Source organism: Acinetobacter sp. ANC 4173, assembly GCF_004331255.1.
In the GTDB taxonomy this organism is placed as follows: Bacteria; Pseudomonadota; Gammaproteobacteria; order Pseudomonadales; family Moraxellaceae; genus Acinetobacter.
Window position 1 is genome coordinate 57,672 of the sequence record NZ_SJOF01000010.1, and the last position, 57,671, is coordinate 115,342.

Genomic DNA, 57,671 nt, shown 5'->3' on the forward strand with positions numbered 1-57,671 from the left:
CACATTCGAAAAAAAATGTTTCTGCGACAATTTTATTCATTGATAACAATGAACGAGTTTTGCTGATGACTAAAGCCTTTGGTTACTTTGGGCTAATCCAAAGTAACATACGAACTTCAAGCATTTGATGCTAATACGGTAAGACTCCGCTGTGACCCCCTCATCATTAAAAGTCGTTTTAGTCATGCTTTAACTGAACGCTACTATCTGAACAGTATATTTTTGATCCAAATCAAAAATCTAAGCCTCTAACTGACCATAATCTTGCATCAGTTGAATAAACTCACTCTCATTCATCACCACAATGCCAAGTTTCTCTGCTTTTTCAAGTTTAGAACCTGCTTTTTCACCCGCCACTAAACATTTGGTTTTGCTTGAAACACTACCACTGACACGCGCACCCAATGCTTGTAACATCTGGGTTGCTTCGTCACGTCCCATTTGGCTGAGCGTGCCTGTAATCACCCAACTTTCACCATTTAAAGGCTGACGTGTCGGTGCGACTGGCGCATCCCAATGAATACCTGCAGCCAACAATCGATCTAGTACTTCAAGGTTATGGGGTGCTTGGAAGAAATCGACAATCCACTCTGCCGTAATATCACCAACATCTGGCGTTTTCTTTAAAGCCTCAATATCGGCCACCCTGAGCGCATCAAGGGTTTGGAAGGTATTGGCCAACATTCGTGCTGTGGTTTCACCCACCCCGCGAATCCCCAGGGCATAAATAAATGCAGCCAACGTGGTTTTTTTACTATTTTCGATTGAATCAATCAGGTTTTGAACTGACTTCTCGCCCATTTTTTCAATAGTGAGCATTTTTTCACGGTGTTCGTGTAAATGGTAAATGTCTGCGACATCTTGAAGTAAATCCAAATGTAATAAAGATTCTACCCAACGATCCCCCAAACCTTCAATGTCCAGAGCCTTACGTGATACAAAGTGGCGAATTGCCTCAATCCGTTGTGCAGAACAATATAAGCCACCCGAGCAACGCGCTAAAGCTTCACCTTCGGGCATGACCACAGGTGATTCACAGACAGGACATTGGCTAGGCAGTTCAACTTGAATGGTATTTTCAGGACGGAATTCGGGCCAGACTTTTTCCACCTTCGGAATCACATCACCACTACGATACACACTGACCGTATCACCAATACGGACATCTAGACGATGAATTTCCCCAATATTATGCAAAGTCACATTGGAAACCGTAACTCCTCCCACAGCGACTGGGTTCAAACGCGCAACTGGGGTTAGCGTCCCTGTTCGTCCAACCTGCCAGTCAATATGATCTACCGTGGTCAATGCCGCCACCGCAGGAAATTTATAAGCGGTAGCCCAACGGGGTTCTCGACTTAAAAAACCCAACTGCTGTTGCTGTTTTAAATCGTTAACTTTAACCACCATGCCATCAATTTCAACGCTTAAATCAGGACGCTCAAGGTTAATTTTTTCATACGCTTGCTGTACCGCTTGAATGCTGTCGCAAACGAAATGGCGCTCACCGACGGCAAAGCCAAACGCATTCAACCAGTCCAAACTTGCTGACATGGTGGCTAAGCCATGACTTGGTTCACACTGTGCAATACCATAGGCATAAAACGCCAGTGGACGTGCAGCAGCCACATTCGGATCTAACTGTCTTAAACTACCTGCCGCAGCATTACGTGGGTTGGCAAAGGTTTTTTCACCTTTGGCTTCATTTTCAGCATTTAATTTTTCAAAACCAGACTTTGGCATGAGCACTTCGCCACGGACTTCCAGCAATGTTGGAACCACGCCAGAGACATGCGTTAAAACTTTGGGTAAGTTACGAATGGTTTTAACATTCTGGGTAATATCTTCACCCGTTTCACCATCTCCACGAGTCACGCCACGAACGAGCACCCCATTTTCATACCACAATGAAATTGCCAAACCATCAAACTTCAATTCGACATCGTATTCAATCTTCTGATTCGGTAAACGTTCTTCAATACGACGTGCAAAAGCAAACAGTTCTTCTTGATTAAACACGTTGCCCAACGACAGCATCGGCACAGCATGGGTCACCGATTCAAATTTTGCCAATGGCTTGGCACCGACTTTATTGGTCGGGGTATCAGCCTGAACCCATTCTGGATATTGTTGTTCTAATGCCTTCAGTTGGTGAAATAACTGGTCATACTCACTGTCGGCAATGGTGGGCTGATCCATCACATAATAGGCATGATTATGCTGTGCCAGAATCTGAATCAGTTGACGCATTTGTGCGACAACAGTGTTTTGCTGAGTCATAGTTTCACCATAAAAAAGGGCGGTTTTTCCGCCCTTCAACAATCTTGTCTGCCTATTATAAAAGTCAGACTCTCATTTTCAATTTGATTATACCGTTGCCTGTTGACCAGAACGATAATCAATGGCTTGATGACGCCAAAATTCACGCAATTGCGCAGTCATTTCCTGCTGATTTTGATCATAAATCGTGCCATCAATTTCACGTGCAATCAGGTTGGAAATACTGACCATGGTATCAAATGCATTTTGCACATCATGATGTGGTAACGCCAAGAAAAAGGCTAAACCTTTGACTTGCTCATTGGCCAAAGTTTCTAAGTCAAACCCAGCAGGCCCTTCTTCGGTAATTTGTAAAACCGAGAATGAAAGCTTTTCATGTTCTTCATCATAACGATGGAAACATGCCATTTCACCATAGCGTAGACCGTATTTAAGCAATACTTTTAATGTCTTGTCACCCGTCAATACACGACGTTCTGGATAAATATTAAAAACAATAAACTCTTCAGCTGTTTGTAAAACACTTTCTTCATCGACACGTTGCTGTTCATGTAAATGTTCATCTAAAATGCTACTTTCTTCATTAAATTCAACAATTTCTGCTTTTTCAATATGATGTGCATTTAAATGTAAACCTTCATCTGCATTTTCAACTGGTGCATTTTCTTCTACTTTCGCTGTCACCTTTGTATCAACCACAGCCTCTGTTTGCGCTGCTTCTGTCGTGGTTTTGACATCTGTATTGACGACTGAATCTGTAGCTTGGTCTTTTTCTGTGGCAACTTTGGTGCTCTGTTTTTCTGTGAGATCCGCAACCACCTCAGCATCATTCAGCGTTGGCTCAACGCGTTCTGTTCCTTCTGTTGAGGTCTGCAATTGATCGCGTACATGACGCGGAATAATTGGAAGCTGACTATCTGAGTTCACCTGCAATTCACTCTCGAGTGAAGGTGTTGCATTCGCATTTTTTTTAAACAACATGCGAAAACCGATTAAAATAATGATAACGGCAATAACAATACCGACTATTGTTGTGACTTCCATATTATGACTCCGCGACTAAACCGTATTCTTTTGCCTGTTCCAAATTCACACTAACAAGTTTTGATGTCCCTGGCTCTGGCATCGTTACCCCCAATAAATCAGTTGCCATCGTCATTGCTAGCTTATTATGTGTAATGTAAATGAATTGCACTTGTTCAGAAAGCTCTTTTACCAAATTACAAAAACGACCAACATTGGCATCATCCAAAGGTGCATCAACTTCATCCAATACGCAGAACGGTGCTGGGTTTAAACGGAAGATGGCAAAAACCAATGCCAATGCGGTCAGCGCCTTCTCTCCTCCAGACAACAATGCCAAGGAACTATTACGTTTACCTGGTGGACGCGCCATGAGTTTAACGCCAGATTGCCAATCATCTTCTAAAGTGAGGCAAGCTTCGCCACCATTAAAAACTTTTGGAAATAATTCCTGCAATTCCGTATTGACCTGATCAAACGTGGTCATAAATAACTTACGTGTTTCCTGATCAATACTTTTCATTGCGGCTTGAAGTTGTGCAACTGTTTTTTCTAAGTCTTCAATTTGATGACTCAGTTCATCGAAGCGCTTGGACACTTCTTCATATTCTTCTGAAGCCGCTAAATTGACTGCGCCCAATTTAGCAAATTGTTGTTGAGCTTTTTCCAATTGTGCTTGATGTGCAACTAAATCAATGTTTAAGCCCGTGATTAATTCACTGTCCATCGCTTTCAGCTGTTCAGAATAGTGTTGAAAGTCAGACTTGGCTGCCTGCCATGACAACCGCTTTTCTTCCAGTTCAGTCCGTAAACGTTCATCTTGCTGTTGCTGTTGCTGGCGCTGCTCGGTCACTTGCTGTTGCTTTTGTTGCACACTGTTCAACTCAAGCTGCCATGCATGCCATGTTTTTTGTAATTTCTCGGTTTGCTGAGATTGCTCAGCAAATTGTGACTCCAAACTCGGAAGCTCCAACTGAACTGGATCAACAAACTTCTTTGCCTGCTCCATCTGCTGACCAATTTGCTGATTTTGCGTTTTCAGAAAAGAACTATCTTTTTCCAACAGTTCAATTTGCTGCTGCGTTTGCGTATTTTGACGGCGTAGCACTTCCAGTTCTTGTTGCGACTGTAAACTTTGTTGCTGTGCCAACTCCAATTGCTCAGTCAATTCATCCAGTTGGAATTGCGTGGTTTTATAGTGGGGTAAGACCTGTTCTAGCTTTAAAGTCAGTGCATGCAAATCAATTTCCAGATCATCCTTTTGCATGGCATCTTCTTCAAGCTGCTCATCCAACTGTTGCAACTGGTCACACAATTGTTGCTGCTGAACGGCAAAAGCCTGCACACTACTCTGCAACTTGGCAATGCTCACATCCAACTGTTGTAAAGACTGTTGCTGCTGTTTGAGTAATCCTTGCTGTTCTTTGAACTGCGTTTGAAGCTGCTGAATCTGTTGTTGCAGACTCGGTAATTGCTGATCCGCCAGCTCATACTGTGTCTGTAAATTATTCAGTTCAATCTCAATGCTTTCTAAACGAATCCGATGGCTCAGTGCCCCCTGACCCGCTTGACTGCTTTCATCATAAAGCAAGCCAATCACCCAATCCGCCGCAACATGATAACCATCTAAACTTAAGATTGACTGGCCTTGCTGAAGCTGAGATTGATAAGACAGAGCTTCACTCAGTGTCGTCGCAATGGCAACCTGATTCCACAGTGAATGCTGTGCAGAGGCAATCCAATCTGCCAAACATGGTAATTCAGCCACTGCAAGTTTACTGCGTGCGACGCTCATTTTAAGCTGACGCGCAATGCTCGCTTGAAATTCAGTCTCTGCATCTAGCACTTCCGCCGACAGCCACTTGGCAAGGAATTTCTCGATCAACTGCGCATGTGGTTTGCCCTGTTCAGTCAACTTCAAGGTCTGCATCAATTGCACATTGGCATTGTGTGATTCAGGACTTTGCTTGACCAAGAGTTGGGTTAAATTTTTCTGTTCAGACTGCAACACCTGCATCTCAGATTTTAATTGCAGCACCTGACTCTTTTGCAGCGTAGATTGTTCCTGTAATTGTTCTAATTCTAGACGCTGCTGCTGAATCATGTGCTCGGACTGTTCAATCTGCGTCTGAAGCAATTGTTTGTCTTGCTCCAGTTGTTGAATATCTTCTTGCTGAGTTTGGTTTTGAATCTGAGCTGCTTGATGTTGCAAAGTTTGTTTTTGCTGCTCGATACGGACGATATTTTTACTCAATTGCTCAGACTGCGCCAGCATTTGCATTTTCTGCTGTTGCTGCTTTTCCACTTGTGCTTTGAGCTGCTCAAACTGCTGCTGTACTTGCTGCTGTTGCGCTTTTAAATCTTGATAACGTTGACTTTGTTGCTGATTTAAAACGTCTTGTTGCTGCAATTGTTCAGTTTGATCTTCCTGTTGTTGCAGTAGCGTTTCAAGCTGTAATTCAATCAGTTGCAAACGCTCTTTGGTTTGCGCCTTTTGCTGTTCCAGTTGCGCCAACGTTGAGGTATTTTGCTGAAAAAGTGACTGCTTTTGCTCTAAAGTCATTTTCAGCTCAGCCAGCTTTTTCTCAGCTTGCTGCCATTCATTTTGCAATGGCGTCGATTGTTGAATCAGACGCTGAAATAACTCACTGGTCGAACTTAAATCATGTTCCAAAGTGGTTAAATCTGAGCGTACCAATTTAAACTGATCACCCAACTCATTCATTTGCACCGTATATTCCTGCTGCAAACGACTGCTTTGTTCGCATTGGAAAGACAGCACTTCGACTTTAATGCGACGAATGGTTTTTTCTAATGCTTTATATTGAATCGCCGTTTCAGACTGACGCTTTAAAGTTTTTAACTGAGATTTAAGCTCTTGGGCAATATCATCTAATCGAGATAAATTATGAGTAGTGTGATCTAAGTGTAATAAGGTCTCACGACGGCGCGCCTGATAACGAGATACCCCTGCCGCCTCTTCAATAAACACCCGCATTTCTTCTGGTTTGGCATCAATCAGACGGTTAATCATGCCTTGTTCAATAATGGCATACGAACGCGGGCCTAAACCTGTCCCCAAGAAAATATCGGTAATGTCTCGACGACGACATTTGGTTCCATTTAAAAAGTATTCAGACTTGCCATCTCGATTGACCTGACGGCGAACCGCCAATTCATTATAGGCATTATAAGCGCCACCTAATTTGCCATAAGTATTTTCAAAACGGAGTTCGACACTAGCAACACCCACAGGTTTACGCTTGGCTGTCCCTGTGAAAATGACATCCTGCATGCTACCGCCACGGAGTTGGCGCGCATTGGATTCACCCATCACCCAGCGAATGGCATCAATCACATTGGATTTACCACAGCCGTTCGGTCCCACCACCGCACTACGGTTGGCTTTGAATTGTAGAGTCGTGCTATCGGCAAAAGATTTGAAGCCTGAAAGTTTTAAACTGCTTAAACGCATAATGTCCTGTTAACGTCGTGAACGACGCGCCCATGCTAATTCGATTTGTTTCATGCGTGTTAGAGATTCCAACACCAAGTTACGCAAGTGTCGACAAAAATCGTCCATAAATAAAGTGGCTTGTTGTGATTTTCGGATTAAAATTGCATCACTCACCAGTTTAAACAACTCAAACGACTCTTGTAACTCTCTACGCGAAGTATTTAAGGTTAAGAAATAACTGCGACGGACCGAAGGCAACAACTCCTGATAGAAATTCATCAAGTATGGATTTGCCACCATCTCTTGCTGTCGTGCCAAATACTGAAAAATTAAATCATAAAACTTTTCAGTATGCCCATGACGGCATTCTTCCTGAATTTGCTCCATCAACTGTTGAAATTGCTCGGCTTCATGCTGACGCCAAGTTTCTGCAATCCGTTGCACAATTTGCCCAGATAGCATGGCACAACTGTCAAATAATGCCCGCACCTGTTGTGCCGACATTTCAGAAACAATCGCACCGCGTCGTGGGAAAATCTGAATCAAATGCGTGCGCTCTAACAGCAGCAAAGCTTCACGCACCGAACCCCGACTGACATCCAGCTCTTTGGCAATTCTTAATTCCTGTATTCGCTCACCTTCGACCAATTCCCCACTAATGATCTGCTCACTAATGTGTTTGGCAATTTGCTCCGAGAGGCTCTCTATTTCTTCTTGTTGCATACTTTTCCTATCTTGTTTTTATAAGATGCAATTCACGATACTTCACATGACTCACGCAACAGTTTTAACTGATTTCAACCCTTCCGCACCATGTCATTGTCTGACAATATTATGTCTAAAAAGCCAATTTAAACAGCAAAAGTCATCACCAACCTTTAGAATAATTTTGAAAAACCTTGATAAATAAAATAAAGACCTACGGTGGTGAGCAAGCCTGCGAAGCATCGCTTTAACATTGTAGGTGACAATTGATGAGCAACTTTCGCACCAAGTTTAGCTGTGACAAAACTCATCAAACTGATGCCTAAAAATGCATAAACATGAATATAACCAATGCTATTCGGTACATCGACCTGTGCTTTGGAACCAAACCACATAAAGCCTAAAGCGCCTGCCACAGCAATCGGTAAACCACAAGCCGCCGATGTGGCAACCGCCTTTTGCATGACCACCCCATGACGGTTTAAATAAGGCACAGTTAAGCTACCACCGCCAATCCCAAAAATGGCGGAAGCAAGGCCAATACCTCCCCCTGCCAGCATTTGTTTCGCTGTCGATGGAAGCTGTTGTGAGGTATCCACTTGTACTTTTGCCCCTTTAAACATGCGATAAGCCACCCAAAGTGCAAAAAAACCAATGATCAGTTGTAAGCCCTGACCTGGCAGTAAATCTGCAATTCCCGCGCCTAAAAATGACCCGAAAATTAAGCCTGGTGCCAAGTGACGAAACACTGACCACAGCACCGCACCTTGCTTATGATGTGCAGACACCGAACTGAATGAGGTCACAATAATGGTTGCCAAAGAGGTTCCCAGTGCCATGTGCATAATGACTGATGGATCATAATGAAGTTGGGTAAAAACAATATAGAGGATCGGCACAATAATTAAACCACCACCTACACCAAATAATCCTGCGGTAAATCCTGCGATTGCACCAATCAGTAAATATATGATTAACTCCATAAATATTTTTCACTATGCTCAGATTCAAATGGATGTAGAAACTCGCCAACTACAACAACGACTTCACGCGGCTCAACAACTTCCTGAAGTCCTGATGCTCAAACCGACCACCGCATCAACCAATGATGATGTACGTGAAATTGCACAAAAAGGTATACAAAGTGCATTGGTGTGTAGCGCCCAACAAACTCAAGGCCGAGGTCAGCGACAACGCCAATGGGTGTCACCCGAAGGAAACGTGTATTTAAGCACATTGCTAAATACTCGAACAGCAATAGATGGGCGTTTGGCTCTAGAAGTTGCCTTGAATATTCTACACATGCCCAGCCTCGAGCAACTGAGTTTACAAATTAAATGGCCAAATGATTTGTACAGCGTACAAGGCAAATGGGGCGGTATTCTGATTGAGCCGATTACCCCAAACCAAGTCATTGTCGGTGTTGGACTCAATCTTGCCCCTGTTGCGGATGCGAGTATTGATCAACAAGTTACGTCACTCACAGAGCTAGGACTACAAGCCACTTCACGTATTGATTTGATTGCTGAACTTTATCTGGCGATTCACCGTGCTGGAGAATGGTTTGATCACCAGAGCTATAATCTGGCTGCTCGCTTTAATCGTTATGCCGCTTTTCAGCAACAAGCCGTCGAGTTTGAACATAGTACAGGGAACTGCGCTGGAACCTTTATCGGCATTCAAGACGATGGTGCAGTACTACTTGAAACCGAAGCAGGTATTCAAAGTTTTTACCAAGGTCGTTTACGACTCAGTACAGCACCCGAATAGGATGATGTAATGAAAAGTTTATGGCTTGATATTGGTAATACCCGACTCAAATATTGGATTACGCAACATGACCAAGTTGTGGAACATGCTGCTGAGTTGCATCTACAATCCCCTGCTGATTTACTGCTCGGGCTAATTCAGCATTTTCAAGGCTTGAACATTCAACACGTCGGGGTTTCCTCGGTTCTAGACCCGGATAATAACCAACGTATTCAGTCCATTCTGAAACGTTTGGCTGTACCTGTGATCTTTGCTAAAGTGCATACCGAATATGCAGGCTTAAAATGTGGCTACGATGATCCTACACAGTTAGGAATTGATCGCTGGCTACAGGTCTTGGCAGTTGCCAATCATTCTAGCCAAAACTATTGTGTCATTAGTTGCGGTACTGCCCTGACCATTGATTTAGCCAACGGATTGCAACATTTAGGCGGCTATATTCTGCCAAATCTGTATTTGCAACGTGATTCCCTGATTCAAAATACCAAAGGTATTAAAATTCCAGATGCGGCCTTTGAAGAACTCAGTCCGGGGCGAAATACCATTGATGCGGTGCATCATGGTATTTTATTGGGCTTGCTCAGTACCATTGAGCGCGTCATGCAACATTCACCTCGACAGCTTGTATTGACTGGTGGTGATGCCGAGTTGTTTGCACAACATTTACAGCACTATCACCCGATCATTGAAGCAGATTTACTTTTAAAAGGGTTACAACATTATATTCATCATCAAGCTGAAAGCATTAAAGGCTGAAGAATCTGTTGTAACAATACAAATTCACTCCACCCATCCTGCTGAGTAAAGTGCCCTGCCTGTTTCACTTCCTGCAATTGTGCATTCATAAAATGTCCAAATTGCAGCGGAGGTGGAACAACAGCGCCGTTATTGGAAAACAACGCGATTCGATGTGCAATTTGACGGTGTAACACCCGACTTTGTAAGGTTGCTTGTTGGATAAATGAATTAAGCTCAGGCTTATGTGGCAGTAAAGATTTAAAACCTGTCACACCAATAAATGCCTGCATTTTTGGATGGTTTAAATGCTGACTCAAATAATATACAGTGGCTAAGCAGCCCAAACTATGTGCAATCACAATACTGTGTTCATTCAGGTCTTGCATCTGCATATCGAATGCTTGCTGCCAAAGATCCAACTCTGGAGCATCTGCATCGGGTAAAAAACCAATTTCGCTACACTGTGCATAGCTTTGATCTGTTGTGCTAACCAAGTAAACCAATGCTCTTCGGGCGATGAATTTTCACCATGCACAATAAAAACGGTTTTGGGACGATTCGACAGAACTACATTTCTTTTTATTCATTTTCGATCAAATACCAATCACAACTTTTATGGTTTTATATTGATGCGTTGTTGTTCATTATAAATTCAAGACATAAAAAATAGGTGCATCAAGCACCTATTTTTTATTAAATGATCTTCAATTATTTTTTGGGATCATTATTCCCAAAGAGCGGTCCCATGCCACCACCGCCACCGAATTGCTTTTGCAAGCCACCCAATGAACGCATCATTTTTGCCATGCCCGATGGATTGGCAAACTTCTTCATCATTTTTGCCATTTGCGCGTGTTGTTTGATGAGTTTATTCACTTCCACCACATCCATACCGCAACCTGCTGCAATACGTTTTTTACGGCTTGGGTTCATCAAATCTGGGTTACGGCGCTCTTTAATGGTCATCGATTGAATAATCGCTTCCATTTTTTTCACTTGCTTTTCAGGGTTTGCTTGTGCAATCGCATCTTGAATCCCTGAACTGCTCATGCCAGGCAACTTATCCAAGAAGCCCATCATGCCGCCCATTTTGTTCATTTGCTCAAATTGCATCAGCATATCTTCAAAGTTGAAGCTGCCGCCTTTTTGCAATTTTTTCGCCATTTTTTCGGCTTTTTCTTTGTCGATTTTACGTTCAACTTCTTCGACTAAAGAAAGTACGTCACCCATACCCAAAATACGTTGTGCAACACGTTCTGGATGGAATGGCTCCAAGGCATCAAGCTTTTCGCCCATACCCAAGAATTTGATTGGCTTACCTGTAATCGCACGCACTGAAAGTGCGGCACCACCACGCGCATCACCATCGGTCTTGGTCAGGATCACACCGGTTAAAGCTAAAGCATCATTAAAGGCTTTGGCGGTGTTTGCCGCATCCTGACCCGTCATGGCATCGACCACGAACAAGGTTTCAGTCGGCTTAATCGCAGCATGAAGCTCTTTAATTTCGTCCATCATGTCATCATCGACATGTAAACGACCCGCAGTATCGACAATCAAGACATCCGCAAACTGGATTTTGGCTTGTTCGATAGCACGTTTGGCAATATCAATTGGCTTTTCACTGGCATCCGATTCAAAGAAAATCGCACCAACTTCACCTGCAACCGTTTGCAACTGCTTAATTGCAGCAGGACGGTAAACATCGGCAGATACCATTGCCACTTTTTTCTTTTGGCGTTCTTGCAAGAAGCGCGCTAATTTTGCCGCCGTAGTGGTTTTACCTGCACCTTGCAAACCTGCAAGAAGTACAACCACTGGAGGTTTTGCTGCGAGGTCAAGGCTTTCATTGGCCTCGCCCATCATTTTGGTTAATTCGTTATAAACAATTTTAACGAAGGCTTGCCCAGGGGATAACTGTGTCATCACTTCCTGGCCTAATGCTTCTTCCTTAACTTTCGCGATGAATTCACGAGTTACAGGTAACGCAACATCGGCTTCAAGAAGTGCCATACGTACTTCACGTAACGTATCTTTAATATTATCTTCGGTTAGCTGCCCTGAGCCAGTAACATTTCTTAAACTCTGCGTGAGTCGTTCTGTTAAGGTATCAAACATTGCAAAATCCGCTTAAAATAGCCAGTAGCAAAAAAATCTTTCTTAAAATAGAAAATTTATGCATAAGATGCTATAGGATACTGTAGTTCGAGTCGAATTTATATAAATGAATATTCATCATCCTGAAAAAGGTTTGACATGATTAGTCTTCCCTTGGTTTATACCATTTTGGCTTTAATTGCCTATACCACCTCCTTTTGGTATTTATTCCTGCATTTAATGTCGAAACGTGAACCAAACCATTGGTTTATTGGCGTAATTTTGGGCTTGGGTCTACTGCTGCATGCAGGCGTGCTTTACCATGACATGCTTACGCCGCTTGGGGTCAATTACGATGTTTTTGTGCTCATGTCCTTTACCTCAGGTTTAATGCTACTACTGAGTTTAATTTTTAGTACCTATCGCCCCATTCTGGCATTAAATTTAATTGGTATTCCTGTCGCTGCGACAGGGCTGATTTTAGGCTTTGCCTTTAGTAAACCTGATCAATTTATTGAACAGCATTCGGTTAGCCTAGATATTCACATTATTCTGTCTTTATCGGCTTATGCTGTTTTGCTAATGGCAACCATTCAAGCGGTAATTTTATGGTTCCAAAACCGTGAGCTGAAAAACAAACAAAAGAAGCGCATTTGGGTTAATTTACTTCCATCTTTTCAAGCGATGGAATCGTTATTGTTTGATTTGATCCAAACTGGGTTTATTTTACTGACCACAGCATTACTGTTTGGCTTTTTTACCATTGAAGATTTCTTTGCTCAACACTTAGCGCATAAAACTGCATTCAGTATTATTTCATGGTTTGTCTATGGTTCGCTGCTGATTGGTCATTACAAATTTGGCTGGCGTGGGCAAAAAGCCATTCGTTTTACCCTGATCGGTTTCTTCCTTTTAGCTGTTGGTTTTATTGGTTCTAAGTTTGTATTGGAAATGATTTTAGGAAGATAAAGGTATTTGTTCAGTTTGGTTAATTAAAAATGTGGAACATCACTCAATAAATAAGTATTAAACGTGAAACTCAATAGAAAAGCCCAGTTTATATAAACTGGGCTTTTATCCAATCATCAAACTATTGATTATAAATAACTTATATAATGTATTTCGTATAAGGTGTATTGTGTTAATTTTAGAAAAACTTTAAAGCATTTAAACGAAATATATGAACTTAATTTCAGCAATTTTATTAAATGAACATCCTATTAGTGGATGTATTCAAGATGGAAGTGGAAATCCTAAACCATTTCCAATTCTTGCTATTGATGGGATTCCATTAAATATATGGGTAAATAAAAACACTAATATTATCGAAGAAACAAGTACTCTAGTCCCAGCACAAGGATGGTTATATGACTTTGACAATCATCTGTCTTTGAGTAATGCATGGAAACTTCTAAAACCTGAACCTTCTGAATATGGTGCTGTCTCTACAGTCGTACCAATTTTAATTTGTCCTGATGATTTAGACCTTGTATGCAGTGTAATTATGGTTGAACAAATTATTACCTAAACAGAAGTCACATGGATTAGATTTGGACGAGCATGGAATCATCTACATGATCTAGTTACATCAGTCATTTGGGAGAAGCCTTTTGCATCTCCTGTCTTGACATTCAAATTTAGTAATTTTGAAGAAGCATACAATAATTTAAAGAGCTTAGATGAAGTCTGGAATGGGGCTATTTAATATAATGGTCTGTATATGTAATACATTTTTAAGATTACCTTAAGATCAGTATCTTATTCTTATACATACCCTCTGGAACGATCTCGTTCAACCGACTTAGAAATAAGTCGGTTTTTTTATATGAAGTTTTGATATTTCTTGCAAAAATAAATTAAAAAACACTCAATTTTAACTTTTCCAAAAAAACTCCCTACTTTCATTCCAGAAATTATCCCCTATTTCTGCGGATAAAAAGAAGGCGGTTTTTAACCTGATGTGTACGCATATGCTTACAACAATTCCCGCCCTTTGCGGCTATACGACCTCAGGTGGATTTCTTATCATGGGGAGATAGAGAACAGGAAGTTCCAAAGAACAAGAATAAGAAAGATCGCACAAGGACTGCAAGGTACGACAGGAGTTATACCAAGCGAACCGATACGAAAAAGCCCGACAGGATGTCGGGCTTTTTTATTGTATGTATTTATTTCTCATAATCACCATTATGAGAAATCGAAACTATTTCCAAGGTATTTGATAGAATCAAAAAAGATATGAATCTTATCGAGATATAAAGTGAAAGATAAAATCATAGATATATTGAAATATGTATAGAATCCAAAATTTGATTTAGATAACAATTATGAATATTAACATCTACAAGATATGGCTAAATTTATTTTAGATGTATTAGATGATGATCAACGTGAAACAAGAATTAATGCGTTCCTGAAAAAAAATTCAACTGAGCGGTATAAAGGTGAGATATCTCCAGATAAGTCTGATTCGATAACATCATTAATCTTAAGTTGGACAAATCCACTAAAAAAGCAGGAGATGTAATTACTCAAGATACATCAACTTTTTCACTGTATTCTGACCCAGAATTACCAACTAATTTTAGCTACCCTCAGCTATTTATAAATATAAGCCAAAATAGCAAGGACATTGATGTTGGGAATTGGGACGTTATTGATGCAAAAATAGAATCAGGGTCTAGCATACGAATTAAGAAAAAAGATGAGCATAAGCTAATACCATTTGCGTATTTAGTAGATTGGGCTGCATATTTTAATGGTGATGATACTGATGGTGATCCATCAGTTTTTGTTTTTAATCTAGGTGATATACCACATCATATAAAGTTTAAAAACTTCAAATGTTGGTTAGAGAAAGCGCCTAGACAATTTGCACAAAAAAACGTATAACACCCTTCTTCAAATCTAACTGGTGACTCAAACCGTGAAACTCATCCTTGCACCCATGGAAGGCTTAACTGACCCGATTATGCGTGATGTGTTAACATCCGTCGGCAGCTTCGACTGGTGTGTAACCGAGTTTATTCGTGTCACCAACTCTGTGTTACCGGATCATATTTACCATCAGTTTTGTCCTGAATTACTCAACGATGGGAAAACAGCTTCGGGCACACCCGTACACGTGCAGTTTTTAGGCAATGACCCTGAGATGTTGGCAGCCAATGCCATTCGAGCCGTTGCACTTGGTGCACCCGCTATCGATATGAACTTTGGTTGCCCTGCCAAAACAGTCAATCGTCATCGTGGCGGTTCGGTATTGTTAGATGAACCTGAAGTGGTACACGAGTTGGTCAAAGCTGTGCGTGATGCAGTGCCTCCGCATATTCCGGTATCCGCCAAAATGCGCTTGGGCTATATGGACCGCAACTTTATGCTGGAAAATGCCCATGCCATTGAAGATGCGGGCGCAGCTTGGGTAACGGTACATGCCCGGACCAAAGCCGATGGCTATACCCCGCCCGCATTTTGGGATCAGTTACAACCCATTCGTGAAGCATTGAAAATTAATGTGATTGCCAATGGCGAAATCTGGACCAATACTGATGCTAAACAATGTCGCTTAGAGTCAGGTTGTGAAGACCTAATGATAGGTCGTGGTGCTGTCACGACTCCCGATTTAACTCAATGTATCCGCCAAAACTCAGATACTGCTTTATTGAGTTGGAATGATTTATTGGCTTTGCAAATTCGCTTTATTAACGGCCCAGCCAAAACCGAAATTGGTATGCTTGGACGCTATAAACAATGGTTAGGCATGATGTCTAAGCATTATCCTGAAGCGAAATTACTTTGGGATGAAGTAAAACGTATTAAACAATTGCATGAAATTGTAGAAAAATTAGAAGCAGCAGTGCTCTAAGTTTCAAATAAAAGCCATGAGATACTTTTCATATCTCATGACTGTTTCAAGCTAAAATCATTAACTCACTTCGCTGAGTAAAATAGGCAGTCCTGTTTCAAGTTGTATTGGCATAGAAATATGCTGATGCGCCACTTTCCAGACTTGCTCTACTTTCTGAAAACAAATGGTGGTGCGGCACCAAAACACTTCTAAATTGGGAATTGCATCAATTTGATCGACCTTTGAAAAACAGTGCAATACGGCGAGTTCTGGCTGGGCAATAAGTTTAATGCCTTCACGATATACACGAATGTTTCCAGCTTTCACTGGGAGATAACGCCTCCACAATTGTTTGTACGCATCTATACCCGTTAAATGGGTACTTACATCAATTAAACTTACATCTTCGACACAAAGATCAGCTAAAGCTTGTATATCCATGCTTGCTACAGCTTCATCCCATTGTTTTAACATTAATAAGATGGCATGGGCACTTTGCTCATCACCCGTAATTTCTATGCTCATCGTGTCATTCCTTTACAGTGTATCAACTTATCATCAACATAAGCTCTGATTTTGACGGCATCACGACTTAAACGTATCTGTATACCAATAAAACATTCAGAGACATTTTGCCTTTTATACACAGTCTTAGAAGGTGCACTCCCTACAGCCTCCACAAACTTAAAACATGTGATTTTCATCACACTATAAAAACTATAGCGAAAATAATTCGGAGAATAAAGTGGTAATTTTAAAGGGCTTTGAAATCCTTTTTTCCTAGCCGCTTTTACCAAATTTAATTCAATAAAAAAGCATGTCGATATGGACATGCTTCATTGAGATAAATCTGGGATTACACCGTTAAATCTTTAATTGTGGTGACCAAGCCATTATTTTTGACTGACTCAATCCCCTTATCACGCGATTGTTCAGAGGAATAAAATTGACTGGTACCAATAATCTGATGATTGGCTGCTTTTAAATTAAAATACGGCTTACCATTACTGGCCGTTAAACGCTCATAGCGACTGTCATCAGCACTATTTTTATGTACAGACTCTATGCCCACATGCGCTGAGGCTTTTGCTTTATACAACTCACTGGTTAAAATAACTTCTCCATTACCCGCTTTGAGCACAAAGCGATATTGACCATCTTTTGCTTGACTCAGTTCAAACCATCCAGACATAACGTCATTCCTCTTGTTGTTTTAAATTTATTTATTGTTGCTTGAAACTATTTTAGTTCTAAGAAATATAAATGACTTTTATATAACAAAAAAGAGCTTTTTTGATCAAACATAAGTCCAGTAAGTAACACAGTAATTCAAACCGCCCTAAAACCATGCAATTTCAGGGGCGATTATCAATTTTTGCTTCAATAACAATAGAAGAACAAGATGGAATCACGTCACTCAGGTAGGTACAACCACGGTTTTACCGTAAAAAGCGCTTTCCATTTCAAGAATTTCCACACATAGTTGTACCGTCAAATGCGTTTGCTTCGGTAGTAACTGCTGTAATACTAAAAGTAATTGATTGGAAATTTCTGTTTTTGTAGCGATATCTCGCCCTGAGAGCAAAGAAACCTTCACATGTACATAGGCTTGATTCGATTCACCTAAACCAATCAAATAATCACTTTGACAAATTGCTCGGCTTTTAATGTCTGTGGCAACTTTTACATGACCGGTCGCAAACAGTGCTTGGTTTAGACCTAATAAAATAGGCTGGGAGTGAAAGTCTTTTAAATTGTCAGAATATTCCAAATGAATATGCGGCATCTGAGTGCAACCCAAACAGTGAAAACTGGGTTATAACATGTTTTCATAGCTCACTGATGCAAGAAAAAGGATGATCTCATCCCCAATCTATGCATAGTGAGATAGAACCTTACAATTAAACTTTTTTCACATATTCTGATTTCAGTTTAATTGCCCCAATACCGTCAACCTTGCAATCAATATCATGGCCATCACTGGCTTCAGGCAATAAACGAATGTTCTTGACCTTAGTCCCGACTTTAACCACTGAAGATGAGCCTTTGATTTTTAAATCTTTAATTACAGTCACAGTATCGCCATCGACCAATAAGTTGCCATTGGCATCCTTAATTTGAGCAACGTCTTCTGTTTGATTCAGCTCACCTTCTTTCCATTCGTGTGAGCATTCTGGGCAAATTAATAAGTCGCCATCTTGATAGGTATATTCTGATTGGCATTTTGGGCAGTTTGGTAAAGACATAAAAAAACTCAAAAAAATAAAGCTTAGTGTACTGTAAAATTACTGATAACCCTAAATTCCATATGGGTATTTCTGCAAATTATCGCTTTTGAAATATCACATAATTAAATTTCTGAGCTTGTTGATTGGGTGTGATATGCACGTCCTGTACACTCGAAATGAAACGGAAATCGGGTTCAGCAAATTGTTGCTGTAATTGTGCAACACTATAACGTTGAACCTCTAATCCACTGCATTGTACAGGGCCATCTTCAGCAAAAGTAGCTACAATCACGTACCCTAAAGGCTGTACGGCTGTTTTCACTTGCTGTATATAACGCTTTTGGTCTTGAGGTTGAGTCAAAAAATGAAATACAGCACGATCATGCCAAACTTGATAAGTTTCTGGTTCGAGTTCCACGCTTAAAAGGTTTGCTACCTTCCAATCAATCAAATGAGCGCGATCACCTAAACGCTGTTGGCTCTGCTGTAAAGCCATGTTCGATATATCCAATACAGTTAAATGGTTATAACCTAAATCGAGTAACTCATCAGCAAGTATCGATGCGCCAGCGCCAACATCAATAATTGCAGCATTAAAGTCCAACTTCAAAGACTGAATCAATTGTATCGATTGACTTGCATGTAACTGAAACCAACTGACTTGCGTCACGGCTTTATCTGTATAAACCCTGTTCCAATGTGTTTCTGTTGACATGTCGGCATTCCCAACAACGATTCAATTATAAAAAATATATTATATTTTAAGTATTTTCTTCTTCAGGGGATTCTAAATAATGCTTCAAGACCACCGCATGATTTTGGGTTGCATTCTTTGCCGCAGTAATCAAGCTAATATTATGATGTTGGACTAAACCTCGTAATTCTGCGAGTGCTTCAGGATGTTGCCTCAATTCCAGCAAATATTTTGCTCGAAATTCTTCCCAGCCAATTAAATCTTGGTGATAAGACTGCCTTAAAACAGTGGACGGTGTAATCTCTTTGGGCCAAAGATCAATCTTGGCATCTTGTTTTTTAATGCCTCTTGGCCATAGACGATCCACTAGAATTCGTAATCCATCATCTGCGGTTACAGGACTATAGGCACGCTTGATTTGTATCTGCATTGATTTCCTTAGCGATGAGAAAATAAATAACTCATTTAACTTTCCATACTAATATCTTCAACATTTCCATCTTCATCAAATGAGACACATAGCACATAGTCAGTCACATTTTCTGGCAGACTAAAGTCAATCGAATCATCATTTTCTTCAACCGAATGAAAGTCCAAAAAGCGTTGGGTCGATAATAACTCAATCACCTGCTTCGCTTCAGGGCGCGTGAGCCCAGTATGATGCTGCCAATACTGCGAAGAGATTTCTTGCAGATGATGCTCTACATACAAGCGCACTTGATTATCTAAACCGACATCTTGCAGATAGCTTTGCCAAATCGCATTCCGAGCTTTCTGTTCTCTGTCCTTAAAATTATTAAACGTTTGCATAACATCCTTACCATTTATCCATCAGGTATTTCAGGCGTAATCAGGAGTGCCAGCAACTGTAAAGACTCTTGCCAGCCCAAATAGCACGCTTCTACGGGAATTACATCGGGTATGCCAGATTGTGTAATTTGAATTTCCGTCCCCACAGAGACCGCTTTAAATTGAACTTCGACTTCAATTAAATCGGGCATGTTTGGATCTTCAAATTGATCAACATAGCGTAACCGTTCATTTGGAACCACTTCGTGATATGTGCCACCAAAACCAATGCGTGTGCCTGTAGAAAAGTTAGTGAAATACATGCGATATTTGCCCTCAGGCTTCACCTCAAGCAAATCGACATGTGCGGTAAAACCGTGGGGTGCCATCCATTTGACTAAGGCATCTGCTGTGGTAAATGCCCGATAAACACGCTCCGGTGGCGCATTAAACACGCGATGTAATTGAACCGTATTCGACATGGGACACCTATATTTTTATTCTTTGGTTTCAAATAGTGTACGGTAAGTCGAGGTGGCTTATGTATAACTTGAGTATGAATTACACAGCAACCACCTACTTTGGCATCTCGCTACTCGTCATCATAATCATAGAGATAGCTCAGACAGCCCCAACCGTCATATTCACCTTGGAACATTTCGGCAATTTTAACGAACCACTCTTCTAAATCTTGAACATCCTGATATTCAGGAATCATATTGACATGAACGTTCAATACCCATAAATCACTGCCATCATTTTTGACTTCTTCTTGAAACAGCGAAATTTTTTGTTCTTCATGCAATAAATGCACAGCGCATTTTTCTGCCTGATCTTGGGTTGTAAAAACAATAGAAAATTCAATTTCGTGTAGATCGGTTAGATCATTACCGTCTTCATACATTTGCCACAGTACATTACCGTTATCATCATCTGGAAATAATTCATAGTTGCGGCTCATTGTTATATCCCTACTTTTTTGTTTATTAATTCAACGTAATTTAGCATGATTTTATGACAGTTTAAGCCCCCCAAATAGATATTTTTAGAATGCAGCTAAACTCTGAATATCGACCAACGCTCCACTGAGTGGCTGGACAAATGTCAAGTGGCTGGCATGTAATGCCATGCGCTTTAAAGGACTTTGCAAGGGTTCTGGATGATAGAGTTTATCCCCAGTGATGGGATGTCCAATATATTGCATATGCACACGTAATTGATGGGAGCGTCCTGTAATCGGGGTTAACAATACATGGCTGATATCCTGCATTGAATCATAGTGCATCAGTTCAAATAAGGTTTTAGCAGCTTTACCCAATTCAAAATGCACAATCTGACGTGGGCGATTTTCCCAATCCGTAATTAAAGGGACTTCTACACTTCCCGATTGCTGAATCCGACCTTGCACCAATGCCTGATAATGTTTGGTCACCGTTCGCGCTTGAAACATTTTGCTGACCGCAACTTCGGCATCACGATGTTTGGCAAACATCAAAATTCCTGAGGTCGCCATATCCAAACGATGGGTAATTTTCGCATCAGGAAATTGCGCTAAAACACGATAATAAGCACTATCATGATGTTCAGGTAAACGCCCAGGCACCGACAGCAAACCCGCAGGTTTATTAATGATCACCAAGTCTGCATCTTCATAAATAATCTGCAAAGGTTCTTGTGGCGGGGTATAAACGAAGTGGTCATTAAGAGGCATGAGCAGATGGGATGACAAACAATGCGGGCAAAATATCAAGCTCAATTCAGACTGTCAATTTTTCTGCTTTTCAGTCATTTTATTTATCCCAAAGTGCTACTTTCTCCATCAAGAATCTACAAATATTTAGCGATGCTTATTCATTTCTGACAGTAAATCTAATTGAATTTCCTGAATTTGTGTCAGCCTTTCCCATTGATGTGACAGCAAATGATCCATTTTTTCATGTAAATGCCGAATTTCTAATTCTGCTTTCAAATTAATTTGATAGTCGTGCTGCGAGCGTAAACGGTCTTTGGCTTCCTGTCGATTTTGGCTCATCATAATAATCGGCGCCTGTATGGCCGCCAAACAAGACAAAACCAAATTCAATAAAATAAAAGGATACGGATCGACTGGATGTACCCATAACACCACTGTATTTAAAAGAATCCAAAGCACTAAAAAAACGCCGAAACAAATTAAAAAAATCCAACTGCCGCCAAAACTGGCAATTTTATCTGCCAATTTCTCTCCCATTGTCCAGTTTTGATCAAATTCAGTTTCGATGTTTTTGGTGATGAGTTCATGCCGTTGCATACTGCTAATCACTTCACGCTCTAAATCGGTCAGCTCACCTTTTTCAGATTTCAACAACGAATGTACATACTGAATCCGATAGTGGGTCAAATCGGGTCGACAAATAAAACTGTCTGATGACCAATCTGGTTCATCTTTTTTGATCTCATCGCTGATCACATCACGAATAATATGCCCAGAGACCAATGCTTTATAAGGAAATGACTTTTTGCACACTGCACACGTTTGATTTTGTCTATCGGTCATCTTTTTTAATTCGTTTTCTATTTTGACTCCATCATAACAATTTTCGGTTTAAATGAAGCCACTTCCATTAATGCAACACTACAAATGTCAGATTTAACTTAAAAGAGATAGAACAATAAATGGAACCAAATTAAACACCATAATTAAAATTTTATAGACCGCCATCGCAGCATAATGAATTGCATCAAAAGTTTGATCATTCAGATTAAACCAGCGACCATGTAAGCTTTTCATCCACGTTCGGGCATAGATAAAAACCAAAAACCAAATCAATAAAATGAGATAATTAAGAGCCAAACACCAGCCCAATACCTGCTGTAATAATTGCATATCCATATGTATTACTCTCTATCTTCACGTTCAATAGTCACGTCATGAGCTAAAGTTCTAACCCGACACGAAAACCTCGCGCAGCATAATAAGATTCAGCCCCGTTATGATAAGTAAATACTTGACCATAGCGACGGTCACAAAACAATGCTCCGCCCAAAGCCCGAATAGCCTCAGGCGTCTTCACCCAACTTGATGTTTTTTGGTCAAAATTTCCCAACTGCTGTAATTGATGATATTGCTGTTCTGTGAGTAGCGTAGTGCCCATTTTCTGTGCTAAATGCACTGCACTGTCTTGTGGTGGATTCTGTTTCCGAGCAGCCAAGGCTTCTGCGTCATAACATAAACTACGGCGACCTTTGGGACTTTCCTCCGCACAATCGACAAAATAATATTCATCGCTGTTTTGTTCAAATTGAATAAGATCAGGCTCGCCCCCTGTTTGCTCCATCCAGTGCAAACTTTGAATTTTTTCAGGTTGCGCTTGGAGTTGGCATAACACTTCATGCCAGGTGAGATGAGGATGTCTTAAAACATGCTGCTCGAAACGTTGCTGTAAACGGATGAAAAGTTGCTGATCACCCCATGGCTGATCTAAGTTATGACTCGTCATTTCTGCTCTTCTTTTTATTAGATTATTGGGGGAATACGCTCTTATTATGTTACTGAATGAGCTAAAAAAACATCGTCTAAATTTGTAAATGACGTAAAAATGTAGATGGGCATTATATAAAAAACGAAACTAGAATGGACTATAAAATATTTTTAAACTTATATTTTTATTCAATTTTATTCTAAAAAATTTTTTAGGGTGTCAAGGGAAAACATCAGTGGTTTACTTCAACAACCATGACTTTGTAAATCATAACCTTGTGCCTATAAACTTTTAGTTTATAGCGTCCTAAGCCGAATCGAGACCTTTTGGGTAAGTACTACACTCACGTTGTACGCAACTGGTAGCAAACTACTCTTTCCGATCCCCATCACACCCTTGAGATATAGTGTAGGCAGATTCTATTGGGATTGTTTTCCTAAAATCCATAAATTTTTATGATTTTTAAGCATATTTCCCACAATAATAAAAATATAAGGAATTAATTTTCATTTAATAAAATTTAATGAATGTTTAATTTCACTTTTAACCATAATTTGCGTTTTTTTACCAAAAAAATCACACAACTTTTCATTATGCCCAAATCACCATAATCGCTGCCAAAATCACCAAAAATAGCCCCAAATGATCAGAACGTGCTAATTTCTCTTTAAAGAAATATAAAGAAATCAATAAACTAAATAGAATTTCAATTTGTCCTAGAGTTTTCACCAAAGCCACGGTCTGCATACTCATGGCACTAAACCAGCCTAAAGAGGCCAAGAAACTACATACACTGACTTTAAAGGTCAGTCCGACACGCTGCCCCATGTGGTACAAAGTTTTTCTGCTAAATAAACTTAAGTACAACAACAAAATCACACATTGGAAGCCAATTAAAATACACAACACCCACGCTGCACGATGCAAAAAAGGCAGCATTGCAAGTTCTAAGCTGGCTTCTCGAACCAATAAAGAGGTAATGGCAAAACATAATCCACTGCCTAATCCGATCATTAAGGTTTTGATGGAGAGTTTGGTCTGTTGGCTTCCTTGACTCAGTAAGAACACGGCAATTGCACCAATCAGTACCCCGAGCCATCCCCAAACCGTTAAATGTTCTTGTAGCAACATGACGCCAATGAGTGCAGCCAAAATGGCTTCGCTTTTTGCCAGTCCGATACCAATCGCGTAATTCTTTTGTTGAAACAATTTCACCATTAAGGCAGTTGCATATATTTGGCTCACGCCTGCAACCACAATATATAGCCAAAAATGTACTGAAAAATTCACAACCGCTGTGACAGGTTGTTGGTGATATAAAATAGCGAGGTAACTGAAAGCAAAGATTGGAGAAAAGAGAAAACGTGCTAAGGTGGTGCCATAGACATCAACGGTGGTACTAAGTTGCTTTTGAAAAGCATTACGCCAAGCCTGCATAAATGCAGCCATAATCGTAAATAATACCCAAGCAATTGCCATAGCTCTAACTTCATCTCTAATTCGGTCGTTAATTTACTCGCTTCAAATTCACTTTTCGAGCTTTAGTTTCCATTTACTCAATAGGTGTGATGCTACTTTGGCTGAACAGAGGACTCACTAATAAAAACCGACATGAGCCAAAATATCTGCCGCTGTAGGAATATTCTGTGGTACTTGCTGTTTAATATATTCACATGCTTTTAAAATACGGACATCTCACGGTAAATGAGTTACTTGCGGGGAGATAAGCTGCAAAATATGCAATAACAATTGTTTCACTTGCTCAATATTAATGCCCCTAATCTCAATTGTATAAGCTCACCCCCTAAATAGCTGTAAACAATCCGCAGGAAATGAACACATCTGCTTTCCCTGTAATGCGGCGTGTACATAGCCATAAAGCTCCTAGTCTGGATCTATTCACACAGCCAGATATTGTCGGCAGTGATGGTTGTATTTAAACGCTCAAAGAATTCTACCCTTGTTATCTTTCACAACATACAGACTCAACTTGCCGTCGTTTGCATTTCGTATGCTACACATGATTGGCATGGCTGCAACCGTAGCCATGAAGAAAAATGCCAAATTACTTTGGACCTTACCTGTCGTGGGCTATGGTTTTGCTTGGGTCGGTCACTTCTTTTTTGAACATAACAAACCTGCAACATTTAAACAGCCCTTCTTTAGCTTAATCTGTAACTTTAAAATGTATAAAGGCATTTTAGTCGGCAAAGTCGATTGGTAAAACTCCATTGAAGCAGACTTATTTAAGGGTCTAATAAGTCTGCTCTACCCTCACAATATTCTTGGAAATAGCCTCTATTAATAGTCATCTAATAGCTGTGACCTATTCGCAAAAAACCAAGAAAATTTTAATCTATTTCCTTTTCATATTTTCCTGTAAAGCAAATGTGCAATTTCAAGCAAAATAGTGGAAAATCAAGCGAATTAATTCTTCTATAAATTGTTGAAGTGAGCATTTCATGAGTACTCTTGCATTTACGGCTTTCACTCTTAATGGTGTAGACGCGCAAAAATTTCTACAAGGTCAAGTTACCGTACACGTAGAACGCCTAATTGAAAATCAAACTCGCTATACCGCAATTTGTGATCTTAAAGGTCGCATTCATTTTGGCTTATGGCTGAAAAAAATAAATAATGAAAGTTTTGAAATTGTGACCACACTCGATCAAAGCGAAGAATTTGCCAAACATATTCGAAAATTTGGTGCATTTTCCAAGATGAAACTCGAACCTGTTGGCATCGTGTTTCCAACAGTTGTCGATATTCATACGGAGTTTTCAACATCAGAAACCGATATTCCAACTTGGCAATTACAAGCGATTCAAACTGGACAAGCTTGGATTAGCCAAGCCACCGAACATATGTTCCAACCTCAAGAATTACGTTTACACCAACGTGAAGGGGTTCACTACGATAAAGGCTGCTACTTAGGTCAAGAAATTGTGGCTCGCCTCTGGTTTAAAGCAAAACCTAAACATTGGCTACATTTAGTTCAAGGACACGGTGAAGCTCCTGCTCCAGCGACACAACTTAACAAGGATGTGGAAGTCATCAATAGCATACCGACAACCGATGGCTATCAAGCCTTAGTCGTTGCCAAACCAGCTGCAATGACTGAGTTAGGCTTACAAATCTTAAACTTGCCAGAAGCATTGAATGGTGATGTTGCAAGACCTGTTCATTAATTTTGTTTAAATGTATTTCTAGATCGTATATGAATCACATATACGATCTTTTGAAAATTCATAAAAATAATATAAAAAATAAATATTTAAAAATATTCTGCGTACTGATTCATTCGCAAGCAATCCTAACCAATATGATTATACAATCCCTATTTTTGGTTATTTTTCACTCAATTACATTTTTTCAAAACCCAAACAACCCCTTAATTAAATACTTATATTTCAATACTTTAAAATAAAATTTTTGATAAAATATAGCATTTTTACTCTATTTAGACGTTTTTTTGAACTAATCAGTTCTACTAGAGCATTTACTCTTATTTTAATTGTGTTATTTTTGTCACATGGAGTAACAATATGATTTTGGTCGGACCTACCAAAAATTCCAGAATTAACAAAAGCATGATTCAACATGCATAAAAATCGTGTACCTCAAGGGAAGATAAAAGAATGAAATTAAAAGCTCTAACTACCGCAATGATTCTCGCAGCATTACCAACCGCTGGAGCATTTGCTGCGGCACTTGACCGTTCAGGACAATCTATTTCTGCCTTCTTACAACCAGGCAACTATTTTGAAGCAGGTATTTCAATCCTTGATCCAAGTGTTTCTGGTACAGCTAATGCTAATGGCTCAACCCTATCTGACATGGGAGATGATTATTATTTCCCAAATGCTGCCCTAAAATTACAAGTAACTGATCATTTTTCTTTTGGTTTAATTTACGACCAACCATTTGGTGCTGATGCTACATATTCAACCTCTGATCCCGCATTAGCGTTAAATGGTTCGGGGTTATTTCATGATGGTTCTGAAGCAACTAAAGTTGAGGTCAAGTCGCAGAATCTTTCAATGATTTTCGGTTTCCAACCAAATGAAAATTTTAATATTTATGGTGGCGGAGTTTACCAAACCGTCAAAGGGGATGTTCAATTACGTGGACTTGCGTACGGTGGCTCAACGACTTTCGGTGGTTATAACGCTAAGATTAGTGAAGATGGCGCTGTTGGATGGTTAGCGGGTTTTGCCTACCAAATTCCAGATATTGCTTTAAAAGCATCTTTAACCTATAGATCTGAAATTGAACATAAAACTACAATTGAAGAAAGTTCAATTGCACCATTAGGTCAAAACCTTGGCACCGTTATTAATCTGAATAATGGTCTGGGTGAAACTGACATTACAACTCCACAATCTGTGAACCTCGATTTTCAAACAGGCATCATGGCAAATACAGTTGCCTTTGCAAATGTACGCTGGGTAAATTGGAAAGACTTTTCAATTCGTCCTTATGCATTTGGTGTTGCATCAAAACTGGCTCCAGGCTATCCAAATGGCTTCGATTTAGTTGCATACACTGATGATCAATGGTCAACAAACGTAGGTTTAGGGCGTAAACTTAACGACCAATGGGCAGGTAATGTATCAGTAGGTTGGGATTCTGGTGCAGGTAATCCTGTAACAACACTAGGCCCAACAGAAGGTTATTGGAACCTTGGCCTAGGTGTTCAATACAGCCCTACACCTGCAACATTCATTGCTGGTGGTGTGAAATACTTCTGGTTAGGCGATGCTAAAGCACAAACTGGGGCACAGTTTGGTACATCAAATTATGTTGCAGATTTCTCTGACAATGATGCAATTGCTTACGGCTTAAAACTCGGCTACCGCTTCTAATTCATATTCCATTCAAAAGACCATCCTTCTGGATGGTCTTTTTTTTGGCAAAAAGTATCATTTTATAAATTTAAGTTTCTATCAAACTTAGCCAAGTGTTTCTTAATTAAGCATTTAATTATTCACTTCAAAAGTTCTACAATTAAACTAATTGCTCTAATTTTTTATATATAAATCATTAATATACATACGTACCATTAGTATTTTTACTCTATTCAAGCACTTTTTGTGTATGAGCTAGTTCAATTAATAAACGGCATAGTGCATTTACTCTTTTTTAATTTGTGTTACCTTCCCCTAACTTTTAGTTACAAAGTGATATCAGGGAAAATATCCATGAAACTTACAGCCCTTAAAAAAGCAATTTTACTCTGTCTTATTCCTACCACTTCTACATTTGCAGCGGGTCTTGATCGTTCTGGTCAATCTATCCTGCCTTTTTTGCAATCAGGCAACTATGCTGAAGCTTCAATCAGTATTTTAGACCCGAATGTAAGTGGTAAAAATAATACCGGAGCTGCTGTAACAGACATGGCGGATGACTATTATTTCCCATCGGCTGCACTGAAAGTTCAGGCAACCGAACATTTTTCTTTTGGCTTGATTTATGATCAACCTTATGGGGCTGACTCTCAATATTCTGCTGAGGCGGGTACTTTTGGTAATGGCGTAGAAGGTACGAGTGTTAAAGTTCGCACCAATAACTTATCCCTTATTGTCGGCTACCAACCAACTGAAAACTGGAATTTTTATGCAGGTCCTGTTTATCAAACGGTAAAGGGTGATGTCTCTTTACGTGGTGCAGCTTACTCTTTACTTTCTGGTTATGACATTAACCTAAAAGAAGACGAGGCTTATGGTTGGTTAGCGGGTGCAGCGTATCAAATTCCAGAAATTGCATTAAAAGCAGCGGTAACCTACCGCTCTGAAATTAAACACGAATTAGATACTACAGAAACTTCAAATATCTATATTCCACCGAATTACTTACCAACTTTACCAAGTGGCGTAGACTTACGTTCTGTCACCAGCCAAACTGAAGTCGTCACGCCACAGTCTGTGAATGTGGACTTTCAAACTGGTGTTGCAAAAGATACTTTAGCTTTCGCAAATGTACGTTGGGTACATTGGGATCAATTTGCAGTAAGCCCAGCGGCTTTAGCAACTGCATCTAAAATCGCAAAAGGCAAAGCACAAAATCTGATCGATTATTCTGATGATCAAATTTCTGCAACAATCGGCCTCGGTCATAAATTCAATAAAAAATGGTCTGGCTCTGTATCAGCAGGTTGGGATTCAGGTGCAGGCAACCCTGTAACAACTTTAGGCCCAGTTGAAGGCTATTGGAGTGCAGGCTTGGGCGGTCAATATAGCCCAGCAGAAAATTATTTTGTTCAAGCTGGTGTTAAGTACTTCTGGTTAGGTGATGCTAAGGCACAAACTGGCGGTAATGTCGTGGGGGATTTCTCTGATAATGAAGCGATTGCTTACGGATTGAAATTTGGCTACAAATTCTAATCTTGAAATAAAAAAGACGGACTCAAAGTCCGTCTTTTTTTTGCTTTAATCTTATAGAATTAAGCAGGAATATCACGTACAGATGCCTTACGAATGGCTTCTTTTAACGCATCATAACCATTGATTGCTGGGAATTGTGGAAATTCAGCAATCACATTTTCTGGCGCATCAAACAAGAAACCATGATCTGCTTCGCCCAACATTGTGGTGTCATTATATGAGTCGCCCGCGGCAATCACACGGAAGTTCAAACCATGAAGCGCTTTAACTGCCTGACGCTTCTGGTCTGGTTGACGTAATTTATAAGCAGAAATCATCCCCTGCTCATCCGTTTCTAACTTATGACAGAAAATAGTTGGCCAACCCAATTGTTTCATCAGTGGATGTGCAAACTCATAAAAAGTGTCTGAAAGAATAATCAGTTGGAAATGCGTGCTGACCCATTCAACAAACTCTTTCGCACCTGGAAAGGGTCCCATTTCCGCAATCACTTCTTGAATATCATCCAAGCCTAAATTATGTTGCTTAAGAAGATTTAAACGCTGTGTCATCAACACATCGTAGTCAGGAATATCACGTGTTGTCGCTTCTAGCGCTTTAATTCCAGTTTTTTTTGCAAAGTTAATCCAAATTTCTGGAACTAACACACCCTCTAAATCAAGACATACGACTTCCATGAATGCTCCCAACTGTCTATGAAAAAAATTTGGACTATAATAGCATCAACTTATGATTCAGTAGTTGCTGTTTTTTAAATCTATTTTTTTCATAAGCATTTATTTTTTTATGCTAAGCAGAAATATTCAATTCCATTAGAATATTTTCAAAATCTTTTAATATAGGTTTTGAAGTATCCAAGCCTATAGCCAGGAACTCTCATGACTGCTATCCCTACTGTCGATCATATTGATGCACTTGCATCTGAATATGCAGATAAATCTCCAAGTGAAATTTTGGAACTCGCCCTGAATCAAGAAGGTGAAATTGCCATTTCATTTTCAGGTGCTGAAGATGTTGTACTGATTGATATGGCTGCCAATCTGGGTAAACCATTCCGTGTTTTTAGCTTAGATACAGGGCGTTTACACCCAGAAACCTATCAATTTATTGAAACTGTGCGCAAACATTACAATGTTAATATTGAAATCTGCTTCCCAGAATCTGAAGCCGTACAAGCACTCGTGAATGAAAAAGGATTATTCAGTTTTTACCAAGATGACCATAAAGAATGTTGCGGTATTCGTAAAGTACAACCTTTACGTAAAAAACTGGCCACTTTAGATGGTTGGATTACGGGTCAGCGTAAAGATCAAAGTCCAGGTACACGTACTGAAATTCCAGTGGTTCAATCTGATGTTGGCTTTTCTGGACCAGGCAAACAGCTAATTAAATATAATCCTTTAGCCAATTGGTCAAGTGCAGAAGTATGGAGCTATATTCGTATGATGGAAGTCCCATACAATCCATTACATGAGCGTGGTTTTATTTCAATTGGCTGTGAACCATGTACGCGTCCTGTATTGCCCAATCAACATGAGCGTGAAGGTCGTTGGTGGTGGGAAGAAGCGACCCATAAAGAATGCGGATTACATGCAGGTAATTTATCAAAATAATTTTGTCAACCCAAAGCCACTGAACTATTCAGTGGCTTTTTTTAAGATTGATGGACATATAAAGCCGTAACTTTTCTAAGTAAAAGGCGCTATACTCAAATCAAGTTTTATAATTCTAACAAGGTGCCTCAGAAAGGAGACACCACAGAAATTGCAGTGAGGCAATCAATACTATGCGCCCATTACACCCCATTGACTTTATTTTTTTAACATTAGAAAAACGGCAGCAACCTATGCACGTTGGGGGATTATTTCTTTTCCAAATTCCTGAACATGCACCTGAAACTTTTCTACAAGATTTGGTTGCGGATATTCGTAACTCAAAATCTATTCCTATTCCACCATTTAACAATAAATTAAATGGTCTGTTATGGGATGAAGATGAAGAGTTTGATCTTGATCATCATTTTCGCCATATTGCCTTACCCCATCCTGGACGCATTCGTGAATTATTGACCTATATCTCACAAGAGCATAGCGCCCTTATTGATCGAGCTAAGCCTTTATGGACGTGTTACATCATCGAGGGAATCGAAGGTAACCGTTTTGCGATGTATTTTAAAATTCACCATGCCATGGTCGATGGTATTGCGGGTATGCGTCTAGTCGAAAAATCGCTATCTCACGATCCACATGCCAAAAGCATTGTGCCACCGTGGTGTGTTGAAGGCCCTCGTGCAAAACGCATAAAAGAAGCGAAAGTTAGCCGCATGAAAAAAATCATCACTGGGTTGAAGCAACAGGTTGAAGCAACCCCTATCGTGATGCGGGAACTTTCCAAAACAGTGATGCAGGATATGGGCCGTAACCCAGACTATGTGTCTAGCTTTCAAGCACCAAGCAGTATTTTGAATCAGCGTGTCAGTTCATCACGCCGCTTTGCTGCCCAGTCTTTTGATTTTGATCGTCTGCGTCATATTGCGACATCTTTAAATGTCACCATTAACGATGTGGTATTGGCGATTTGCTCTGGTGCATTACGTGAATATTTACTGAGTCAAAATGCCCTACCCAAAAAGCCTTTGATTGCCATGGTTCCGGCTTCTATTCGTGATGATGATTCAGAAGTATCGAATCGAATTACCATGATTTTGGCGAATTTAGGCACACATAAAGAAGATCCTTTAGAACGTTTGCAGATTATTCGTCGTAGTGTCCTCAATGCAAAAGAACGCTTTAAACGCATGAACTCAAACCAAATCATGAATTATAGTGCTTTTGTATATGGAGCCGCAGGCTTAAATATTGCCTCAGGTTTAATGCCAAAACGTCAGGCATTCAATTTGGTTATCTCTAATGTACCAGGTCCACGTGAACCTTTGTATTGGAATGGCGCCAAATTAGATGCCTTATATCCAGCATCCATTATCTTAGATGGTCAAGCGCTCAATATTACTATGACCAGTTATTTGGATAAACTTGAAGTTGGTCTGACGGCATGCCGTGTTGCACTACCTAAAATGCAAAACTTGTTGACACATTTGGAAGAAGAAATTCAACGTTTTGAAAGTATTGTTGGGGTAAAAAACCCAAAGTTGCAAGCGGTGAGTTAACCGCTAAAACAGCACAGCAAAATACTGCAAAATAAATTAAGGGGCTTCATGTGAGCCCCTTAAGCTTTAATACTACGACACTGTTTCAGCAATTGATGGCATACCGAACGAACCATGGCAGTTGTAATTTGAGTTTCTTTGCCTTGTTCGTCTACGATATAACCCGTATGTACGTTTTTATTATCTAGCACGTGCTTGATACCTTGTTTGATAATTTTTTCACTCATGCCCATTTCACACCTCTTCTTGCTAAGACCAAATTCTCCAAAAATGAAAATTTAGTTTGGCTACTTGGTATGAGTAGTATTGAAAAAACCAGCTCGAAAGTAAAATTTCAGTTGTAACAAGTGTTTAACGACATCCTGTTACAATTTCAGCTCAGAATGATATCGTATTGCTCTTGCGTATATAAATTTTCCACCTGAAATTTAATCACGCGATTAATGAAATGCTCTAAATCCGCCACAGCTGGCGCTTCTGCCGTAAGTAAGCGATCAATCACAGAAGGATGCGCGACAACAGTAAAGCCACTCTGTGATTCAAAAGCTCGGGTATATCGTAAGATTTCTCGAAAGATTTCGTAACATACCGTCTCTGCTGTTTTGACATAACCACGTCCCTGACACGTCGGACAAGATTCACATAACAAATGTTCTAAGGACTCACGGGTACGCTTACGCGTCATTTCCACCAGACCTAACTCAGAAACCTGCGTAATTTTGGTCTTAGCATGGTCACGTTCCAACATGCGATCAAACTGATTCATCACTTCTTCACGATGCTGAGCTTCCTGCATGTCAATGAAATCAATAATAATAATGCCACCCAAGTTACGTAAACGTAACTGGCGTGCAATCACCTGCGTTGCCTCCATATTGGTTTTAAACACGGTATCTTCCAGTGTTCTGCCACCCACATAGGAACCCGTATTGACATCAATTGTGGTCATGGCCTCGGTCTGGTCAATCATTAAATAACCACCCGACTTTAAGGCAACACGCGTTTGCAATGCTTTCTGAATATCTTCTTCAACATTATATAAGTCAAAAATCGGACGTTCACCAGGATAGTGAATCAGACGACTCTGCATATTCGGCACAAACTCAGCCACAAATTCCTGCAATTTCGCATGAATTTCACGAGAATCAACAGAAATTTTTACGGTATTTTCATTCGCTAAATCACGAATAATACGTTGTGGTAAGGGCAATTCTTCAAAAATAAGAGAAGGTACCGCGATAATTTTTTGTTTACGTTGGATGTATTCCCACAACTTTGCCAAATACGCCATATCCTGCGCAATGGAGGCTTCATCAATGCCTTCCGCAGCAGTACGTACAATGACTGAACCAGGTAACTCGTGTTGGGCTTGAATCTTCTCAATAATAGAACGTAGACGCTCACGTTCTCCTTCCGATTCAATTCGTTGCGATACACCAATATGATTACCAAAAGGCATGAGCACCAAATAACGCGAAGGAATAGAAAGATCGGTACTTAAACGCGCACCTTTGGTTCCCAGCATATCTTTCATGACTTGAACCGTCAGAATTTGCCCGGGCTGTAATAACTCAAAAACATTGGGAATAGGCTGATTCCGTGGCCAGATCATATCATTGATATGTAAAAAAGCAGTACGCGACAGACCAATATCGACAAAAGCCGCCTGCATACCTGGCAAAACACGAACCACTTTGCCTTTATAAATATTTCCTACCAAACCCCGTTTTACAGTACGTTCAACATATAACTCGTTGACTGTACCGTTTTGAATTAACGCCACACGACACTCCATCGGTGTGACATTAATCAGTAACTCGTCAGACATAATAAGACTCAAAACATTATAAAAATTTTTGTTTCACCATTAATTTAATAGCTTAATGGCTTTGAATAACTCGACTGTCTCATGTAACGGCAAACCAACTACATTGGTATAACTGCCTTCAATACGGGGAATATAACGCGAAGCAAGCCCTTGTATGGCGTAAGCTCCCGCTTTCCCTTCGGGTTCCCCTGTTGCCCAATAGTCTTCCATGTCTTTCAGGCTCAGCACTTGAAATTCGACTTGGGTACGCACCACTATACTTGAAATTTGCGCTGATGTACGTACACATACCCCAGAAAATACATCATGCTTTCTGCCCGATATTTTTGCCCACATTTCAAAGGCATGGTCTTTTGATTCTGGCTTGCCCAAAATTTCACCATCCACACTCAAACTGGTGTCTGCGGCAATAATGACGGCATTTGGAAATTTTTGTTGTACTACCGACGCTTTTTCACACGCCAAACGCTGAACATAATCTGCTGCAGTTTCATTCTCAAACGCAGATTCATCAATCTCAGGACTATAAATGAAGAAGTCTAGACTGAGCTGCTGAAGCAGCTCACGACGTCGGGGAGAGCTAGAGGCAAGAACTAGATGCGCCATTTTTTCAGTACAAAATAAACCAATGGCCACAGCAAAATACTGGTGAGTAATGGTTGCCAATGTCGGGCAAATGGAAACTGAATGCCCCCCATAATTTGTGCCACCCACATCATAAATAGGTAGGCTAGAATTGCCAGCGCTGCAATAACCCACAGGTTGGCAAAAGTCAGTACACGGCGTTCACGAATCAAAAACCGCGTAACAAAACTAATCACCACAAAACATAAGGCATTCAAGCCCAGTGGTGCATCCATCAACAAATCAACAAAAATACCAGTACCGAAGGCAAACCAGACACCACACCATGTTGGCTGACACAGCACCCAAAACAGCATCACCATCATCATAAACAATGGACGCCAGCCCGAAACAGCATAGGCCAATGGATAAACCATTAGCACAGAGGCAACAATCACTGAAAAGATGATGGGAAATAACGGATCTTGACGTTTTTCTTGACGTAACTTAGCGATTGGCATGTGGTTGCTCCATCGCTAATGAGTCGGAAAACAGCACCACAACATGATGACCACTGGCTAACTGTGCCGCGGGAACCACATCAATCTGTGCAAACTCACCCGTTGTATGTCGACTCACTTTAGACACTGTACCGACCAAATATCCTGCTGGGAAATGCGCCCCTAAACCCGAGCTATACACTTTTTCACCCACCTTAATATTGGCACTGGTCGGAACATATTCCATTTTCAGATGTCCTAAATCACCTGTACCTGAAACAATAGCACGCATACCTGTGTATTCTAAACGTACCGATAAAGAATGATCTTTGTCGGAAAGCAGCATGACACGGCTACTGTGTGGATACACATTGATTATTTGCCCCATAATCCCCTTATCGTCCAGTACCGTTTGTCCAACTTTCAAGTTGTTGGTTGAACCACGATTAATCACAATAATATGGCGTAATGGATCCGCATCCGTCCCAATGACTTCAGCAATTTCCATTCGACCATCAATAATTAAAGGCGTATCGAGTAAACCACGTAAACGTGTATTTTCAGCAGAAAGTTCGGACAGCTTTTGCAAACGTACTTGGGCTTGTAGCAACTCCGCCTGCATGGCCGTGTTTTCACGACGTAATTGTGCCTCAGACTTGGTCTGCTGAGTCAACCATTCGCTGGACAATACAGGATAACTTGCCAAGGCATAAATGGGATTATATGCCGCATACAAGACATCTCTTGCAGGCTGTATCACAAGAGGTAAGCGCCAGTTAAAAAATAGCACCACCAAACATGTTACAACCGCAATGATAAATGAGCGAAATGATGGGGGCTGCCTAGAAAACAAATTTGTTTGCACAGCCAAATCCTTAATTAACCAACGAATAACATGTCGTGATTTGGATTATCAAAGAATTCTAAAACTTTACCACCACCACGAGTGACGCAAGTTAAAGGATCTTCAGCAACTACGACTGGTAAACCAGTTTCCTGAGCCAATAATTTGTCGAGGTTACGTAGCAATGCACCACCACCTGTCAATACAATACCGCGCTCTGCAATATCAGAAGATAATTCAGGTGGCGTTTGTTCTAATGCAGATTTCACTGCTGAAACAATGCTTTGTAAAGGATCAGAAATCGCTTGGGTAATTTCGTTTGAAGTTACCGTAATGGCACGTGGCACACCTTCTGCCAAGTTACGACCACGAACTTCAATTTCTAAAATTTTACCATTTTCGTCTGGTAGAGCCATGCCTACTTCTTTCTTAATGTTTTCTGCGGTGGTTTCACCAATCACGCAGCCATGTGCTTTACGTACATAGTTAATGATTTGTTCATCAAACACATCACCACCAACACGTAAAGAGTCGGCATAAACACAACCTTGAAGCGAAATGATCGCAATTTCAGTTGTACCACCACCCACATCTACCACCATTGAACCGCATGCTTGTTCCACAGGTAAACCTGCACCAATTGCAGCAGCCATCGGTTCTTCAATTAAACGGACATCACGTGCGCCTGCATTGAATACAGCCTCACGAATGGCACGACGTTCAACCAATGTCGATTTACATGGGACACACACCACAACGCGTGGTGCAGGTGGAAATAAACGCTTTTCATGCACTTTACCAATAAATTGGTTTAGCATGGTTTCAGTCACTTCAAAATCAGCAATTACACCGTCTTTCATTGGGCGAATTGCAGAGATGTTCGCAGGCGTACGACCAAGCATTTGCTTCGCATCAAGACCAACAGCGGCAACAATTTTTTGTGAACCACTGTGACGAATAGCCACAACTGTTGGTTCATTTAATATAATGCCTCGTCCTGGTGCATAAATAAGTGTATTTGCTGTACCTAAATCAATGGCGAGGTCTGGCGAAAACAAGCCAATTAGTCGTTTTAGAATCACGGGGTCGTTCTCAGTTTAACTTTATATGGACGCAAGGTCGCAACTTTAACTAAATGTGATGCTTTGAACAAGTCAATCGCTTATTATAACGCACGATATTTTGAAATTTTTTAATACTGATTAGGTGATGTTATGTCTACATCGGATGCTCAGCATTCAGCAGATTTAAATGCTCAAACCGTTTCAGCGATCGCCAATCTTGCTCGTTTGTCGCTAGATGATACGCAATCTGCTGAATATGCTCAAAGTTTAAACAAAATTTTAGGCATGATGGAAACCTTAAAAGGCATCGACACCGAAGGTGTTGAACCATTGAAAAGCCCTTTCGACAATCCACAGCCGTTACGTGAAGACGTGGTGACTGAACAAAATCATCGTGAAGAATATCAAGCTGTTGCACCTGCAACTGAAGCAGGCTTGTACCTTGTACCACGCGTGATTGAATAATTTTCACTCAGTTGAACCATTTTTTTTAAATTAAACGTAAAGAATTATTTCTCATGACCGATTTACACCGCTTATCGATTCGTGAACTTGCTGAGGGTTTGGCACAAGCTCAATTCTCTTCTCGCGAACTGACTGCACATTATTTAAAACGTATTGAAAAAATCGATGCTCAAGTCCAATCCTATGTGACGGTGACGGCTGAACAAGCTTTGGCTCAAGCCGATGCCGCAGATGCTTTACGTCAAGCCGGTCAAGCGACTGTGCTCACAGGCGTGCCGATTGCACACAAAGATATTTTTTGTACTCAAGGCATTCGCACTTCTGCGGGTTCTAAGATGTTAGACAACTTTATCTCTCCTTACGATGCAACAGTGGTTGCCAAAGGTAAAACCGCAGGTCTGGTGACTTTAGGTAAAGTGAACATGGATGAATTTGCCATGGGTTCAACCTCTGAGTCATCTTACTACGGCGCTACCAAAAACCCGTGGGCACTTGATCACGTACCAGGTGGTTCTTCAGGTGGTTCTGCAGCAGTGGTTGCGGCTGACCTTGCACCATTTGCGACAGGTACAGATACCGGTGGTTCAATCCGTCAGCCTGCGTCGTTCTGTGGTTTAACCGGTTTAAAACCAACTTATGGTCGTGTATCCCGTTTCGGGATGATTGCGTATGCATCATCACTCGATCAAGGTGGCCCAATGGCTCGTTCGGCAGAAGACTGTGCCTACCTGATGAACGTGATGGCAGGTCATGACGCGAAAGACTCAACTTCTATTGAAAAAGATGTTGATGATTATGTGGCAAACCTAAACAGCACAGCGGTTAAAAGCTTACGCATTGGTATTCCAAAGCAATACTTTAATGTCGCTGGTTTAGACGCAGCAGTAAAAGCACGTGTTGAAGAGTCATTAAAAAAGTTGGAAGAGATGGGCGCAACACTTGTTGAGATTGATCTCAACATGACTGAAGCTTATGTTCCAACCTATTATTTGATTGCTCCTGCGGAAGCATCATCGAACCTCTCTCGTTTTGATGGCGTACGTTACGGCTACCGCTGTGAAAACCCAACTGACATTTTAGACTTATATAAACGCTCTCGTTCTGAAGGTTTTGGCCCTGAAGTACAACGTCGTATCCTGATTGGAACCTATGCCCTGTCTGCGGGTTACTACGATGCTTACTATGTGAAAGCGCAGAAAGTTCGTCGTTTAATCCAACAAGACTTCTTGAAAGCCTTTGAAAATGTTGATGTGATTGCTGCGCCATCTGCACCAACGACAGCTTACCGCATTGGCGCATCGTTAGACCCAGTCGAAATGTATTTGGGCGACATCTACACCATCGCAGTGAACTTGGCAGGTTTACCAGCCATCAACGCCCCTGTTGGCTTTGACCAAGATCAACTCCCTGTTGGCTTACAGTTGATTGGTAACTACTGGTCAGAATCACAATTGTTGTCAATTGTTCATCAATACCAACAAAACACGGACTGGCACACCAAACGTGCAGCAATTGCTGAGGAGAATGCATAATGGCTGAAGCTCAAAAGTTGAAATTGATTGACGGTTGGGAAGTCGTTATCGGGATTGAGATTCACACTCAGCTTGCGACCAAATCTAAAATTTTCTCAGGTTCTTCGACCGAATTTGGTCAAGACCCAAATACACAAGCCAGCCTTGTCGATTTGGCAATGCCGGGTGTGTTGCCTGTTTTAAATAAACAAGTGGTGGATTTGGCGATTCGTTTTGGTTTAGGTATTGATGCTTTTATCGACCAAGCATCAGTATTTGCACGTAAAAACTACTTCTATCCAGACTCACCAAAAGGCTACCAAATTAGCCAGATGGACAACCCGATTGTGGGCTTGGGTCATATCGACATTCAACTTGAAGATGGTACGGTGAAGCGCATTGGCGTAACGCGTGCTCACCTAGAGGAAGATGCCGGTAAATCGATCCATGACCAGTTTGAAGGCATGTCAGGTATCGACTTAAACCGTGCAGGTACACCTTTACTTGAAATCGTGTCTGAACCTGACATGCGTTCGGTCGAAGAAGCTGTGGCGTATATCAAGTCGATTCACACGTTAGTACGTTGGTTGGGTATTTCTGACGGTAACATGGCCGAAGGTTCATTCCGTGCCGACTGTAACGTGTCGCTACGTCGTCCGGGTAACGAATTTGGTACACGCTGTGAACTAAAAAACCTCAACTCATTCCGTTTCATTGAACAAGCGATCAATGTTGAAATTGAACGCCAAATGGACATTTTGGAAGACGGCGGCAAAATCGACCAAGAAACACGTCTATTTGACCCAGTAAAAATGGAAACGCGTTCAATGCGTTCGAAAGAAGAAGCGAACGACTATCGCTACTTCCCTGACCCAGACTTGTTGCCTGTGATTATTTCAGATGCACAAATTGAAGCGGCTCGCACAACATTACCTGAGTTACCTGCGGCACGTCGTGAGCGTTTCGTAGCGGACTTTGGTGTGACTGAGTATGATGCTCACGTTTTAACGCTAACGCGTGAAATGTCAGAATTCTATGAAGCAGTGGTTCAAGCTGCTGGCGGTGCTGCTCAAGGTAAAGTATCTGCAAACTGGGTGATGGGCGAATTCTCGGGTGCTTTAAATAAAGCAGGCTTAGAGTTGACGGATTCCCCTGTTTCGGCTGAACAGTTGGGTGGCATGATTGCACGTATTGTGGACAACACCATTAACGGTAAAATTGCGAAGCAAGTGTTTGGCTTTATGTGGGAAGAAGGCAAAACTGCCGATGCCATTATTGCTGAAAAAGGCTTGAAGCAAGAAACCGACACAGGTGCAATTGAAGCGATTATTAAAGATGTGCTTGCAGCCAATGAAAAAATGGTTGAAGAGTACAAGTCTGGTAAAGAGAAAGCCTTTAATGGTCTTGTCGGTCAAGTGATGAAAGCTGCAAAAGGCAAAGCTAACCCTGCACAAGTGAATGAACTGATGAAGAAATTGATTGGTTAATCTGATCTTTCTTTAAAAAGAAAACCCGCTTTAGAGCGGGTTTTTTCTTAATTCATTAGGTCGTAAATCAGGTATGTCCACATTAATTTCTGTCGCCTTAATACCTATAAATTCATGATTTTTAATAATTTCTTTATTCACTAATATTTCTATCGTGCGAAATGTTAGCTGCATAATTGATTCTAATATTTCAGGAAGAATTTGATTAATTTTAACATCCTTAGAATAGAATAATGTTCTTCCTTTATACTTGTCTAGTTGCCCTTCACTGTAGTCAGGCATAAGAATAAATCTTTCTTTTAACTTACCCTTTTCTTTGTTCTCATAGATACTAGCTTCCATATCTAAAAAACCATTATGTACAATATGATTTCGTAATTTCTTAATTAATAGAACATCTGAATGTTTATCTTCAAATACAGTGCCTTCTCTTTCATCAGTAGACCATTTTAATTTTTTGTCATCTTTATTTTGGCCAATTAAAGAGTCACCATGTGAATAATCTAATGATTTTCTCTTTGGGTACTCATCAAATTTTGGAGGTAAATTTTCAGCTTCAAAAGCTAATTTACTTAAATAATCTAATACAGAAGAAGTCTTAATTATTATTGACTCTAAAAGTGAGCTAATAATAATACCTTCCCTTGAATATATAGTTGTTAGCCCTTCTTTTGTTTTACGTCCTTCAAATATATTTTCACTATTAAATTGATCATAAAAGAAGTACAAATTATCTTGTATTTGTCTGCAAAGATTCTGAATATTTTTTGTCAAATATAGAACTTCAAAAGAATAAAAATATTTATATATAGATTTCTTCATTTCCGATTTAACAACTGTTTCTTCGAGATAGTTTTTAAATTCATCTCTTGACAACAGACTTTCCCCACTCAACCCTGCATATATAAAATATTTACTCTTGTCTAATTTTTCATAATACTCAACATTAAGCTGGTCATAAATTTCCAGTTCATTTTCAAAAAGCGTATTAATGATACGATCAGCGTAAAATACGCACGCATTGTCAATTCTGCCCATCATAAGTTTTATATTGGATGAATAACTCCCATCACTTTTTTTCACAATGTGATATTTATGCTTTGTATCAATTTTTTTAGTTGATATACCATCTAGATTAAGTATTTGTTGTCGCATCAATAATCACAATTCAAAAAATCACAGTAAATTCATTATATTAAAATTTTTATCTAAATTGTAAATCAGATCCTCAAAAGAATATTTTTTATTTAAAAAAATCAGATATATAGAATAACCTCAACATCCAAAATCTAAATAATATATCTACCTTCACCCCCTTGCGAAGCAGTGCTTCTCATCCCAATGGAGAAGGAGCTTTCATTACAAATTCAATAACATCATCAATTGAGTAATGGATATTCCCTCTCCTTTAGGAGAGGGTTAGAGAGAGGTAAAACTACCTCACCACACCCAGCTTATTCCAAATATCAGGCGTCAAAAATGTCGTCACCATCTTGTTTAAATCCACATAACGTAACAAACCATTCAACTGCTGCTTCACTTCGGTATTCTTTACAATTTCTTCGCCTGTAATCTGTCCCAGCTGCTGAAAACTTTCACCGACAGCTTGTATGCCCTCTGCCTGAATCACCGCTTTGGTTTGCGTCGAACATTGCTCGACCAAAATGCGCTGCAACACCTGCGCCACATTTTTATCCAATGCGGTTTTCTGATCTTCCGTGACCTGACTATACTGCTTTAAATCAGGATGCGTCGATAACGCCACAAAAGTCCACTGCAACACGGCGGTTTTATCGGTAGCTGTAGTCGATTTCACTAGACAATCACTCAGTTGATCGACTGGGGTACTCGCCATGCTCATCTGCGTTGCACCCAAAACCGTGGCTACCAACAACACTGCATGACCAAGACCCGACCATTTCCCCTGAGTTTTCACAAGCTGTACAGACATCTGCTGAATTCCAATAACTGATTGGCTTCTTTGTAGCATATGACTTTAGCGTTGGTTGTTATGACTCTGTATCTCGTGGGGCTATTTGCCTAATAATTGCAACACATACTGTAAACGTACATTTTCAGGATTGTGCTTATACACCGCATAAATTGGGGCAATACATGGTACATCTGCTTTTAACGGTTTGTAGATAATCTGTTTGTTCCAGAAATCTCGAATGGCTTCAGGCACAATCGATAAGCCAATACCTGCGGCAATCAAGTTTAAACTGGAGGTTAAACGCGGAGCTTCTTGGACAATTTTGGGACTAAACCCCGCTTGATAACAACTCGCCATAATATTGTCGAATAAGTCCTGCCCTGCTAAACGCCGATACAATACAAAATCGTAAGGTTCTAAAGCCAATAATTGGATTGCATCGGACTGTTCCGCTAAGGGATGATTATTCGGCATCGCCACAATCAAGGGTTCATCCAGTACATGCAGGCTATTTAGCCCCAAACCAATCGGTGCAGGTTTACGCAAAAATACGATGTCATTTTTATCATTGCTGATGGAATCAATCAGTGAGTTACTGCCATCTTCTTCCAGATGAATAGACACCGCAGGAAAAGCCTCACGGAAGCGCCGCAGCAAAGCAGGTAAGAAAGGATGCAACCCGACCGAATTGGTAAAGCCAATATTCAATTGCCCTTCTAAGCCTTGTGTAATGTTCTTCACGCGCTGTGGAATCGCCTGTGCATGTGCCAATATGGTCAGTGCTTCCTGATACAGCACTTTCCCTGCTTCAGTTGCCTCTACGCCACGTGGTAACCGTTTCAGTAGCTGTGCATTCAATTCATCTTCCAGACCTTTAATGATGCGGGTCAAAGGTGGCTGCTGCATATTTAAACGCACGGCTGCACGTGAAATATTGCTTTCTTCTACCACAGCCACAAAGGCGTTGAGCTTGTGTATATCCATCGTCCACCCTCTAGATTAAACATACTATTTAGGTATGGATTACATCATAAATAGCATTTTTCATTATAACGCAACAGGCGCATACTTTTGACATTAGAACGAGTGAGGTCAGCAATGAAAACGCAAGTCATGACATTGGAGCAAAACATTCATCCCAATCATCAGGAATTATTTATGGGATTTATGAAGCTAGGTCTAATGGGGTTTGGTGGAGTACTGCCACTGGCACACCGTATGATTGTGGATGATCGTAAATGGCTCAGCATTGAGGAATTCACGCATTTGTTAGGCGTGTGTCAACTGCTCCCCGGTGGCAATATCATCAATATGGCGGTGGCTATTGGCTATCAATTTCAAGGTGTGAAGGGCGCAATAAGTGCTGTGGTGGGTCTCATCTCAGCACCTACTTTAATTGTGATTCTGCTGTATGAACTGTATGCACAATTTCAGTCCATCCCCATGGTCAAACACATGCTTGAAGGTTTGGCAGCGGCTGCCGCAGGTTTGTTATTTGCTATGGGATTAAAAATGCTGCGTCCCATTATGAAACGCTATTTAACGTGGTTGACCATAGGCATGACTTTTTTATTTATGTTGGTCATCAAAATTCCATTGCTACTGACTTTGCTGATTTTAGTTGCCCTCAATATCACGGTTTTAAGTTTCAACAAAGGAGCAAAAAACGCATGATTCTGATTGCTTTAGCCATCGTTTTTACTCAGCTTTCTTTACTGGCTTTTGGCGGTGGTAATGCCATTTTGCCTGAAATGCAACATCAAGTGGTCGAGGTGCATCACTGGTTAACCGCCACCGAATTTAGCACCATGTTTGCGATGGCACAGGCAGCACCCGGCCCCAATATGATGATTGTTCCGCTGGTTGGTTGGCATGTAGCAGGCCCCGCAGGACTCTTGGTCACCTCATTGGCCAAATTTGGACCCTCATCCGTGATTACGGTATTCGCACTCAAATTCTGGAACCAGTTTAAAGACCATCCTCTACGCGAACGCTTTGAAAAAGCCTTAAAGCCGATTACGGTGGGTTTGGTATTAGTCAGTGCATGGATTATTGCCGATGCATCGGCACAAAATAACTTACTGATTGCCATCATTGTAATTGCGACGGTGATGAGTCTGTTTAAGAAAGTACATCCACTTTGGGTTATGCTCTTTGGCGCAACTGCAGGCGCTTGTTTTCTATAAAAATATCACAAAGTTAAATAAACCCGCACAATGCGGGTTTCATCATTTTTCTAATTAGATACGGAGTGAATCCAACTCACCGAGTGGCATCTCCTGTCGGATAAAACATGATTTAATATTGCGCTAAATCTCGCTCCCGACAAGACAGCTCATAATATTCAGCTTGCGGACGTCTTTTTAGAATATGACTATAATAATCAGTATTATCGTTTGCGATAACACCTAAAGAACACTGATTCTTTTTGGCAAATTGTTGCAGTGCGGCTAAATCCGCAGTTTTACTCAATACAGCGCCCCAACCTTCACTGACACAACAGCCGATATACTGTGACATATATTCATCCGACACCGCGACCACATTTTGTCCCATAAACTTGAGTGGTTTTTTAATGCGAAATACATCGTTGTAGTCATAACGGGAAACTTCAGGTTTCTTGGCAATAAAGCCACCCGCTTGTAAAACTTTAAAAGTCGGAAAATCTTGTTTCGCAGTCCCCATCCCCCGATAGCTGGTCATATCCGCAGCCATGGTCACTGAAGAAAAACTGATTGCGACCCACAACAAACTTTTTGAAACCCAGTGCTTCACGCCCATCTTTGTTATCCTTTGTTATTGCTATACGACAGACTGGCATTTTAATCCAGATCAGGTCTAAAACAACTGATGATTACGATGAAATTGGATGTCTTTTATTTTCCCTCCCTCTACTGATAATTCGTTACGACTAAAGACAACAAAGCCTGACTTAAACTGATCATCGGGCTATGCTATGTTGAAACAAAATGATTCCATACATAACAACACAGAGAGAAAAATCATGCCTAAACAGATTCTCATGCTGGTCGGTGATTACGCCGAAGATTACGAAACCATGGTGCCTTTTCAATTTTTGACAGGACTGGGTTATACCGTACATGCGGTCTGTCCAGATAAAAAATCGGGGGACAGTATTGCCACGGCGATTCACGACTTTGAAGGGGAACAAACCTATAGCGAAAAGCGTGGACACAACTTTGCCATTAATCATGATTTTGATGCAGTCAATACCACAGACTATATTGGTTTAGTCATTCCAGGTGGTCGTGCACCTGAGTACTTACGTATGAATGCTCGTGTCATTGAAATTGTGCAAGAATTCGATACTTCGAAAAAACCGATTGCTGCGGTATGTCACGGTGCACAAATTCTGGCTGCTGCCAATGTACTGCAAGGCCGAACCTGTTCAGCCTATCCTGCCTGTGCCGCAGAAGTGAAACTGGCAGGTGGTCACTATGCCGATATTGCCGTCACAGAAGCGGTGACCGATGGACATTTGATCACAGCACCGGCGTGGCCTGCACACCCTGCTTGGTTAGCGCAATATGTAAAAGCACTCGGTGCAACTATTCAGATTTAAGACATTTTATCTTAAGCAATGATCATTGCGTTCCAGACCACATGTCGGGAACGCAACCCATAGATGAGCTATTTCATCACGGGCGACGGATGATGTATGGTCGGTGATTTGTTCCAATACCAATAAAAAGAGCCGCCTTGATTTTGAATTTGAATAGCTTGCCCCGCTTCAACTAGAGTAGAGTCAAACCCAAAGCTGCCGCATTTTTTCGGGTTGCCCATAGTGCTTCAACCTCATATTCCCTGACTTCCTAATCCAATAATGCTGCCTCAAAATACACAGCATTTTCCGAACTGTTCCCCCTCCTCACCTCCCTTTATTTACTTTTTTATTTCATGATGCTGCCTCAGTCCCATTTATTCACTTTAACTGACCGTTAAACGACTTATCGCCCCTGTTTCAACATGCGCTTAGCACCGGCATGGTTATAGTTGCTAGCAAGATTTTGCAGAATTTTATCGGCCTGTCCCTTCGGGTTAGAAAAACGACTGCTGTATGCAGGCACACTGGTCAAACAACGTGCAACGAGCATGCCTGAATCGGTATACACATTTGCATTGGTTCCTGCCAATTTTCCATAGTTATACGCACGTTGGGCATTGTTACAGGCATTTAACTTATTGGTCCCTTTGCTTAAATCACGACGAGCGGTGACATAAGCTTTAAGCTGCTGCTGTTGCGGTGTTTCAACTACTGGGGCAGATACAGTTTGCGTAGCTTCTACTACAGCAGGTTTACTTTCTTTCTTTTTCTCTGCTTCTTTTTTATTGTCAGGCTCTTTGGCTATTTCGGTTTTGCTATTTTTTGTCGTTGTCGTGCTCTTCGCTGTTTTTTTCTCTGCCGAGTTTGATCCTACATTTTTATACCATTGCTTGGCTTCATCCGCACTCAGCATACGGGTTTGCAAACTCACAGCACGTGCTGCAAGACGACTTTTCAACTTTCCTTCTGCGGTAGGTTCAATCGAAACAATCCAACGCTCATTAGGCAATACACATTGATAAGCGCCGATACCTTGCTTCACATTACTGTTTCCCGTCAGGCGCTTTTTCTGTGCCTGATCTTTGACTAAATGCAAATTACTTTTATACAGCAAGGCAAATTTGCCACCTTTGGCATGACAATAACTGCCTAAATACTTACGTGGATATAACGCTTGAGTTTCCGTGGTGTTTTGTGGTTGTCCCCAATCATAGACATATTCTTTCGCTGTACCATCGGCTACATTCAAATTTTTCTGGTCAATTAACGCTTGTGGTGTTGCATATTTATTGATGGAGTCTGTACTAAAATTACTGATGTGGTTACACCCCTGTAAAGTAACTCCCATCGCCCCAATGAAGATAAATTGTTTTAAATTCACGTCGTCGTTCTCAATAATTATTTTATTGTTTAAAAATATCGCAAATCATATAAAATGACAAACCGTAGACTACTGATTTTATTACTCATTTTTTATTTCTATTGAAAACAAAATCAATCAAACCACATTTAATGTTAAGCAAATTCTATTTTTGTTTTTTTAGTTGTATCAATTAACACAATCGCTGTGATTGAAGCTGATACAAAGGTGACTACATAAAATCATCTTTTAAATCAAATAAATAGAAAATAGTGATCAACCATGCCCCAATTTCAGTACATGCTAACCCACAGACTACTTAACCACGGCCTCAATTTTATCTAAATCCCACACGCCTCCCGCGGCTAACCCTTTACACATTCCTGTCCAACGATCGACAGTTTGCACAAACTGTTGTCCATTCCACACCCATTCTGCGATTGACCAACAATCCCCAATGCCTCGCCCTTTTTGCGCACTCTGAATACGCCCTTCAGAAAAGTCTGATGCAGTTTCGGTAATAAAAGTTGCAGGACCTTTGAGTGACGCATCTAAGACCCACATGCCATAACCTTCATTATAGGCAGCACGCCAGCACAGCGTTGTGGCCAATACCTTTTGTCCGCTTAATTTATACAGTTGAATCGATTGTGGCTCTTGCCCATCTCCCGTATATACTCCATCACAAAACCCTTCCCCCACATCCTCCGTTTTAGGCTGCGATGACATCAACGTTTTAGACAAGGTCTGATAGTGTGCTTGAGTTGGTGCTAAAGTCCGATAGGGTTGATTCGCGGTCTTCACCTGTTTCACCACGAATTTTGGAGCAGCTGCTAAAACTCCAGCTTCACTGTTGCGTCCCTTTTTAATCAAAGCGCCCACAGTATTCAGCCGTTTTTGGAAATCATCCATTTTTAACAGTGTCGCAGTCATGCCATTATCAGAGATTTGCCAATGCGCATTCTGATTTTTAAACTCAATTTGGGCATTTTGTGCAGCAACTTGTAATAAGGCATTCACTTGCAGATTCGACAGCGTCCCCATCAAAGGCAGCTCATTACCCTCAATATTCACTGCCCCTAAGTCTCGACCATTCACAAAAAAATGAATATTCCGAACCTTAGACACAGGCAATTCTTCTGCTTCAAAACTGGCTAAAGCAAATTCTACCGTTACCGCTTGCTTCGCCCCGGCGTGACGCGTCAAAAGTAATGAAACGGGTTCCGATTGACTGACATCATCATTTTGATAACCTGCCGCACGGCATGTGCCTGTATTACTACAATACAGTTCCCAGTCCTCATGGGAAAAGGACATCCCTTGAATATCCTGCGCCAAGATGGCTGTACTGACCGTAGCGAGACACGTTGTAGAAATAAAATAAGCGATAAATTTCATCAGGAATATACTGCTATTTATTGTCATCATTGGTTTTAGTTTAACGCTTTTCAGGTATTTGAACAAAATGACCTTATTTTCCAAAATAAAAAAACCTGCAAAATGCAGGTCTTTCCATACAGAAGTACTCCATTATTCATCTAAAATCGATTCAAAGGCTTTTAAACGCTTATAAATGGATAAAAGTTCAATAATAGTTTTCCAAGACATAATTAAATATTGAAACGATTCACGAACTTTATCAAAAACATTCCCAATCTGATTGACCAACCCTAAGGTCATTTTCCCCGCTGCAATGGACGGAAATAGCACCACTAAGCTATATAAAATATCCAGTTGTCGATACCACGTTGCCACCAAGTTGAAATACGCATAATGAAAATACAGGCGGAAATAGTTTTTGCGTACACGACTAAAAAGTTCGGCTAAGGTTGCAGGCTGCGCACGATCTGCATGATCTTCTCCATATACCAATTCTTTACGATATGCTGCTTCTACTTTCTGATTGTTAAATTCCAAACCTGGCAGCTTATTTCCCACCACCATCAACAACACCGTACCGAAAATGGCCCAAATAATCGATGCCCAAACCAGTGAATGCTGAACTTCTCCTACAACGGGTAATACAGGCACATGTTTAGACAAATCAAATAAAATGGGGAGAAACGCGACCAAAATCATAATGGCTTTAATCAGCTCGACACCCAGATCTTCCAGAATGGTAGCAAAGCGCATGGTGTCTTCCTGCACACGCTGTGATGCCCCTTCAACTTGGCGCAGTTTTTCCCAACGTTGCGTATAGTATTCGTTCATCGCTGTACGCCAGCGGAATACATAGTGACTGGTAAAAAAAGCGTTAATCACGGCAAAAGTCACCGCCACCATCGCAATGTAGAGAAAGGTTAAGGTGCCCATATATAGGTCTTTAATATTGCCGCCTTTGCCCAACATATTTTGGATTAAGTCCCAAAATGGACCATACCAAGCATTAATCGCAACACTGACCTGTACACCAAACCAAATGTTAAACAAAATAAAGGCAGAACCCCAAATAGACCAACGTTGCCACTTATTGTCGGAAAAAAATTTCCAGAACAAAGCAAATAGTGCGGTTGAAATAAAGAACCAAACATAAAACCATAAAAACGAAGGTGACCAAAAGCGACTCACACCTACAGGTAACTCTGTATGGGTATATCCCTGTGGCCATCCAATGGCACTCCCCCATGTATTTCCTCCCGTGTACCACAAAGTCATATTAAGTACTGACCAGATCAACACCGAAATAAAAAACCATTTGGGATTTGGAAAAAATGATTTAAACATTGAACCCGAAAATCCTTGAATTATTTGAATGGATATTCTTGGAATACTAATCCTAATTTTGTAATTTCTGGTACGAACTTTTACAGATATTTGTACTTTTTTCTTTTGTAATCATTTATTTGTACAAATAATTCTCATTTGCACAAACTTTTTTGTGGATCAATCTCATAATTTTTTATTGATTAGGGTTTCACATTTCAACACCAACCTTTGCTCTATAACGATTGATTCTTTTACATAATTATTATATTCGTAATCGATCAGCCCTCTATATTGCTTATAGATTGGCTATTGCGAAAAAATCGGCATGATGTGAAATAGACTTTTGATTTTTATCAAGATCGATAGCGTTTTTTCATCGTTATTCTATGAAATATTTTGTATTTCTGACGTAGGGAAATCTATGTCTGAAAGGAATAATGCTACACTCTTGCCATAAAATTAACCCAATTCATCAGGAGCAGAATATGGAATCATTTGTCATTGAACTGATTAAACCAATTACCCTAGAAAAAGAAAATCACACCGCGAAAGTCTTCGAAGAAGGCACGATTCTTAAAGCCTTATTGAAAACACCGAATTCTTTATTGGTAAGTGATGATGCCAAATTTAGTTTTACTGTAAATTTAGATGGCGAAAATATCATTTGGCGTAAACTTTAAGATTCCACTCAGCCGGTCAAGCTACATGAATTGTCATATTAACCACCTCATATCGGGTATATGGAGTGGTTACTTTCACAAGCTCGAATTGAGTGAATTTAAACACCGATCAATATTAGCAAATCAATAACAATAATTTTAAGCAAAACACAATTGCTATATTTACATTCGGTCAATTCAACTTATTATGTATTTGTTTCTCTACCCGACACACAGATGGAATTGTGTGAATGCCCCTCAAGGTTTTTAAAAGATGAAAAAAATAATTCTCGCTAGCTTAATCGCGATGTCCACACAATTCGCATTTGCCGAAAGCAAACCTGCCACAGCTGATCCCGCTTTTACCGAAGTTGAAGCCATGGTCAAGGCCAATAATATGACGGGTGCCTATCAGGCATTGGAAAAACTTGGCAAGTCAGGCAATGCCCAAGCCCTTTACAATTTAGGCTATTTGACCCAAATGGGGCAAGGCACAACCAAAGATGAAAAGAAAGCCATTCAGCTTTATGAGCAATCTGCCAGTAAAGGTTACCCCGTTGCGGACTATGTATTGGGCAAAAATTATTTAGCAGGTACTTTGGGTTTAAAACAAGATACAGCGAAAGCAAAACAGTATTTTGAAAAAGCCTCTGCCAAAGGTTTTAGCGATGCAACAGTCGATCTGGCAGTGTTACTTTTTTCTGAAAATAACCCAGCCTCGGACAAATTGGCATTACAAAAGCTTGATCCTTTAATCAAAAAAGGCAATTTCCAAGCCCTTCATGCTAAAGCCTTGTATGACATTAGCACTGGATTCAAAAATAAAGATGAAGCTCCGATTAAACAAGGTTTAGCCAGCATTCAAAGCTTGGCACAGAAAGGCTATATTCCCGCCTTGATGGCCGTTGGTAATATGTTTACCAATGGCAATATCGTGCCGCAAAATCTGCCTGAAGCGAAAAAAATCTTCATGGCACTTGCTAAAGAAAATGTACCGCAAGCACAAGAATCGTTAACTGTGGTTGAAAGAATGATGGCTGATCAGGCTAAGGCTTCAACAACAGCTTCAACCAAAGCTGCGAAAAAAAGCTAATTTATCCAAATTGCCTGTCGAGCATAAAAGAATGCCCATCTAAAAAGATGGGCATTCTTTTATGCTCGAAAGTACGGCGCTTCTATCCCCACCAAAATGCAATTAGCCCACTCACAACCCCAAAACCCAGTACCGTACTGAGCATTAAAGGCGTGAGTGCTTTTTCATTCAAACCATAAGTCTGCCCAAATATGCCAAATGCGATGGGCATAGGCAATGCCGCCAATAAAGTTCCTGCATACAACATTTCCTGACTGACATTCGGCAGTGCTGAAAACAGCAGAAAAATGGTCAACGGCATCAAAACAATTTTAAAGAAAACTAAAATAAGACTTTGTATATCAACAGCTTTAAGACCTATACCGACCAAACTACCACCAATCACAAACAACGCCAGTGGCGATGCCGTCTTCCCCAGCATCGCTAAAATCTGATCGATGGCAGCAGGCAATTTTAGCCCCAACAATACACAGCTCATCCCTAAAATAATGGCTAAAATGACGGGGTTTTTCAGCAGATTCACCAACGTTGGAAGGGCAATCTGTTTAAAACTGCCCTGCTGCTGTAGTCCTGCTTCAGCAATCATTAACACCAAAGCCACAATCAGCAGATTTTCAATAATCAACGTCAGAGAAATATAAATTGCCGCATGTTGACCAATCAACATAGTCAAAATTGCAGTACCAATAAAGCCTGTATTTGACATGGATGCCCCCATCGCCATGACTGCCGAAGCGGTTAAGCGATGTTGAAAATAATGTCGATATAAAACAAAAGCACAAACAAACAGTAGTAATGAGCCACCACCATACGCAATGAAATAACTCGGGTGCCAAATCTCATTTAAATTGCGACTGGCCAAGGCATGTAATAAAAACGCAGGTAAAGCAATCTTGATCACGAAAGCACTGAGCGCTTTAATCTGTTCAGACAGAATTAAGCCACCTTTGACACAGGCAAACCCAAGCAATACCAACAATATAATGGGAAAAATAATACTTAAGACCACATGTACACTCCATACCAACGCTTGTTCAAAATGCCTCCTTACTAGGTTCTAGCATGCAATCATCACGGTGTGATTAAAGGAAAGTTCTACTGCAACAATGAATTCAACCTTGGTTTATTCTGAAAATGGCTTGAATAATTGCTTAACGCCATGCGGCTGACAACGCAGATATTGCGGCGCAATTTCTAGGGTTTCTCCCAATTCTGCCGCGGCGTGCCAAGGCCACCGTGGGTCGTACAACATTGCACGTGCCAAGCCAATTGCATCGGCTTGCTCTTGTTGCAACACCTGTTCTGCTTGTTGAGCTTCCGTAATCAACCCTACTGCAATCACTGGAATATCAATGACTTGTTTTACAGCTTGCGCAAATGGAACTTGATAATTTGCGCCAATCTGAATCGCCTGCTCTACATGTAGCCCCCCACTAGAAACATGAATATAGGCAGCCCCCAATTGTTGCAGACGTTTCGACAATTCAACCGATTCCTCAACCGTCCAACCGCCATCAAACCAGTCTTGCGCAGATAAACGCACCCCTATTGGGTAGCCTTGAGGTACAACATCAAGTATGGCTTGAAAAGTTTCTAAGGTCATCCGAATGCGATTTTCAAACTCGCCACCATATTCATCCTGACGCTGATTCGCCAGCGGTGACATAAATTGATGCAACAAATAACCATGCGCTGCATGCAACTCAATTAAATCAAATCCTGCATCCACAGCACGAATGGCAGCTTGGGCAAAATCTTGCTGCACTTGCTTAAGCTCAGCCGTCGATAGCGCATGTGGAGGAATATCTTTCGGATTAAATGTCACCTCACTGGCAGAAACGGTTTGCCAGCCATGTTGTTCTGCTGGAGTAATTTGTCCTCTGCCCAACCAAGGCTTATCTGTAGATGCCTTACGCCCTGCATGTGCCAATTGAATCGCAAATGGCATCGGAGAAATTGAACGTACTTTCTTCAATAACTGCTGCATTTGATCGCGTTGTCGATCATTCCATAGTCCTAAATCTGCAAAACTGATTCGTCCTTCGGGTTGTACTGCTGTCGCCTCGACAATACACAAACCCGCACCAGATAAGGCATAATTTGCCCATTGCTGTTCATGCCAATAGCTCAGCTCACCTTGATCGTTGGCTGAATATTGGCACATTGGCGCAATGACGATACGATTTTTTACAGAGAGTGAACCATACTGAATGGGCTGAAATAAGCGTGACATGCGATGCCTCATAATTCTAATTTCCGTGACTTATCACGTTATACAGATTAGGCCGAGGCTGCAAATACTCTTTTCATCTATTGTTTAAGTTCCATACTCAAAAGAAAGCGATCAGATTTTGAAAAGGCTTGCATTCCCGCCTATTCAGCCCGATATTAGCCTTGTTGTCTTAGAACTGTCATTTTGAAGCCTATGCCTGAATTACCCGAAGTAGAAACCACCAAAACCAGCTTGCTCCCGCTGATTGGACAACACGTTCAATCCGTTACAGTCTTTGAGCCACGTTTACGCTGGCCGATCCCTGATGATTTGCACCGCTTACAAGGACAAAAACTACTGAAGCTCACGCGTCGTTCTAAGTATATTTTGGCAGAATTTGAACAAGATCGGATGCTTTGGCATTTAGGCATGTCGGGAAGTTTTAGATTATGTGAAACGCATGAGGAAAAACGCAAACACGATCATTTGATTCTTCAATTTGATGACATTCAATTGCGTTATCACGACCCACGCCGCTTTGGCTGCATTCTTTGGTGGGATGCAGAAACTGAAGTAAAACTGCTTGCCCCTTTAGGACCTGAACCATTAAGCGAAGCATTTAATGCAGATTATTTAAGCCAAAAGTTGAAAAATAAACAGGTCGGCATAAAAGTTGCAATGATGGATAATCATGTGGTGGTGGGTGTGGGCAATATCTATGCCACTGAAAGCTTATTCAATTTGGGCATACATCCAGCACAAGTGGCCTCAAGTTTATCTATGCACCAAATTGAAAAACTGGTGCAAGAAACCAAGAGAATCTTACAGCACGCCATTCAACTGGGTGGATCAACTCTAAGAGATTATAGTAATGCGATGGGGGAAAATGGCTACTTTCAACAAACCCTGCTCGCTTATGGTCGTGCGGGTGAAATGTGTGTGAACTGTGAAACAACACTGGAAAATTTAAAACTGGGACAACGTGCAAGTGTCTTCTGCCCACAATGCCAACCCTTGAAACAGGTAGCTAAAACGACAGCAATCAAGCGAGGTAAGATCAAGTGAAAACAGCCATTGTTCGACATATTCTGGTCAAAGATAAAGAGTTAGCTGAGCAGTTAAAAAAGAAAATTTTAGATGGTGCCGATTTTGCCAAAATTGCCAAACAATACTCGACCTGTAATTCGGGTAAGCGTGGTGGTGAACTGGGTGAAGTGAAAAAGGGTCAATTGGTACCTGTGATTGATAAACTGGTCTTTACTGCGGCTGAACATGTCCTGCATGGTCCAGTGAAAAGCCAATTTGGGTTTCATTTGGTTGAAATAAAATTCCGTATGGCATTCTAAAATGATCCTGTAAAGCAGCGCCTATATGATTTTAGGCACTGCCCTTTTGATAGCGGTTTAAGCCGCTTTCATTTCATATATCCAAGCATCGGTTTGTTCGCCCGACTCCAATTCAACTTGAACCGTGACCCGTTGATACTGCATGCCTTCAAAGTCATCTAACGAAGTCCAATGTTCAATCAATTTGTCGGTACTAAAGAAATAACCTTCCACTTTCGGAGCGGTTCGGTCCAGTACAATTGCAGGCAATCCTTGATCGGGTCCCCAATCCAAAATGTGTACCACGCCATTCACATAGCCTTTCTGCCATGTGCCACCAATGCCTTCTAAAATATGCGCATTTTCCTGATTTGGACGTAAGGTTCCATAGACAAATAAGCGATTCATCGGATCTTCATCTTTCAATTTAAAAATCAGCGCGCATCTTAATCGGAAAAATGTACAAAAACTAGCCCTTTCATACAGCATTGATGACATAAAAAACGACACTTGAAAGTGCCGTTTATGAACCATGAATTGATTAAGATTTATTTTTTAATTCATCACGTATTTCACGTAGCAATTGAATATCTTCAGGTGTTGCTGCTGGTTCGGGTGCTGCTTCTTCTTGCTTACGACGCATACGGTTAATCATTTTCACCATTAAAAATACCACCCATGCCAAGATGATGAAGTTAATTAAAATCGTAAGGAAGTTACCATAAGTCAGGACATTTACCCCGGCTTTGGTCAACTCATCTAAGGACTGTAGGTTATTCGGATTATCGCCCAAAACAAAGAATTTTTGCGTGAAATCCACACCGCCACCTGTGATGACAGTAATCAGGGGCATGATGATATCTTTTACCAATGAATCAACAATCTTACCAAATGCCCCACCAATGATCACACCGACAGCCAAATCAATCATGTTGCCTTTTACCGCAAATTCGCGAAACTCTTGAACAATGCTCATTGAAATCTCCAGTTATTTTTTGACTTTAATTTATGTGACGAATTATACATTATTGAAATCTATATATTTTCATCTAATTTACTTGGTTTTGTAAATTTTCTACAACGCTTTGTTGAACAACTTATACAAAAAAAACCGCTGATCAAAATCAGCGGTTTTTATCATCCGAAGATAAGAATAACTTATTTGTTACGCTTACGTTCGTTTTCAGTCAACCAGCGCTTACGGATACGGATTGACTTAGGTGTTACTTCAACTAATTCATCATCTTCAATGAACTCAAGCGCTTGTTCAAGCGTGTATTCAACTGCAGGAACAAGAGTCAACGCATCATCAGTACCAGAAGCACGTACGTTAGTTAACTGTTTAGCTTTAGTTGGGTTAACCACCATATCGTCTGAACGTGAGTTAATCCCTACGATCATACCTTCGTAAACTTCTAACTGTGGCTTAGCGAATAGACGACCACGGTCTTGTAAGCTGAACAGTGCATAGCCAAGGCAAGTACCTTGAACCATAGAAATCAATACACCGTTTTGACGCTTCGCAACAGTACCTTGTTTCATCGGACCGTAGTGAGAGAAGCTTGAAGTCATGATTCCTGTACCAGAAGTCATGGTCAAGAATTCTGAACGGAAACCAATTAAGCCACGTGAAGGCACAGTTGCTTCAATACGGATACGGCCTTTACCGTCAACTTCCATATTGGTCATTTCACCTTTACGGCTACCCATTTGTTCCATTACAGAACCTTGGTGCTGTTCTTCAACGTCAAATGTAACGTTTTCGTATGGTTCTTGTTTTTCACCGTCAACTTCTTTCAAGATTACTTGTGGACGAGATACGCCCATTTCGAAACCTTCGCGACGCATGTTTTCAATAAGAACTGAAAGGTGAAGTTCACCACGACCAGATACTTTAAAACGGTCTGGACTGTCAGTGTC

The 57,671-nt window shown here is 40.7% G+C and carries 61 protein-coding genes and 2 pseudogenes (1 of these 63 only partly in view); 22 read left to right on the forward strand and 41 right to left on the reverse strand.

What is annotated here, in order from left to right:
• Positions 1-240: 240 nt before the first annotated feature.
• From ligA to E0H94_RS12305, 5 genes are all read right to left on the reverse strand, one after another.
• On the reverse strand, positions 241-2,280 hold the full coding sequence (ligA, locus tag E0H94_RS12285) for an NAD-dependent DNA ligase LigA (RefSeq protein WP_131326785.1): 2,040 nt from the start codon (positions 2,278-2,280) through the stop codon (positions 241-243).
• 87 nt (positions 2,281-2,367) lie between these two features.
• Positions 2,368-3,324 (reverse strand): cell division protein ZipA C-terminal FtsZ-binding domain-containing protein, encoded by a 957-nt coding sequence (locus tag E0H94_RS12290; protein ID WP_131326786.1) that lies wholly within the window; start codon positions 3,322-3,324, stop codon positions 2,368-2,370.
• Position 3,325: 1 nt separating this feature from the next.
• The gene (smc, locus tag E0H94_RS12295) at positions 3,326-6,778 is read right to left on the reverse strand and encodes a chromosome segregation protein SMC (protein ID WP_131326787.1); all 3,453 of its coding nucleotides are present in this window, start codon (positions 6,776-6,778) and stop codon (positions 3,326-3,328) included.
• A gap of 9 nt (positions 6,779-6,787) precedes the next feature.
• Entirely contained in the window at positions 6,788-7,483 is a 696-nt protein-coding gene (locus E0H94_RS12300) for a GntR family transcriptional regulator (protein WP_131326788.1), read from the reverse strand.
• Between the two features lie 155 nt (positions 7,484-7,638).
• Positions 7,639-8,448 carry a sulfite exporter TauE/SafE family protein gene (locus tag E0H94_RS12305; protein WP_131326789.1) on the reverse strand — a complete coding sequence of 270 codons (810 nt, stop codon included), beginning with the start codon at positions 8,446-8,448 and terminating at the stop codon, positions 7,639-7,641.
• A gap of 28 nt (positions 8,449-8,476) precedes the next feature.
• On the opposite strand from E0H94_RS12305, the gene E0H94_RS12310 reads away from it, so the two are divergent.
• A complete protein-coding gene (locus tag E0H94_RS12310; RefSeq protein ID WP_131326878.1) occupies positions 8,477-9,235 on the forward strand; it encodes a biotin--[acetyl-CoA-carboxylase] ligase in 759 nt (252 codons plus the stop codon).
• A gap of 9 nt (positions 9,236-9,244) precedes the next feature.
• Positions 9,245-9,991 carry a type III pantothenate kinase gene (locus E0H94_RS12315; protein ID WP_131326790.1) on the forward strand — a complete coding sequence of 249 codons (747 nt, stop codon included), beginning with the start codon at positions 9,245-9,247 and terminating at the stop codon, positions 9,989-9,991.
• Here the strand turns inward: E0H94_RS12315 and E0H94_RS12320 are convergent.
• The 3 genes from E0H94_RS12320 to ffh all read right to left on the reverse strand — a co-directional run bounded on the left by E0H94_RS12320 (position 9,967) and on the right by ffh (position 12,091).
• Positions 9,967-10,365 (reverse strand): alpha/beta hydrolase, encoded by a 399-nt coding sequence (locus E0H94_RS12320; protein WP_413773014.1) that lies wholly within the window; start codon positions 10,363-10,365, stop codon positions 9,967-9,969. The genes E0H94_RS12315 and E0H94_RS12320 overlap by 25 nt on opposite strands.
• The gene (locus E0H94_RS19010; protein WP_165495609.1) at positions 10,347-10,508 is read right to left on the reverse strand and encodes a hypothetical protein; all 162 of its coding nucleotides are present in this window, start codon (positions 10,506-10,508) and stop codon (positions 10,347-10,349) included. Before E0H94_RS19010 ends, E0H94_RS12320 begins: the two co-directional genes overlap by 19 nt.
• A 173-nt stretch (positions 10,509-10,681) precedes the next feature.
• Positions 10,682-12,091 (reverse strand): signal recognition particle protein, encoded by a 1,410-nt coding sequence (gene ffh, locus E0H94_RS12330; protein ID WP_131326792.1) that lies wholly within the window; start codon positions 12,089-12,091, stop codon positions 10,682-10,684.
• 138 nt (positions 12,092-12,229) lie between these two features.
• On the opposite strand from ffh, the gene E0H94_RS12335 reads away from it, so the two are divergent.
• From E0H94_RS12335 to E0H94_RS12355, 4 genes and pseudogenes are all read left to right on the forward strand, one after another.
• Complete coding sequence (locus tag E0H94_RS12335) at positions 12,230-13,039, forward strand: inner membrane protein YpjD (protein WP_131326793.1); 810 nt, start codon at positions 12,230-12,232, stop codon at positions 13,037-13,039.
• A gap of 211 nt (positions 13,040-13,250) precedes the next feature.
• Positions 13,251-13,775 (forward strand): annotated as a pseudogene (locus tag E0H94_RS12340) (hypothetical protein).
• A 788-nt stretch (positions 13,776-14,563) separates the two neighbouring features.
• Entirely contained in the window at positions 14,564-14,962 is a 399-nt protein-coding gene (locus E0H94_RS12350) for a hypothetical protein (protein ID WP_131326794.1), read from the forward strand.
• 34 nt (positions 14,963-14,996) lie between these two features.
• A complete protein-coding gene (locus E0H94_RS12355; protein ID WP_131326795.1) occupies positions 14,997-15,932 on the forward strand; it encodes a tRNA dihydrouridine synthase in 936 nt (311 codons plus the stop codon).
• 60 nt (positions 15,933-15,992) lie between these two features.
• On the opposite strand, the gene E0H94_RS12360 is transcribed toward E0H94_RS12355, so the two are convergent.
• The 14 genes from E0H94_RS12360 to E0H94_RS12425 all read right to left on the reverse strand — a co-directional run bounded on the left by E0H94_RS12360 (position 15,993) and on the right by E0H94_RS12425 (position 24,565).
• Entirely contained in the window at positions 15,993-16,439 is a 447-nt protein-coding gene (locus E0H94_RS12360; protein WP_131326796.1) for a YybH family protein, read from the reverse strand.
• 331 nt (positions 16,440-16,770) lie between these two features.
• Complete coding sequence (locus tag E0H94_RS12365; protein WP_131265060.1) at positions 16,771-17,106, reverse strand: YegP family protein; 336 nt, start codon at positions 17,104-17,106, stop codon at positions 16,771-16,773.
• A 225-nt stretch (positions 17,107-17,331) separates the two neighbouring features.
• The gene (locus E0H94_RS12370; protein WP_131326797.1) at positions 17,332-17,700 is read right to left on the reverse strand and encodes a 5-carboxymethyl-2-hydroxymuconate Delta-isomerase; all 369 of its coding nucleotides are present in this window, start codon (positions 17,698-17,700) and stop codon (positions 17,332-17,334) included.
• Between the two features lie 115 nt (positions 17,701-17,815).
• A complete protein-coding gene (locus tag E0H94_RS12375) occupies positions 17,816-18,160 on the reverse strand; it encodes a zinc ribbon domain-containing protein YjdM (RefSeq protein WP_131265062.1) in 345 nt (114 codons plus the stop codon).
• 79 nt (positions 18,161-18,239) lie between these two features.
• Positions 18,240-18,857, reverse strand: coding sequence for a class I SAM-dependent methyltransferase (locus tag E0H94_RS12380; RefSeq protein ID WP_131326798.1), 618 nt, complete (start codon positions 18,855-18,857; stop codon positions 18,240-18,242).
• 46 nt (positions 18,858-18,903) lie between these two features.
• A complete protein-coding gene (locus E0H94_RS12385) occupies positions 18,904-19,266 on the reverse strand; it encodes a DUF488 domain-containing protein (RefSeq protein WP_131326799.1) in 363 nt (120 codons plus the stop codon).
• A gap of 35 nt (positions 19,267-19,301) precedes the next feature.
• A complete protein-coding gene (locus E0H94_RS12390; RefSeq protein ID WP_131326800.1) occupies positions 19,302-19,646 on the reverse strand; it encodes a DUF2004 domain-containing protein in 345 nt (114 codons plus the stop codon).
• 14 nt (positions 19,647-19,660) lie between these two features.
• Entirely contained in the window at positions 19,661-20,107 is a 447-nt protein-coding gene (locus tag E0H94_RS12395; protein WP_131326801.1) for an SRPBCC family protein, read from the reverse strand.
• 110 nt (positions 20,108-20,217) lie between these two features.
• Positions 20,218-20,586, reverse strand: a complete 369-nt coding sequence (locus E0H94_RS12400) for a ribonuclease E inhibitor RraB (protein WP_131326802.1) — start codon at positions 20,584-20,586, stop codon at positions 20,218-20,220.
• Positions 20,587-20,670: 84 nt separating this feature from the next.
• Positions 20,671-21,336, reverse strand: coding sequence for an RluA family pseudouridine synthase (locus tag E0H94_RS12405; RefSeq protein WP_131326803.1), 666 nt, complete (start codon positions 21,334-21,336; stop codon positions 20,671-20,673).
• 126 nt (positions 21,337-21,462) lie between these two features.
• Positions 21,463-22,161 (reverse strand): DUF1003 domain-containing protein, encoded by a 699-nt coding sequence (locus tag E0H94_RS12410; protein WP_131326804.1) that lies wholly within the window; start codon positions 22,159-22,161, stop codon positions 21,463-21,465.
• A gap of 93 nt (positions 22,162-22,254) precedes the next feature.
• Positions 22,255-22,497 (reverse strand): DUF6868 family protein, encoded by a 243-nt coding sequence (locus E0H94_RS12415; RefSeq protein WP_131326805.1) that lies wholly within the window; start codon positions 22,495-22,497, stop codon positions 22,255-22,257.
• A gap of 43 nt (positions 22,498-22,540) precedes the next feature.
• Positions 22,541-23,104 carry a DUF4256 domain-containing protein gene (locus E0H94_RS12420; protein ID WP_131326806.1) on the reverse strand — a complete coding sequence of 188 codons (564 nt, stop codon included), beginning with the start codon at positions 23,102-23,104 and terminating at the stop codon, positions 22,541-22,543.
• A 573-nt stretch (positions 23,105-23,677) separates the two neighbouring features.
• Complete coding sequence (locus E0H94_RS12425) at positions 23,678-24,565, reverse strand: DMT family transporter (protein ID WP_131326807.1); 888 nt, start codon at positions 24,563-24,565, stop codon at positions 23,678-23,680.
• A 461-nt stretch (positions 24,566-25,026) separates the two neighbouring features.
• Between E0H94_RS12425 and E0H94_RS18965 the strand changes: the two are divergent.
• The 4 genes and pseudogenes from E0H94_RS18965 to E0H94_RS12445 form a co-directional block, all read left to right on the forward strand.
• Positions 25,027-25,310: pseudogene (locus E0H94_RS18965) on the forward strand (Mpo1-like protein); the annotation flags it as partial.
• A 238-nt stretch (positions 25,311-25,548) separates the two neighbouring features.
• Positions 25,549-26,274, forward strand: coding sequence for a YgfZ/GcvT domain-containing protein (locus tag E0H94_RS12435; protein WP_131326809.1), 726 nt, complete (start codon positions 25,549-25,551; stop codon positions 26,272-26,274).
• A gap of 450 nt (positions 26,275-26,724) precedes the next feature.
• Complete coding sequence (locus tag E0H94_RS12440) at positions 26,725-27,951, forward strand: OmpP1/FadL family transporter (RefSeq protein ID WP_131326810.1); 1,227 nt, start codon at positions 26,725-26,727, stop codon at positions 27,949-27,951.
• Between the two features lie 336 nt (positions 27,952-28,287).
• Positions 28,288-29,469 (forward strand): OmpP1/FadL family transporter, encoded by a 1,182-nt coding sequence (locus E0H94_RS12445; RefSeq protein ID WP_131326811.1) that lies wholly within the window; start codon positions 28,288-28,290, stop codon positions 29,467-29,469.
• A gap of 59 nt (positions 29,470-29,528) precedes the next feature.
• On the opposite strand, the gene thrH is transcribed toward E0H94_RS12445, so the two are convergent.
• Positions 29,529-30,146: a bifunctional phosphoserine phosphatase/homoserine phosphotransferase ThrH gene (gene thrH / locus E0H94_RS12450; protein WP_131326812.1), complete on the reverse strand. Its 618-nt coding sequence runs from the start codon at positions 30,144-30,146 to the stop codon at positions 29,529-29,531.
• A 201-nt stretch (positions 30,147-30,347) separates the two neighbouring features.
• On the opposite strand from thrH, the gene E0H94_RS12455 reads away from it, so the two are divergent.
• Positions 30,348-31,082: a phosphoadenylyl-sulfate reductase gene (locus E0H94_RS12455; RefSeq protein ID WP_131326813.1), complete on the forward strand. Its 735-nt coding sequence runs from the start codon at positions 30,348-30,350 to the stop codon at positions 31,080-31,082.
• Positions 31,083-31,255: 173 nt separating this feature from the next.
• Positions 31,256-32,635: a WS/DGAT/MGAT family O-acyltransferase gene (locus E0H94_RS12460; protein WP_131326814.1), complete on the forward strand. Its 1,380-nt coding sequence runs from the start codon at positions 31,256-31,258 to the stop codon at positions 32,633-32,635.
• 59 nt (positions 32,636-32,694) lie between these two features.
• On the opposite strand, the gene E0H94_RS18495 is transcribed toward E0H94_RS12460, so the two are convergent.
• From E0H94_RS18495 to E0H94_RS12485, 6 genes are all read right to left on the reverse strand, one after another.
• A complete protein-coding gene (locus tag E0H94_RS18495) occupies positions 32,695-32,868 on the reverse strand; it encodes a PA1571 family protein (protein WP_016165343.1) in 174 nt (57 codons plus the stop codon).
• Between the two features lie 140 nt (positions 32,869-33,008).
• Positions 33,009-34,463, reverse strand: coding sequence for a ribonuclease G (rng, locus tag E0H94_RS12465; protein WP_131326815.1), 1,455 nt, complete (start codon positions 34,461-34,463; stop codon positions 33,009-33,011).
• A gap of 39 nt (positions 34,464-34,502) precedes the next feature.
• The gene (locus E0H94_RS12470; RefSeq protein ID WP_131326816.1) at positions 34,503-35,069 is read right to left on the reverse strand and encodes a Maf family nucleotide pyrophosphatase; all 567 of its coding nucleotides are present in this window, start codon (positions 35,067-35,069) and stop codon (positions 34,503-34,505) included.
• Entirely contained in the window at positions 35,057-35,548 is a 492-nt protein-coding gene (mreD, locus tag E0H94_RS12475; RefSeq protein ID WP_131326817.1) for a rod shape-determining protein MreD, read from the reverse strand. Before mreD ends, E0H94_RS12470 begins: the two co-directional genes overlap by 13 nt.
• A complete protein-coding gene (gene mreC, locus E0H94_RS12480) occupies positions 35,535-36,392 on the reverse strand; it encodes a rod shape-determining protein MreC (protein WP_131326818.1) in 858 nt (285 codons plus the stop codon). Before mreC ends, mreD begins: the two co-directional genes overlap by 14 nt.
• 14 nt (positions 36,393-36,406) lie before the next feature.
• On the reverse strand, positions 36,407-37,453 hold the full coding sequence (locus E0H94_RS12485; RefSeq protein WP_131326819.1) for a rod shape-determining protein: 1,047 nt from the start codon (positions 37,451-37,453) through the stop codon (positions 36,407-36,409).
• A gap of 132 nt (positions 37,454-37,585) precedes the next feature.
• Here E0H94_RS12485 and gatC point away from each other — a divergent pair, with 132 nt between their 5' ends.
• The 3 genes from gatC to gatB are packed head-to-tail and all read left to right on the forward strand — an operon-like array spanning position 37,586 to position 40,898.
• The gene (gene gatC, locus E0H94_RS12490; protein ID WP_100242180.1) at positions 37,586-37,900 is read left to right on the forward strand and encodes an Asp-tRNA(Asn)/Glu-tRNA(Gln) amidotransferase subunit GatC; all 315 of its coding nucleotides are present in this window, start codon (positions 37,586-37,588) and stop codon (positions 37,898-37,900) included.
• 53 nt (positions 37,901-37,953) lie between these two features.
• Positions 37,954-39,432: an Asp-tRNA(Asn)/Glu-tRNA(Gln) amidotransferase subunit GatA gene (gatA, locus tag E0H94_RS12495; RefSeq protein ID WP_131326820.1), complete on the forward strand. Its 1,479-nt coding sequence runs from the start codon at positions 37,954-37,956 to the stop codon at positions 39,430-39,432.
• A complete protein-coding gene (gene gatB / locus E0H94_RS12500) occupies positions 39,432-40,898 on the forward strand; it encodes an Asp-tRNA(Asn)/Glu-tRNA(Gln) amidotransferase subunit GatB (RefSeq protein ID WP_131326821.1) in 1,467 nt (488 codons plus the stop codon). Before gatA ends, gatB begins: the two co-directional genes overlap by 1 nt.
• A gap of 30 nt (positions 40,899-40,928) precedes the next feature.
• On the opposite strand, the gene E0H94_RS12505 is transcribed toward gatB, so the two are convergent.
• The 3 genes from E0H94_RS12505 to E0H94_RS12515 all read right to left on the reverse strand — a co-directional run bounded on the left by E0H94_RS12505 (position 40,929) and on the right by E0H94_RS12515 (position 43,815).
• On the reverse strand, positions 40,929-42,053 hold the full coding sequence (locus E0H94_RS12505) for a hypothetical protein (protein WP_131326822.1): 1,125 nt from the start codon (positions 42,051-42,053) through the stop codon (positions 40,929-40,931).
• A 280-nt stretch (positions 42,054-42,333) separates the two neighbouring features.
• Positions 42,334-42,849, reverse strand: a complete 516-nt coding sequence (locus tag E0H94_RS12510; RefSeq protein WP_131326823.1) for a hypothetical protein — start codon at positions 42,847-42,849, stop codon at positions 42,334-42,336.
• An 81-nt stretch (positions 42,850-42,930) separates the two neighbouring features.
• Positions 42,931-43,815, reverse strand: a complete 885-nt coding sequence (locus tag E0H94_RS12515; RefSeq protein ID WP_131326824.1) for a LysR family transcriptional regulator — start codon at positions 43,813-43,815, stop codon at positions 42,931-42,933.
• Positions 43,816-43,929: 114 nt separating this feature from the next.
• Between E0H94_RS12515 and E0H94_RS12520 the strand changes: the two genes are divergently transcribed.
• On the forward strand, positions 43,930-44,505 hold the full coding sequence (locus E0H94_RS12520; RefSeq protein WP_131326825.1) for a chromate transporter: 576 nt from the start codon (positions 43,930-43,932) through the stop codon (positions 44,503-44,505).
• Positions 44,502-45,017, forward strand: a complete 516-nt coding sequence (locus tag E0H94_RS12525; protein ID WP_131326826.1) for a chromate transporter — start codon at positions 44,502-44,504, stop codon at positions 45,015-45,017. Before E0H94_RS12520 ends, E0H94_RS12525 begins: the two co-directional genes overlap by 4 nt.
• A gap of 112 nt (positions 45,018-45,129) precedes the next feature.
• Here E0H94_RS12525 and E0H94_RS12530 read toward each other — a convergent pair whose 3' ends face one another.
• Complete coding sequence (locus E0H94_RS12530; RefSeq protein WP_131326827.1) at positions 45,130-45,612, reverse strand: hypothetical protein; 483 nt, start codon at positions 45,610-45,612, stop codon at positions 45,130-45,132.
• A gap of 223 nt (positions 45,613-45,835) precedes the next feature.
• Here E0H94_RS12530 and E0H94_RS12535 point away from each other — a divergent pair, with 223 nt between their 5' ends.
• Positions 45,836-46,414 carry a DJ-1/PfpI family protein gene (locus E0H94_RS12535; RefSeq protein ID WP_131326828.1) on the forward strand — a complete coding sequence of 193 codons (579 nt, stop codon included), beginning with the start codon at positions 45,836-45,838 and terminating at the stop codon, positions 46,412-46,414.
• A 385-nt stretch (positions 46,415-46,799) separates the two neighbouring features.
• Here the strand turns inward: E0H94_RS12535 and E0H94_RS12540 are convergent, their stop codons facing one another.
• From E0H94_RS12540 to sbmA, 3 genes are all read right to left on the reverse strand, one after another.
• The gene (locus E0H94_RS12540; RefSeq protein WP_227548611.1) at positions 46,800-47,777 is read right to left on the reverse strand and encodes a hypothetical protein; all 978 of its coding nucleotides are present in this window, start codon (positions 47,775-47,777) and stop codon (positions 46,800-46,802) included.
• Between the two features lie 294 nt (positions 47,778-48,071).
• Positions 48,072-49,145 (reverse strand): DUF1176 domain-containing protein, encoded by a 1,074-nt coding sequence (locus E0H94_RS12545; protein WP_413773017.1) that lies wholly within the window; start codon positions 49,143-49,145, stop codon positions 48,072-48,074.
• Between the two features lie 141 nt (positions 49,146-49,286).
• Positions 49,287-50,480, reverse strand: coding sequence for a peptide antibiotic transporter SbmA (gene sbmA, locus E0H94_RS12550; RefSeq protein ID WP_131326831.1), 1,194 nt, complete (start codon positions 50,478-50,480; stop codon positions 49,287-49,289).
• A gap of 467 nt (positions 50,481-50,947) precedes the next feature.
• Here sbmA and E0H94_RS12555 point away from each other — a divergent pair, with 467 nt between their 5' ends.
• Complete coding sequence (locus E0H94_RS12555) at positions 50,948-51,142, forward strand: hypothetical protein (protein ID WP_131326832.1); 195 nt, start codon at positions 50,948-50,950, stop codon at positions 51,140-51,142.
• Between the two features lie 253 nt (positions 51,143-51,395).
• The gene (locus tag E0H94_RS12560; protein WP_131326833.1) at positions 51,396-52,214 is read left to right on the forward strand and encodes a tetratricopeptide repeat protein; all 819 of its coding nucleotides are present in this window, start codon (positions 51,396-51,398) and stop codon (positions 52,212-52,214) included.
• An 82-nt stretch (positions 52,215-52,296) separates the two neighbouring features.
• Here E0H94_RS12560 and E0H94_RS12565 read toward each other — a convergent pair whose 3' ends face one another.
• Positions 52,297-53,223, reverse strand: a complete 927-nt coding sequence (locus E0H94_RS12565; protein WP_131326834.1) for an AEC family transporter — start codon at positions 53,221-53,223, stop codon at positions 52,297-52,299.
• A gap of 114 nt (positions 53,224-53,337) precedes the next feature.
• Complete coding sequence (locus E0H94_RS12570; RefSeq protein ID WP_131326835.1) at positions 53,338-54,447, reverse strand: NADH:flavin oxidoreductase/NADH oxidase; 1,110 nt, start codon at positions 54,445-54,447, stop codon at positions 53,338-53,340.
• A 192-nt stretch (positions 54,448-54,639) separates the two neighbouring features.
• Between E0H94_RS12570 and mutM the strand changes: the two genes are divergently transcribed.
• Together mutM and E0H94_RS12580 are read left to right on the forward strand one after the other, a co-directional pair.
• Positions 54,640-55,491, forward strand: coding sequence for a bifunctional DNA-formamidopyrimidine glycosylase/DNA-(apurinic or apyrimidinic site) lyase (gene mutM / locus E0H94_RS12575; RefSeq protein ID WP_131326836.1), 852 nt, complete (start codon positions 54,640-54,642; stop codon positions 55,489-55,491).
• On the forward strand, positions 55,488-55,772 hold the full coding sequence (locus E0H94_RS12580; RefSeq protein ID WP_016165366.1) for a peptidylprolyl isomerase: 285 nt from the start codon (positions 55,488-55,490) through the stop codon (positions 55,770-55,772). The genes mutM and E0H94_RS12580 overlap by 4 nt, the downstream gene beginning before the upstream one ends.
• A 57-nt stretch (positions 55,773-55,829) precedes the next feature.
• Here the strand turns inward: E0H94_RS12580 and E0H94_RS12585 are convergent, their stop codons facing one another.
• The 3 genes from E0H94_RS12585 to typA all read right to left on the reverse strand — a co-directional run.
• Entirely contained in the window at positions 55,830-56,159 is a 330-nt protein-coding gene (locus E0H94_RS12585; protein WP_131326837.1) for a gamma-glutamylcyclotransferase family protein, read from the reverse strand.
• Positions 56,160-56,292: 133 nt separating this feature from the next.
• Entirely contained in the window at positions 56,293-56,727 is a 435-nt protein-coding gene (gene mscL / locus E0H94_RS12590; RefSeq protein WP_116760018.1) for a large conductance mechanosensitive channel protein MscL, read from the reverse strand.
• Positions 56,728-56,909: 182 nt separating this feature from the next.
• Positions 56,910-57,671, reverse strand: the final stretch of a protein-coding gene (gene typA / locus E0H94_RS12595) for a translational GTPase TypA (RefSeq protein ID WP_131323268.1). The gene runs 1,068 nt beyond the window's last position; the window shows 762 of its 1,830 coding nt (coding positions 1,069-1,830); its start codon lies beyond the right edge, outside the window — the gene reads right to left on this strand; the stop codon is at positions 56,910-56,912.

Bases quoted from the DNA above. Each gene is read 5' to 3' on its own strand.
- ligA (WP_131326785.1), bottom strand. From the start codon at position 2,280: ATGACTCAGCAAAACACTGTTGTCGCACAAATGCGTCAACTGATTCAG.
- E0H94_RS12290 (WP_131326786.1), bottom strand. From the start codon at position 3,324: ATGGAAGTCACAACAATAGTCGGTATTGTTATTGCCGTTATCATTATT.
- smc (WP_131326787.1), bottom strand. From the start codon at position 6,778: ATGCGTTTAAGCAGTTTAAAACTTTCAGGCTTCAAATCTTTTGCCGAT.
- E0H94_RS12300 (WP_131326788.1), bottom strand. From the start codon at position 7,483: ATGCAACAAGAAGAAATAGAGAGCCTCTCGGAGCAAATTGCCAAACAC.
- E0H94_RS12305 (WP_131326789.1), bottom strand. From the start codon at position 8,448: ATGGAGTTAATCATATATTTACTGATTGGTGCAATCGCAGGATTTACC.
- E0H94_RS12310 (WP_131326878.1), top strand. From the start codon at position 8,477: ATGGATGTAGAAACTCGCCAACTACAACAACGACTTCACGCGGCTCAA.
- E0H94_RS12315 (WP_131326790.1), top strand. From the start codon at position 9,245: ATGAAAAGTTTATGGCTTGATATTGGTAATACCCGACTCAAATATTGG.
- E0H94_RS12320 (WP_413773014.1), bottom strand. From the start codon at position 10,365: ATGCAGATGCAAGACCTGAATGAACACAGTATTGTGATTGCACATAGT.
- ffh (WP_131326792.1), bottom strand. From the start codon at position 12,091: ATGTTTGATACCTTAACAGAACGACTCACGCAGAGTTTAAGAAATGTT.
- E0H94_RS12335 (WP_131326793.1), top strand. From the start codon at position 12,230: ATGATTAGTCTTCCCTTGGTTTATACCATTTTGGCTTTAATTGCCTAT.
- E0H94_RS12360 (WP_131326796.1), bottom strand. From the start codon at position 16,439: ATGAGCATAGAAATTACGGGTGATGAGCAAAGTGCCCATGCCATCTTA.
- E0H94_RS12365 (WP_131265060.1), bottom strand. From the start codon at position 17,106: ATGTCTGGATGGTTTGAACTGAGTCAAGCAAAAGATGGTCAATATCGC.
- E0H94_RS12370 (WP_131326797.1), bottom strand. From the start codon at position 17,700: ATGCCGCATATTCATTTGGAATATTCTGACAATTTAAAAGACTTTCAC.
- E0H94_RS12375 (WP_131265062.1), bottom strand. From the start codon at position 18,160: ATGTCTTTACCAAACTGCCCAAAATGCCAATCAGAATATACCTATCAA.
- E0H94_RS12380 (WP_131326798.1), bottom strand. From the start codon at position 18,857: ATGTCAACAGAAACACATTGGAACAGGGTTTATACAGATAAAGCCGTG.
- E0H94_RS12385 (WP_131326799.1), bottom strand. From the start codon at position 19,266: ATGCAGATACAAATCAAGCGTGCCTATAGTCCTGTAACCGCAGATGAT.
- E0H94_RS12390 (WP_131326800.1), bottom strand. From the start codon at position 19,646: ATGCAAACGTTTAATAATTTTAAGGACAGAGAACAGAAAGCTCGGAAT.
- E0H94_RS12395 (WP_131326801.1), bottom strand. From the start codon at position 20,107: ATGTCGAATACGGTTCAATTACATCGCGTGTTTAATGCGCCACCGGAG.
- E0H94_RS12400 (WP_131326802.1), bottom strand. From the start codon at position 20,586: ATGAGCCGCAACTATGAATTATTTCCAGATGATGATAACGGTAATGTA.
- E0H94_RS12405 (WP_131326803.1), bottom strand. From the start codon at position 21,336: ATGCCTCTTAATGACCACTTCGTTTATACCCCGCCACAAGAACCTTTG.
- E0H94_RS12410 (WP_131326804.1), bottom strand. From the start codon at position 22,161: ATGACCGATAGACAAAATCAAACGTGTGCAGTGTGCAAAAAGTCATTT.
- E0H94_RS12415 (WP_131326805.1), bottom strand. From the start codon at position 22,497: ATGGATATGCAATTATTACAGCAGGTATTGGGCTGGTGTTTGGCTCTT.
- E0H94_RS12420 (WP_131326806.1), bottom strand. From the start codon at position 23,104: ATGACGAGTCATAACTTAGATCAGCCATGGGGTGATCAGCAACTTTTC.
- E0H94_RS12425 (WP_131326807.1), bottom strand. From the start codon at position 24,565: ATGGCAATTGCTTGGGTATTATTTACGATTATGGCTGCATTTATGCAG.
- E0H94_RS12435 (WP_131326809.1), top strand. From the start codon at position 25,549: ATGAGTACTCTTGCATTTACGGCTTTCACTCTTAATGGTGTAGACGCG.
- E0H94_RS12440 (WP_131326810.1), top strand. From the start codon at position 26,725: ATGAAATTAAAAGCTCTAACTACCGCAATGATTCTCGCAGCATTACCA.
- E0H94_RS12445 (WP_131326811.1), top strand. From the start codon at position 28,288: ATGAAACTTACAGCCCTTAAAAAAGCAATTTTACTCTGTCTTATTCCT.
- thrH (WP_131326812.1), bottom strand. From the start codon at position 30,146: ATGGAAGTCGTATGTCTTGATTTAGAGGGTGTGTTAGTTCCAGAAATT.
- E0H94_RS12455 (WP_131326813.1), top strand. From the start codon at position 30,348: ATGACTGCTATCCCTACTGTCGATCATATTGATGCACTTGCATCTGAA.
- E0H94_RS12460 (WP_131326814.1), top strand. From the start codon at position 31,256: ATGCGCCCATTACACCCCATTGACTTTATTTTTTTAACATTAGAAAAA.
- E0H94_RS18495 (WP_016165343.1), bottom strand. From the start codon at position 32,868: ATGGGCATGAGTGAAAAAATTATCAAACAAGGTATCAAGCACGTGCTA.
- rng (WP_131326815.1), bottom strand. From the start codon at position 34,463: ATGTCTGACGAGTTACTGATTAATGTCACACCGATGGAGTGTCGTGTG.
- E0H94_RS12470 (WP_131326816.1), bottom strand. From the start codon at position 35,069: ATGGCGCATCTAGTTCTTGCCTCTAGCTCTCCCCGACGTCGTGAGCTG.
- mreD (WP_131326817.1), bottom strand. From the start codon at position 35,548: ATGCCAATCGCTAAGTTACGTCAAGAAAAACGTCAAGATCCGTTATTT.
- gatC (WP_100242180.1), top strand. From the start codon at position 37,586: ATGTCTACATCGGATGCTCAGCATTCAGCAGATTTAAATGCTCAAACC.
- gatA (WP_131326820.1), top strand. From the start codon at position 37,954: ATGACCGATTTACACCGCTTATCGATTCGTGAACTTGCTGAGGGTTTG.
- gatB (WP_131326821.1), top strand. From the start codon at position 39,432: ATGGCTGAAGCTCAAAAGTTGAAATTGATTGACGGTTGGGAAGTCGTT.
- E0H94_RS12505 (WP_131326822.1), bottom strand. From the start codon at position 42,053: ATGCGACAACAAATACTTAATCTAGATGGTATATCAACTAAAAAAATT.
- E0H94_RS12510 (WP_131326823.1), bottom strand. From the start codon at position 42,849: ATGTCTGTACAGCTTGTGAAAACTCAGGGGAAATGGTCGGGTCTTGGT.
- E0H94_RS12515 (WP_131326824.1), bottom strand. From the start codon at position 43,815: ATGGATATACACAAGCTCAACGCCTTTGTGGCTGTGGTAGAAGAAAGC.
- E0H94_RS12520 (WP_131326825.1), top strand. From the start codon at position 43,930: ATGAAAACGCAAGTCATGACATTGGAGCAAAACATTCATCCCAATCAT.
- E0H94_RS12525 (WP_131326826.1), top strand. From the start codon at position 44,502: ATGATTCTGATTGCTTTAGCCATCGTTTTTACTCAGCTTTCTTTACTG.
- E0H94_RS12530 (WP_131326827.1), bottom strand. From the start codon at position 45,612: ATGGGCGTGAAGCACTGGGTTTCAAAAAGTTTGTTGTGGGTCGCAATC.
- E0H94_RS12535 (WP_131326828.1), top strand. From the start codon at position 45,836: ATGCCTAAACAGATTCTCATGCTGGTCGGTGATTACGCCGAAGATTAC.
- sbmA (WP_131326831.1), bottom strand. From the start codon at position 50,480: ATGTTTAAATCATTTTTTCCAAATCCCAAATGGTTTTTTATTTCGGTG.
- E0H94_RS12555 (WP_131326832.1), top strand. From the start codon at position 50,948: ATGGAATCATTTGTCATTGAACTGATTAAACCAATTACCCTAGAAAAA.
- E0H94_RS12560 (WP_131326833.1), top strand. From the start codon at position 51,396: ATGAAAAAAATAATTCTCGCTAGCTTAATCGCGATGTCCACACAATTC.
- E0H94_RS12570 (WP_131326835.1), bottom strand. From the start codon at position 54,447: ATGTCACGCTTATTTCAGCCCATTCAGTATGGTTCACTCTCTGTAAAA.
- mutM (WP_131326836.1), top strand. From the start codon at position 54,640: ATGCCTGAATTACCCGAAGTAGAAACCACCAAAACCAGCTTGCTCCCG.
- E0H94_RS12585 (WP_131326837.1), bottom strand. From the start codon at position 56,159: ATGAATCGCTTATTTGTCTATGGAACCTTACGTCCAAATCAGGAAAAT.
- mscL (WP_116760018.1), bottom strand. From the start codon at position 56,727: ATGAGCATTGTTCAAGAGTTTCGCGAATTTGCGGTAAAAGGCAACATG.